Genomic DNA, 57,671 nt, shown 5'->3' with positions numbered 1-57,671 from the left:
TTTGAGGCGATGTTGTTTGATTCGGGTCAAAGTCCGGTAGTGCGGACGAAACCAGGTCGGACGCGTCAATCACCAACGTCGGATCAGGTCCATTGCTGGTAGGTTCGAAAGTGACGAATGTTTCATCGTTGGCACGAGGATCATCGTTGTCCGGCAACACGTTGATGGTCACCGTTTCGAACTCGACATCGTCCGTATCAACACCCTCGGCATTCTGCTGTGTCGACAGACGATAGCGGAACGTGTCGACGCCGAAGAAGTCTTCAGCAGGCGTGTAGGTAAACGATCCGCTCAGGTCATCACCGGCCGCGAGGTCCACGACGAACTGTCCGCCCTGTGGCGTACGATAAACCAGTAGCGTATCGGGGAATGTCGATCCGTCATCATCAACGAGAATTCGCGGAAGATCAACAAAGTATCGAACAGGCAGGATCTGCGAGCCGAGGTTGTCGTTGGTCAACAACGTCTTGCCGTTGATATCCAGCGGCGGGTTCGATGCGCTCAGGGACGCGTCGATTCGCAACGGAGTGTCTTCCATGGCGATGAACCGATCGCCAAGACCTGACGGCAACGGAACCTCCACGCGACGAACGCTGACGAGGTAATCCTCGACTTCACCACCAATCGCGACTCCCGTTGGGCTGGTATTTCCAGAGTTACTCAAACGGACACGCATCCATGTGTCGATGTCAGCCACGTCACTCGGAGTGAAGATACTCAGTGTATTGAGGCCATCAACGACGGGCTGGTTGAACAGCACTTGCTCGGACGTCCCGACATCAAAGATACCGTTACCGTTGAAGTCGACCCAGGCGTCGATCAGACCACCACCGGTAACGAACACCTCAACGTTGGTTCCCACCGGATCAGCCGGGTTCAGGAATCCAAAGACTTGATCCGATTGCGACGAATCAAAGACTTTCCCGTTGTCTTCATAACGTCCGAAGAAGTACGCCGGTGGGTTTGCACCACCCTGATTGAACGTGATCACGGAGACACCGTCTTCATCGTCAATCGCTATCAAATTAACCTTCGCAGCGTCAGCGGAATCGATTTCCCCGAGGATGCTGCCACCAAAATCGCTCAGGCTCGACTCGATCGCATTCAATAATGCTTCGGCAACCTGTTCGGTCGTAAACGTCGTCTGAATCAGAACCGGAACGCTGCCCGGCCGTGGGTTTGCAGACGGATCGACAAACTCATAGGTTCGCGACCGATCCGCGGTGCGAAGTACCAACAGTTGCCCCGGAACGGGCACGGCGGAGAACGCAACCGACAACGACGATGGATCTGAATCATCGACTGTAAATCCGGCTGCGGACAAGACCGATTGAGTCTCGAGAGCAAACTCTCGTGCTCGAGTGCCGCCGAGCGAAGTCGAACGCAACTCGATCTGCTCCAATTCCGATGCATTGATCATCGCAGTCAAATCGGCTTCGACGTCGGTCACGTGAAGCTCAATTGCGGCCAACAACGAAGCGGCGACATCATCGACACCATCGCCGGCTGATATTTCAACCGCAACACCTGGTCCGCTCGGAGTGGATCCTGCGTTAACGAATTCAAACTCGTAATTGGTTGAAGTCGTGAAACTACCAGGGTTGGCCGGATCAGGCGTGCGAACGGTGAGAGTCATCACATCGCCGATGCGTGGAATCGCGGTAACGGTGATCCGTGCGAAAGTCGGGGTCACCACATCCGCAGCGACTGAAGTCGCACCGACCGTCAACACCATGTCGTCGGACACACCAACACCCGAACCCACGGGCTGGCCATCGGCTTCGGTGTCAACGTAACGGCCCAGGCGGCTCGATGAACTACCGGTCACAGCGTGGCGTGCGCCGTTTCCAGGAACGTAGTTCGAATCGGACGTATCCAGTCCCGGTGTTGGGCTTTGCAGAAGCGTTCCGTACTCCTGCGGTGCATCGCCGAAGTCGAATCGAACATCCGGCATGATGATCGTAAAGCGAGTTTCGTTATTCGGACGAGTCGGGTTAACCGGATTCCCCGCCAAATCGGAGATCGCGAGAATCGTTTCCGCAGTCGTCTCGACACCACCGACGCCACCTCGTGTCACAACGTCTTGAGTTCCCGCCAACAGCAACACGCCGCCGCCTGGTGAGAACACATCAACACCAATGCCTGCTTCGTTAATTGCCTGTTGCACCTTCGTCGCAACCGAAACGGCTGGGAACGAATTGCTAGGCGTGAAGTCGACCGGGATCGCCCCGCCACTGACGCCACCGATCACCAAAGCGTCGCCAACGACGGCTGCACCTGGGACAATATCGATAGTCGTGAATTCGCTATCCTGCCCTGATTCGGTCTCACCGAGAGTGATGGCCGTACCGCTGCGTTGGACGTTGAGTTCGTTTTCGAACGCGAGAGCCACGGCGGCTTCGAGTGCCTGAGCGATTTCCGTCGCATCGGCCGTCGGATCCACTACGACGGTAATGTTCGCTGACGTCAGTTGATCGTCGTTCGTAAACAAGAAGGTTTCCGTCTTGCTACCAACATTGACTGTAACGGTGGTTCCATCAATCGTGGATCCCGATTGCGTGTCCGGCACCGTCATACTGAGAGAACCAGTCACACCGGGTGTGCCGGTGAGTGACATTTGCGAGTTGAGCAGATCGATCATGTCGCCTTCGAGACCACCGACGGAGACCAAACCGTCGCCGATCGCAACCGCACCGCTCAAATCGATATTGGAACCGCGAAGTGCAGTCGCGATCGCTTGTGCAATTTGGTCAGGTGTGTCCGTGCGACTGAATTCGACACGACGTCGCGATGGTGTCTGATCCGCAGGATCAAACGAGTCGTTGGAGTCGAACTCGAACGTGATCGTTGTATCGCCACGGGTGTAGGTGAACTGGCCTCCGTCAACGATCGAATCCACCGTGCCCGTTTTAATCAAACCGGACGACACATTAGCCATATTAATGACGTGCCCCGGCAGTGAGGCCGTTGGGGGTACCGTCGTTGATTGGACCGCAGGCAACGTTCCCAATTGAATCGAGTCGTTGCCAACAGCAACCGGCGTGATGCCTAACAGGCTCGCATAGTTGATCGCCGTCGGTGAACTGCCGGCAAACTGCGTCGGATCGAGAACCCGCAGAATCGCGTCGCGAACTTCGGTGACGGTACCCGTAGCCGACAATGGGATCGCGACATTGGCACTCGCCACAGTACCGGTGGTGTTGATTTCAAACGTATAAGTCGTCAAACCGTTACGCGATGTGATCGAGAACGTATCGGTATCACGGAATCCACTCTTGGTATCTGTCACGACAAACGTATCGTTCTGTGGAACGCCGAGCGTGTAACCGCTGTCGAATTCAAGAACCGTTTCGCGGCCGGTGTCATCGGTCACGACAACCTGATCGCCATCGGCAATGGAACCGCCTGATTGCAGTTCAATGACCCGACGAACTTGGTTATTGAGCGTGATTTCATAAACGGCGTCTTGATTCCAAACACCTGCCAAAGGTGTCAAACGAATCGTGCGACTGTTCTCGCTGTAACCAAACGTGAAATCTCGATTAGGCAGCAACTGCTCGCCATTCTCAGTCATCAAGACAGTATCACCGTTGATGGTGTCGGCATCCAATCCGGTACCGGCCTCGTCAATCAACTGAATTTCGAAATACTCGACAAACTGATCCGAATTAACTAATCGCACAAACGATTGCTGAGGATCGGTATCGCCGGTCGTATTCGGATCCGTTGGCGACCCCGCCGCAAATTCATCGGGAGCGTCGAACGGATTATTGAGGACCGCGTTAGGACGTCGGAAGTCCGCACGATCGACCGCACCACGATCGATAAATGGGTTCAAACCAACACCGCCCGATGGTGAACCTGCGATACCATCAACACGAGGTTGCCCGTAGATATCGAAGTTCGGTGCCAGGATCGGTGAGGCGGCAATGCCGACTGGTTTCTTAACCGTATCGACAAATTCGCTTCGGTCACTGAGAGAGTTCAACGAATTGTCGATCAAGAGGCTTCCTGCTGCTGGCAGGTAAATTGATCGAGCTTCGTCTTGGAATACCGGATCGCCGTCTGGGATGACGATCGATGTTGAACTCAGTGGCAACGTACTATCGACACCATTGCGTGAGAAAACGTTACGTGCCGTGACAGTTTCATTAGCCTCAACCGAGTCGACGTCGATGCCAGTTCCGGCGTCCACGATCACGTTGTTCATCAACGTCGGTGCGGCGCGACCGCTGACTTCAATCCCGGTTCCCGCTGTGACAATCGTGTTATTGATAACGCGGCTAAACAGGTTCGGCGTGCCATACTCACCGTTGTCGTACGTACCACCACCAATTTGGATACCGACATTACCCGACCGCTCCACAACGTTGTTGTAAATGACCGCACCTGGAATCAGGCTCGTCGGGTTGGCATTGCGTGTTAGCCGTGCGCTGCCAGGACGCGTTGACGTATCTGCAAGAACACTTTGTGTCGGTCCTCCGAAGAGAGTCTGATTGGCATAGAACGCCTGCCCTGCTTCACCGATCACCGACGAGATACCGACGTCGGCTGAGTCGCGAATGAAGTTACCCTCGATGATCAACTGACCTTGGTCAGAAACCCGATTCTCATCGGTAATTCCGAAGTGATAGTCGACCATCAACACGTCACGTTCAGGCACTCCCGGATCGCCGGTCGGGCGAATCGACATGAAGTATTCACCGGATTCCGCATCGGTGATACTTATCGGCCCCTGACTACCTAAGTAGGCCGCTGTACTGCTAACGATGATGTCATAGTAGCCAGACTTCACTGGTGTGAATTGCAGATTCGCTCCCGCCTGCGTCTCACCAAACCCAAACGTCGGAGCACTAAAATCAGAGATTGCCGGAGAACCATCCGCACGTTGGGCGTACGCAAAATTCAATTCAGAGAACGTGAACTTCGTGCCCTGCTCCACGATCGCAACAAACGGCAACTGCAGCCCCTCACCGACTCGGAACAGCCCCGTGGTATCGACGTCAATGTCAATGCCTTTGCCTGCTTCGAGATAAACACGAATGGTGTCGATATCCTCTGTAGGATCACTACCGAGGATAGAACCGTCATCGGCACTTGTCAGATCCGGGATACCGATATCGACCGCGTCACCAATTTTACCAGTAACAAAGAGAGTGTCACCGTTGACGTAGCCCGGTACCGCCGCCTGAGCAAGTTCATTGCCATAGACCACGTAATCGACGGTGCCCGCATCGTGGTCGATCAATGAGACGCGACGACTCGTGTAGTTTCCAGCAAACGTCTCTTCGGCAACCATGTCCATCGTCAACGTCCGGCCGGAGCCTGGATTCACCAGAATGTTCGCCGAGATCAATCGACGTTGACCGTTCGCGTCGAAACGATATTCGTTGCCAAACAGTTCGACACGATTGGAACTGGAAATACCGCTATCCCGTCCGTCCCCTGTAGCTGCCGTGATCGCGAGCGAGTCTTGCGACTGCTGCGAATTGATTGCGTTGCGAATCTTTGCTGCAATCTGTGCAGCGGTATCTACAGGATCGAACACAACGGGAACGTTACCTGATCCCAACGCGACACCCGGCTGATAGCGACTATCGAATTCGAACGTCAATCGTTTCGATCCGTCATCGAGCACGAACGAATCGCCATCGACAAGGTCGACACCCGCAGGCGCGACAATCGTGACTGCTCCGTCGACGAGACGATCGTTGGTATCAAACGAACGCCCCGCAGAGAATGATTCATCGAGAGCGAGATTGATCGGGTCGTAGTCCTCCGGCACGCCGTATTCGTCAGCGGTCCGAATCTCGAGCGAATAGGCTCCGACCAGGATTTCATCTGGGAACTCGGGCTGAACGCTGTCCGCACGTGAATCAGGCGTGTAAGTAGGATCGAGAACGAAGTTCGAGTTCCCTGGCTCGTTAAAGTAATTCTCGTAGTACACCGCTTCGCCTCGTTCAGCGAAACCGACAATGATGTCGTCGATGTACACACCCGAAACTTGATTATTCGAAGCCGCGATCGTCGAGATATTCCCCGAACTGAATCCCGTCGGCAAACCAACGCCGAACGAATCTCCCGGCATGCTTGCGCCAAACAAGTCTTGGTTCAATCCAAATGTTCCCGGATCGGAAACGAACGCACTGAACAATCGGATGCGGTCTTCACCGTAAATTTTGAAGTTATCCTCAGAGGCCTCCAACGAGGCGTCCGTACCGAAAGAGTTTGAGAACAACTCTGTCCGCCCGAGACTCTCTGCAAGAGCTTGCCGTAAGCGTTCGGTGACTGCAACGGTGTCCATGGTCGCATCGACGATCACAGGCACTGCGCGTGTCGAAAACGTGTTCACGGTCGTCGAAACGGTTGCTTCAAAGCTAACAATGTTTGATGACGATCCGACGCGAATCGAAGACGCTTCGAGCACCAAAATTTCGCGCCCGGATGTTCCGAACTGCCGTGCGAATAGAGATGGGTCAATTTGAGCCAGGAAAGCATCAGCGACTTGTTGCGGACTGAAACCCGCCTCATAGTTGATCGCGAAAGGCGATACATCGGTTGCGTCGGTAGTGAAGTAGTACGTTTGCCCGTTTCCGATCGGCGCATCCTTGCGGAAAATGGTAATCGTCTCACCATCAGTAATGGCGGAGCCAGCAGGGAACGTGACCGGAATGGCGTAGGTATCCACCGTATCCGTAACCAGGAACGTAGTCGCTGGGTCGATACCGAGGAATCCATTGGCACCACGGCTTTCGATTCCAACACCGACAAAGTTAGGATCTTCAAGCAGTTCCGCGACCGAATTGATATTGATATCACGCAACTTGTCTACGATTTGAATGGCAATATCCTGCCCGGTATCACCTTCATCGAAGAAGATCTGAATACCACCATTATCCGCGACATTCGTACCGCGACGGACAAAGGTCATTTGAATCGCCCCACCGCCCCAGCCTGTCAGGGTGACCGATTCGCCCGTCTTGAGGTCAGCAGGGTCCGGGATCAACAATGAGAGAACCGGATCGAGGCGGAAATCCACTGCACTATCTGCCTGAGTTTCATCAAACCGGTTTGCAACCGTCCGAAGACGATTGGTGGTTCCATCAACTGGCACCGCAAACGCAGACAGCTTACTGAGCAACGTTAGACGAACGTCTTCTGCGGTTTCAGTACTATCAAACGCCAAAACATCCTGGTTGCCGATAATGAGCGGATCGGTCGTTCGTCGCTCACGCAGCGTCAAATTCGTCGTATTGATCAACGCGTCGAGGATCGGATCATTCAGATTGCCAACCGACAATCCGATCGTATCACGATCATTAATCTCGGAGCCTTCGGGAACGAAAACATCCAAGGCTTGAAGATCCGTTACCTGAATATTGCTACCCGCTTGAGGTGTGCTTACGGAAACAGTAGTTCCATAAATGATAATGCTATCGCCAAAGCGTCCGATATCGAGCGTCGTCGGCAACGCCTCTTCGGCTAACCGGCGTGTTAGCTCATCCAGGTTCGTATTCGCACCTGCTGTACCGTTACCGTTGTAGGTGACGACGCCTGGACCAGCACCACCACCAGCGTCGTTGAAGGTGACAGGATAAGGAGTGCCATCAACAGTGATCACCAATTGCTCGCCGTTGACCAATTGATTCGCAACAGGCAACTTGATCTGCACCGCCTCGATCGTCGTCGCCGAGAAATCATTGCCTCGCCGCGTTGCCGTAGGGTCGCTGCCCCCGGAAGCCGGAACATTTACTCGAACCACGTTGTCGGTTTGAACCGGATTAAGTCCCGGAGCAATTGCAGATAATTGGTTCGCCAAATCGATCGCTAATTCGGCACCGGTACTGAGATCGGTGAAATTGACCACGATATCGGCCGTGATGTTTGGATCCACACCGTCACCGTCATCGAAGACAACGACAATCGTGCTACCACCATTAACGATTTCAATGATCTCATCATCGTTGATATCAATTCCGTCGGCCAGAATGATCTGGTTACGCAGCGAGTTAATATCCGCCCGGTCGACAACGAGGCGTGTCGTACTCGGCGTTACCGTAGCGGTCGCACTGCGACTGATAAATACGAGGTCACCGTCGGAGTTAATCGACGCAGATCCGGCGGGCAACAACGCCAATATGCTCGCCGCAACTTCCGCCTTGGTTTCACCCGAATCGAAGACGATTTCATCGAGCGCGCCTGTCGCTTCGGTACTGCGGACGTAGGTCAATGTAAACAGCGTGCCATCCAGGTCGATTTCCAACACCTCACCTGTGGAGGCTTGATCACCCGAAGGAACAACTAAACGGGCTAGCCCCTCGCTGACAAGAACCGGATTGGACTGACCTGCTCGAATCCCTCCGTCAACTTGGATATCGGTTGCTGCAAGGAATGAGACTCGCCCGAGTCCGTTGGTGCGCGGTTGCGTTTGTCCCGGCATTGCCGCCGCGACTGCGTTCGAAATCTGATCACGACTCATGCCAGGTTGGTAACTGATCAAAACCTCCGGCCCCGTCGTCACACCGTCGCCCAGGAAGGCGATCTGATCGGCCGCACCGGCTATCGGAGCGGCAAGACCACCAAGAGCGATCAGCAATTCGGCAGCGACTTCGTCGGCGGTGTCTGTTGTTTCATATACGACTACACCAGGCCCCGTTGCCAAAGTTCCTGCAGGGTTCTGTTGCAAGAAGACAACCGACGTGCCACCCAACACACCCTGATCAAAGAACAAACTCTGGAAACTGCTGATCGATGCACCATTCGGTACGGTATAAACAACCGCATCAATAGGTGCGGTTGAAATTCCATCGTTCAATGCTGATGGATCAATATCGGTTGAGATTGCCGTAGCACCCAAGAACGCAACCGCGTTCCCTTCGACAACCACATCGACCTCGCCGAGCAGCGCATCGCGTATTGCTGAAGCGAGATCTGCGGCACTGCTTTCAAAACCATCGGCACTGAAGGTGACCGTGCCAGAGATACCTGGTCCACCGAAACCAGCGAAGCCGCCTGTGAAACCGAAATCAAGAAACTGAATCGTCGAAACTCCGCTCGGCGTCGTGACCTCGAGCAATTGCCCGTCAACGATTTCCGATCCACGCGGAATCAACATCCCAAGAGTCGGTGTGGTCGACGTCGCAACGGGGGAACCGCTACTGATTGATGACGGATCGGTCGTATTCCGGAAACGTGCAACAACCTGCGAACTGCCCAGTGCTTGGATATCAACGGCGTTCGAAATTAGGAAAGAATCACCATCATTGAGTTCACTGCCCGCCGGAAAGACGACGTCTCGGCCAACAATGTTCTCCAGAACAACACTAATGCCGTCATTACCAGTGATAACAGTTTGATCACGATCTTCTAGATCTTGCCCGGCCACGCCAACCAATTCAACACTGCCGAAATGCTGCTGCATTGCGCCAGCGGTTGAGAAATCGAATCGAATCCGAACATTGCTGCTACCAGCAAGCGGTGACAGGTCGGCACGTACTTGACGCCATTGATCCGCCCCATTGTCATCAAAGATCGTTTGAACAGCGATTCCCGTAGTGGCGTAATCTTCGTATTCATCGGCAGGCGCCAACTGCTTGTAATCATCGTTTGTCGCCAACAACACCCAATTGCCATCGTCGCCGGCGCCGAATACCCGGAAGCTATCCCGCTGCGCCCGCCCGGGAGCGTAATCGTCGTTGTCTTCAACCTCGATGTTGTAGGTGAAGTAGAGCGTCGGCTTATCCGCCGCGGAGTATTCTCGCAGATCAAACGGTTCCGAAATCGCGCTACCGTGACTTCCACCGGGCGCCAGCTCTCCCAGCGCATCTCCATCGGCACGTGAAAGAGTATTGGTTGCCTTCGAGTTCCCGCCATCAATTTCGAACCCAAAGTACAGGCTGTTGCCTCCTGTTGTCCCAATTCTCGATTGATCATATGGGACCTCTTGTCCGTGTCCAACATCATCAAAACGATCATTCGTTGAGTGCCACGGGTTGACTTCCAGATTGCTGAACGCAATTCCGATCGGGGTTCGCCCAACAGACGCTCCGGTGATCAGACTAAGCTCAACCGCAAAGCGTCCGTCAAGGAAGACGCGAGCGGGTTCAGTGGACAGAGTTCCGTCGTCTGCTTCAACCAACGTAAAGGCATACAGCCATCCATCAGTAGTCGTTGCAAACAGAGTTTGTCGATATGCCTGTCCCTCGACGGCTTGAGGACCAAACGTCACGCTGCTGAATATCGGTGTTGCTACATTGTGCCCAGGATGTGGCGCCACAGTCCCATAGAATTGGGTCGGAATCACTCGACCGTAACCCGCAGCTTCACTGTTCAATGGCGCGTCGATATTGTCGTTCGGGCTGAACACGTGAATGCCACCCGCGTCCGTCGTCGCAACGAGTTGATTGAAGTTGTCAGGGAAGGCTGCCATTCCCGTAATGAACCCGCCGTCCGCTCCGCGGGACGTATCAAAACGTCCCGTATCTACGATTCCGAATTCAATTTCATCCGAAGCGGGGCCATACGAGGTGTCGTAGGGAACACCGTCGGCAAAGTTGCGATCGGCATTGTTGTTGGTGCTTCCTAGCGACGTGATCTCACCATTAATCGTTGCGGCCGAGTAGACGATATTGTTCCGCAACAGAGTTGGAACCTCGCCGGCACGCCCACCATTATCACGGTTACCAACAACCCAGAAACGCTCATTTCCATTGACCGCCGAAGTATTAATCGACGAGTTTCCACTGGCACGTGGGAATGCGAGCGCGGTGACCAACAATTGAGCATTTGCGTCCGCTTCGACCGCACCGCCTGCCTCATTGTTTCGCGAGAACGCGATCCCGTCATCACCATCATTCGTGGACGCCCCATTGACCGGCGAGATATTGAGGTAGTTACCCGTGTTGCCGTTGTTGGGTTGGTTCGGCGGTAAGTTGTATGTATACAACTCGCCGTCATCTCGAATCGCCATGCTCGCCGTTGAAGGCCCGAATTGGCCGATCAAACGTTCCATCGTTCCTGTGAACGGGTTGAAACTCGCCAGCGACGTCGCATTGTTCCCCGAGATACCACCTTGGTATGAAACGAACAATCGAATGTCATCGAGCGTGTACGGAACCGGCGACGCCGCACTGAACGCGGGTTCGATGACAGGTCGTTCGGCAGTGTCGTCGATGAATCGGCCATCGACTTCAATAATCGATTCAAACGAGTCTCGCGAAAGCGGCCGGACTGAGTTCAACGGCCTCAATCGGACGTTGGGCTCGGTAGCATTTTCAGAAAAGAACTGATCGAGAACCGCGGGGACGACTGCCTCACTGCTGACGGCCACATAGTAGGTCCCTTCAGGCAGTTCGACAGGGCCAATATAGGCATCCGACGTTCCCGCTGATCCACCGCTGAGGTTAGCCATGTCGACGCCCTGCAGCGGACGACCTTGATCATCGGTCACATTGCTATCGCGGCTAACGAGAATCAAGCGCCCTTGTGAATCATAAACTGAAAGGATCGTGTTAACGCGTGCCAACTCGTCCGCATAGTCGATATCAAACGTCGTGGAGACAAATCGGTTTTCACTATCAAACGTATCAGGAGCAATCTGTTGGGCGAACAGATCGACTTGGTAGACGTCCACATCTTCGAGACGCTCGTTAAGCAACGATGAGTACAACTGAGGGTTCGATAGACTGTTGTTTAGGTTACCGATTTCACCGGTTACCACCAACGAACCGCGGTCCGACGTCAACAGGTTGCCGAGCGGCTGAGCGGTGTTTATCGAACCGTCGAGACGCGTATCCACTGCCTCGCGAGTTTGCTCATCACCGCTATTGCGATCACCCGGGGTTGGGTCGATGTAGATAACTTCTTCACCGACATCGCCCGTCAGAGGACTGTGTATCGCAGCACCGGCGACGTCGATTGCCGTCGTCGCGTACCGGATATCGGCTCCGCGAATGGTGGAACCGGCAACTTCGTCCACTGCGCTGAGTCGCAGCCCTAGTTCATATTGCCCCTGCGTTTCGCTATTGGCGCTTCGAACACGCACGTAGTAAGTCGAGTCTTTGCCGACATCACCTGGTAAAACGACACGCATGCCCGCATCAAAGACGTTCGGCGATTCAACGTTGCCACTGGCTAGTCCCGTCGGTAACGATCGCACGTCGTTCAGCGAAATGCCTTGCGACAAGGCTTCGTTAACGAAGATGGACTCGTTTCCGATCGCTTCGGCGAGTGAATTATCGCTGCGGGCGATGACCTCGCCTCCCACCGTCACAAGCTCGATGATCGTATCGAGTCCGGTCGAGGTTTCATCAATGTCGAAGTAAACCGCGGTGCCGCCTTTGGCCGAAAAACGGTAGGTATCGATATCTTGATCCGCTGCCAACGTTCCGCGAACGGTGATCCCCAATCGGAGATTTTCGTCGCCGGCATACTCTCCCTCAGCAAGTGCACCAATGATCTGTGCATTCTCAGGTGCGAGGTTCGTTGCGATGGCTCCGGCTTCGCTTCGCTCACTCTCATACACATAAGCAACGTTGCGGTCATTCGCATATGATTGCAGTTGCAAACCGATCCAATCGCCTGCCGCCGCCGTGACGATCTCATTGCCGTTGGCATCCAGCGGCAAACCGCTGTTATTCGTGTCGCGTTGCGACAGTCCGTCAGGCGTAAAGCCTGCACCGATAGAACTGTCGTTCAAACTGGTCATCACAACCGGAAATCCGGGTGAGCCGAGAACTTGCAGCGTGCCACCAATCCGGTCATCGATATCGAGCGGGCGACCGCCACCGACGAGAGTTCCCTCAGGACCAAATTTCACGACCAAAGATTGATCTGCTTCACTTCGCAGACGCAACGCGCCGTAGTAGTGATGTGTCAACGAGAAGATCGGGCCTTCAACCACGTGAACGATGTCGGTGTCGTCCCAGACGCTATCCGTCGTCACGATTTCACTGCGGACACGCATCCCGTTGATCTCATTGTTACTGAGCTGATTATCAGCCAACAACGGGCCCTGGTTGTCCAGACGGGTCACAAAACGGTCGATCATTCCCGTCGAACGTCCGGCATCCGTCACACCTTGGAACGCGAGGGCGTCCGGGTTGATGCTGATCGCGGCGCCTTCACCATCAGAGATCACGTTCCCAATCAGAACGGGCTGCGCACCACGAACAAAGATGGTCGATGAATCGTTAAAACCGCGACCAACGCGAGGATCAAACGGATCCTGAATCTCGGATTTCCCGTCTGCGTTGTTGACGAAGATCGAGTTCACGACCCGCACGTCAGCCTGCAAAATCTCCAACGCATTAAAGTTGGAAAGACCACCTTCGATCGGTGCTTCACCACCACCATAGCGAACGTCGACATGATCGAGACTTCCCGTCGAACCTTGACGGAGCATGATCCCGCCCCAATCCCCAGCAGCACCTTCACTCGCTCCATCGTTGTTGGTGTCGAATGTTCCGCCAACGCCATACTCGTCATCATTGCGAGACGTGAAAACGATTGGTTTGGAACTGGTGCCCTCGGCATAGAAGTCCGCACCGAAATTCACTTCGATCCGCGCGTTATCCATCTTGATGATCACATCAGGATCGATCGTTAGTCGCGCGTCGTAGCGAGGCAGTAATTTTGTGCCGCCGTCGGCTTGGTCGCCCAAGTTGCGTCCTAAGAACGTGCCGTCACCGAACTGGCTACGTCCGTCATCAAACAATTCAGTCTCACCCAACCGCAGTTCTGCGATCAGTGTGTAGTCGCCCGACGCAGGATCCAATCGATACACATTGGTCCCGATGAACTCCGAAGGAGCAACGGGCAGGTTCTCCAAGAAAATTGCGCCGTCTTGCCCCGATACGACCATCGTCGTGGGCGCACTCGCGCGGGTCTCGCCACCGAACGCATCTTCAAACGTAATTCGATAGTCGTAGACCCGATCCCGTTCGAGCTGCCCCGAACCATCGAAACCAGTCACGGTCACGCTGCCGGCGTCAGGTGCAGCAACGATATTGGGGGCGCCAGCCCTCGTTTGTCCGGAGTCCACGATCGACCTGCTCGATCGGTCGAGACGCTCGACCAATTCATACGTCACCACGCCACCGACGACGGTACCGCGATAAAGGTTGCGTCCAGCAAACTCGCTCGACGCAATCGGCAAGTTCTGCAGAGTGATCGCACCGCTTCCGATGAGTGTGCGACGACTGGTTGGCAAACTGACCAAAGACTCGTTGCCCTCGGTAGTCACGAACGTCAAAACGTATTCGTACTCTCCCGCCGCGAGATCTCCGGTCGACGAAGAGGTAAACGTCACGTTGCGAACATCGGGACGATCTTGGAGCAGCAACGGTCCGCCGGGTGAACCGGCGACAGTTAGAACTTGGCTGATCGAGTGGACGATATCGGTATCATCGAATCGGCCGCTCACCGTGAGTTCTTCCAACTCACCAGCGGCGGGCGTATCCACGCGAACGAATAACCCGTTGATCGAGTTGCCCGTCAGAACATTTCCGGAGATTTCGGGACCGACACGGTCGTAGTCACTCGTGAACGGCGCACCCACTTGGTAACGAGGCGAGTGAAAATTGTCTTCCCGGAAACTGTTCGGGTCCGCACTAATGGCGGCGCTAGCACCGAACGAAATGTTGTTATAGATCAACGTGGGACGACTCTCGTCCAGTTGGATCGGGGAGACCGGTGTTTCACGCACTCCCGTACGACCACCGCCGTATCGGATATCGGCGTGCGAAACGTAGTCTAGGAAAATCCCATCATTTTCCCAGTTGCCACGGCCTTCGGCGTTATCGATATCATTTCGGAACTCGATACCGGCCCAGTGACCAGCGGCGGGATTCGTTTGCAACGAGTTCGTGTCGAAACCAACCGTTTGATCATCGTAGCTGGTGAAGACAACCGATGATTCCGGCGTTCCGAGAACCTGCAACGAAGCCAATGAACGATCTTCGTCGACCGATTCACTACCAACAACAATTTTTGAATCCCGCAGTTTCAACAGCGCACCCGCGTCGATCATCACGGTAACGTTTTGAGGAATCTCAAACGTTTCGCCGTCTGAAAGTACGGCATTGCTGCTGCCGCCGCGTCCGAATTCGTAGGCACGGTTGTCGGCTTGCGCGAGCTGTGCCTCGTCAATGTTCGGTGTCCCAGGATCGTCGACAGCCGTTACCAAACCGTCCGCACCCGCCGAAGGCAACAATCGCACGAGATCGCCAGGTCGGGCAGCCGAAAGAGCACGAGAAACCGTTCGATACGGCGCATCCAAACTTCCGTCGCCGGCGTCGTTTCCGTCCGCGTCTTTGACGACAAAAATCGTACGTGGCGTGGTCGCTGCCGAATCATCCGGTGCTACCTTAAACCAGAAATTGAAATCACCCCCGGCTTCACCGTCCGCGTCGCCATCGAGACGTGTTCCCTGAGCGTCAACCAATGCGTTGGTCCCGGCAACTCCGATAGCGGAGTCAAACGTCATGCGTAGTTCATAGTCGCCCTCACTTCGACCATCGTTTGCCGTTCCAGCCTGTTCGCCGTCGTAGGAATCGTTGCCCTTGCTGCTCACGCCGACAATGTAATCACCCGCCGTCAGATCAACCCGCAAGAAAGAGTCGTCACCATAGGAATCATCGTTACGTGCGATCAGTTCAAAATTGGAACTGCCTCCGGTTCCCGCCGTCACCCGGTAGAGCTGAATCGTCGTATCGAGCAGACTGGTGCTGGTGAGTCGCTGCGCAAACGTCTCCAGTGACAAACGCCCTAGAATCGCATCGTCGGCGACGTTCTCATCGGCAGGTGCCTCTACAGCGAACGAGTAGAAGTCCACGTCGCTGCTCTCGGGACGATGCAACGCCTGGCCGATCGTGATGTCGCTCTGACTCAGGAAATCTGGCTCGCTCGGCAGTGACGGGAATCCCGCAATGTCAGCCCGTTGGCCGCCGTTGGTTCCGTCGCTAAAGTTGCCGTCGTTGCTGTAGATCTCACTGTTGGGTTCATCGGGGCTGCTACCACCGGCGGCAACGCCATCGGGCAATTCGAAGAGATTACCGATCCCGAGTAGGTTCCCAACGCCACGCAGTGCCTCGACAAACCAACTCGGTCGGTCGTCGGGCGACAAACCGTAACCGTCGTACCATCCCTCATCGGCCTCAAGAACGAGCACGCCTCGCGAAGGGTCGCGTTCGTTAACACGATACAAACTGTATGGAGTGCCTTCACCAGCACCGGTGTCGGCCGTTTCTTGGATCGCTCGCAAGTCACCAGTAACGATTTGCAAACCGGAGTCCTGCGTCTCAACAAACTTCACACCGAGATGCTGTTCGTAGAGGTCGAAAATTTCCCGAGCACGTTGTTTCTGTGCCGCCGTGATGGCAGTATCGAGCGAGCGACCTTGAGCATCGTTGCCGTAAATGGTGGCAAAGTTATACGGGAACACATTGATCCCCGTTGTGGTGTCAATGCGTCCGACCATGCTCGCATCGCGGCGATAATCGCGCGACCCCGGAGCCTCATAGGCACCTGGCCATGGCGGAACATAAGTCCCTGTGTTCTGAATCGAACCACCCTGCACCAAGACACTTTGAATTCCGCCCGCAGGATCAAAACGGATTTCTTCTGTCTTAACCGTCGGAGTCGGTCCGGCTACGGTTTCATCGACAACCACGACACCGCTGTTGCTGAACGTGTCGTTGGACGGCACCGTCGTGGGATTGCCGCTCTGATCGAGAACCTGTGTTCCCTCACCTGGAACCTGCAACACGGTGGGCGCATCAGGAAGCGAATCGCCGCTACCGACACGCAATCGGAACGTGCCGACGCCTTCCGCGTTTCCGGTCAAATTAGACAGATCATCAGAGAACTGCAAAATCGCCAACGCCTGCGTCGGATCATAGATCACTGTCGTGGGCGTCAGTCTTAAATCATCACTGTTGTCGACCGTGTCTTGGGTCATGAACAACTGATAGAACTCGGGACGAACCACCGGAAGCGTTGACGTCGTTTGTCCCGCCCCTGGAGTCGCACTGTTCGTGATCGTTCCCGCGCTCGGGTTTGACAACGGATCACGATTGAAGAAAACGTGAACCTCGTTGCGAGCCTGTGTTCGGTTCCCCGCAGGCCCCGAGATTGGCTGTGGCACCACGGCAACAACCCGCGGACCGACTTCGACTTCGAAATCGATGTTCAGTGAAGGCGTGGCGGAACTGACCTGATCAGCGGGCAGGATTGCGTTGCCGTTGGTGTCACGCAGGGCCGTGATGTTGGTGTTGATCGAACCGCCGTTGACGAACACGTCGTTGTTATTGACGTCGTCATAACCGGCGATTTGGATCCGGTAACGGTCGTCCGGCAACGCTTCGACGAAACGCGAAACGACCACTCGGTCTCCCACTTCGTCATCGGCAAATCCTTGGAAGCCGGGTTGAATCAAAAATTCGTTCCCGTCTTCAAAGGTTCCGTCCCCACCGGAACCGATGATGCGAATGCCACCGAGTGTGTTCTGGTCGAGCCTTGATGTGCCGTCGAACCGGAACGTGAGTTCGCGTGGTGCCGAATCGAGTCGGTTCTCCGCGCTCGTCCCGTCCAGCCGGATTTGGGAATCCGCCCCCGCCTCGACGCTGACCAGTCGCGGCCCGCTGATGATTTCAGCAGCGAGCAATTCACGCCGTTCAAGAGTTTGGTGCTGCAACCGACGTGACATATCGGAAGGTTTACGACGCGGGGCGACCTGGTTTCGCCGAACATCTCGACGGGAAACAGTACGTGACGCTCGCGAAAGTGGGTTTCGTCGGTGGGTCATGGTTTGACCGAAGCCTTGGAAGAAATAAATCGGTGGGGTAATAGCAGACAGACTTGGACGACGCAGGAAACTCCCTGCGCCATCCCTGAACGGAGGGGAGTCAGTTTAGTCCGTCTCGAAACTATCGGAAAATAGATCCAATAACGCGGAGTCGATCGCCTGTCCGGTCGTCTCCGAATCGGACGTTTGTGACGATCTTAAGTCGGATGCCAACGTGTCGGCAACTTGCACAGCCTTTGACTCACCCCCTGTTTGGAGGTCCATGCCAGAGGTCAGCAGCACGTCGAGCGATGTGGAAGCATCAGTCGTCGCACCCGCGGAGTTCTCGTCTTCTGACCGAAGCACGGTGTTTGCCGTCCCAAGGTTGGCGGTCGAGACACTCGCAAATGTCTGCGTTGATGCCAGCGAACTCTCAATGCTAGCCGATGTGTTGGACGCAACCGTCGTCGACGAAGCCGCAATCGGTTCGCTCGACCCGTTGTTGCCGTTGGCATCTCTCGCGTTGAGTTCGTTGATCACCTGCAGGACGTCGACGGAGTTGATAAATCCGTCACCGTTGACGTCGTAATAATCAGGCGGCGACGTCGTGAGTTCCGAGACGCTGAACGCAGTCTGATCGTTTCCACGTGCGTTGATCAGGTTCAGAACCCGCAGCGCGTCGACCGCGGTGACAAACCCGTCTGCACTGACGTCGTACTTATCAACCGGGTTTTGATAGCTCGATTGGTTGAAAGTCACAGTAACCGTGATCGTATCGCTGAGTCGGTCGGTGTCATCGATCAAACGGTATGTAAACGTATCCGTTTGACCGGCAACCGGTTGATTGCCAGTGGTCGACGTGGTGAAGGAGAACGCGCCGTCTTCACGACCGAGCAAACTAACCGTTCCCGTTCCACCAACTGGCTGAGTCAACGATCCCGGTGCGATTCGGATCGACGATCCTGGATCAGGATCGAAGTCGTTTCGCAAAAGTCCGAGAGATGGGTCGGTGATTCGCAACGTTCCGCCAACCGGCACCGAGTAAGCATCGGGGCTAGCAACACCGCTCGGTGTCACATTGCCACGAGGGGCGTCGGCGGTTGCCAAGACGACAAAGTCGAATGAGTGCGAGTTAACGAAGATTCCGTCGGACGCTTCGATCTCGACCTGGACGCTGCCCGACTGATCAGGTTTCGGTGTGATCCGCAGGGTGTCACCGACGAATTCAATGGATTGTACCAGTGGACTCGCCGCGATCTGAGCCGCAGTTGGATTACTGATCGAACCGAGTCGCCGTACCCGATAGGTCAACACGTCGCCATCTGGATCGAAGAACAATCCTTCGCCATCGACAGTCGTGCGTCGCAGGTTCGCTGTGCCCACGCCGTCCTCGAGAATTTCGAGCGGTTGGAGGCTACCGGCGACGACGGGAGAGTCATCCTTGCCCGTCACCGTAACGGTGATGTTCTGAGTCACAGCAGGACTGAGGGAATCAGACGCTCGGACGGTCAACGTTGTCGTACCGAAGGCAAACGGAACAAAGTTCAGCGTCAACTGACTGCCGTTCGTTGTTGCGGTGAACAGGTTGGTATCACTCACGGTCGGTTGTGGGAATGACAACACATCGCCGTCGGCGTCCGTGAACCACGACGTCAAATCAAAAGTAACGCTTTCGTTCGCCGCACGACGTTCTTCGAACTCGAGCGTCGATTGACCTTGCTGGCCTCGCACACCGAAGAACTCAGGCTGGTTGTTCACACCACCGACATTAATGAACGCCGTTGCTGTTGATTCGGCACCGAGCGAGTCGACCACGATGTAGGTGAATCGATCAATACCGCTGAAGTTCACACGAGGCGTGTACTCCAGATTGTTCCCAACCAGAGCGATCCGTCCGCCGCCACCTTCGGTACGTCGCGACTGAACAATCACGCCATTCTCGATGGAGGTAAACTGATCCGGTTTCAGGCTACGGGTCTGATTTTGTGGAGCCTCGGTTTCATCCGTCGGTCCAGCGGTGTCGTTGTCCAGAATACCGGCAACGGCTCCCACAGGTCCATTGATCGGAATGATCAACGGCGGATCGGACTCAGAACTACGTTCGGTTGTCTGATACGTTTCATTGTTCACCCGTGGGTTATCGTTGATCGCATTGATCACGATCTCGACTCGCCCTTGGACGTCCGCTGATTCGCTGACGATCGTGCCAGGAAGGTTGCTCTTCAAACGATCCGCCACTGTGTACGTAAACGTATCAGGATCCTGACCGTTGTAGTCTTGAGGTGGCGTGTAGAGAATCGTTCGACCGTTCGAACTGATCGTCAACGATCCGCCCTGAGTCGTTCGGAACGGCGTAGTGGCAGTACCGGCGGACAAGAAGAACAGATCCTGCTCAAGCGGTTCCGTACCCGGTCCGGCAATGTAGAACGGATCGATCAATTCACTCGCGGTGAAGACGACCGGTCCGAGACTGGTCTGGTCGGCCTGACTGACCACATTGTCTTCATTAATCGTCGCCGTCGAGATCACATCACCCGCGGTGATACCATCCTGCAACGTTGGTTCGTCGTTAACCGGCGTAACCGTAATCGTCGCGACGATCGGCGTCGGGCTCACCAACTGGTTCTCAGGTGCATTGCCGACCACGTCCGTTACCAAGACGCTAAACGAAACAACGCCTGAGTAGTCATCGTCGGCGTCGAACGTGAACGTCCCGTTACGCTGAACGTCGAGCGTCCCCGCGAACTGGCCCGACTCATCAAACAATTGGCGAGTACCGATGTCATCGGCATAAATTTGAACTCCACCCGGAGTCGCCGTGGTGACACCGACGAGCAATCCGTTGTTGTTGGTGAACGCATCCGTTCCAACATCATCCGTCGCTTGCAGGAATTCGCCCTCACGGACGGTGTACTGCGGGCTCGCGTTGCTGATCACCGGAGGTTGGCCGCCGACCAATCGCACGAGGTAATCCTCGACTTCACCGCTCAGAGCCAAACCGACCGGTGAACCCGTGCCGTTGGTCGAAACCCGGAATCGGGCGTAAGTGTTTGCCGACTGACCCGCCAACAATTTGGCGGTCGTTTCTGGAATGCCGATTGGGAATGTCCGTGTCGTTGTTCCTTCACCAAAGAACGCAGGATTAACCGTTCCTTCGAACGGCAGATCAGGCGAAATGACCAACTCACCTGGATCGTCCCAGTCACCATCGGCGTTGAAGTCGATCCATGCTTCAAGGACGCCCTCACCCGTGACCGTCACGTCGACCTGAGTGGTCAGGCTGGCGTTGAAAAGTCCCTGAGGGTTGGATTGACTCGTGAACGTCACTCCGTCTTCGTCGTCACCGCTGATTTCAAACGTCACGAGTCCTGAGGCTGAGTCCGTCACAACTCGGGTGCTGGCCGGAGTCAACGGGCTCGATTCAATCGCATCGGTGATTCCCGCAGCAATCGCAGCAGGCGTCAACAAAGCACTGTCTGCGGCGGTCAGCACGCGATCGCCGGTGTAACCCGGGACCCAAACGACATAGTTGTCTTCGTTGAAGATTCCGTCGGTATCAAACTCGAAAGTGACGACGTCCACACCCGTGTCGATGGTAAACGATTCACCATCGAATCGAGTCAGGTCAAACACATTTGACGGGTTGATGTCGATCTTTACCACACCGTTTTCGAGGCGAGGAACGAACACCGTGCCGCCGCCGCTGAACGCGATCGTCAAATCGTCGCCGTCGGCCGTCCGGACCGAGAGGGCATCCACTTCCGCGTCCACGCTCGTTCCCAGGACAGGTCCCGCACCGATAATGTGTCGAGCACCGTTGTCCAACAATCGTGTCGGGTAACGTCCCGAAACCAGTCCGACCGGATCCGGCGCGTCACCGAAGTCCAAGGCGATGTCGGCAAGGTTAATCGTGAACTGAGTCGTCCGGTCATCCCGGTTGGGTTGCAACGGATTACCAACAGCATCTTTGATCGCAGGCAGATAGTAATTGCTGACCGGCCCCTCGATGATCGAGGCGTTTTCGACAAACAACGTACTTCCGCCACGATCTTCGGCAACCAATGTCGTCGTCGGCAGTTCGCCAACTTTGTTGACACTGTTGATCTGTCGAAGCAGGACTTGTTTCACCGCTTCAGAACCGAACAGAGGTGAGATCGCGACCGGAATCGCACCACCCGGAACACCCGTAACATTTAACGTCGGTGCTGCCGAAATGTCGACTTGGGTTCCAGGCAGATCGTTCAAAATCACGCCGCCTGTTGGGATGCCGTTTTCATCCAGTTCCGCAATCGGATAGACCGTTCCGTCTTCACCGGCGGTGAACCGGAGACCGCCACTGTTGTTTCGAATCGCGGCCGCCAAGCTCTCGGCGATGTCGCCTGGAGTGCTCGTCGGCTGGAAGGAAACCTGAACATTGCCCGGTTGCACTCCACCACCGTTATCAACGGAGTCAAACTCAAACGAAACCGAAACATCACCCTGCCGGATCCGCAAGACTTCGCCGTCGCCGACGATGCCTCGAACAATGTCGATTGCAGGCGTGCCACTGACACCGGGCAACCCAGCATTGCTCACTCGATCACGACTGGTTCGGCCCAGCGAAATTTGTGTGCCGTTAACCACCGTGGCAGCCAACCCGACGGTCGATGCGTTGATCGCCGCGGCAAAATTCGTGGCCAACACGTCAGCATCATCTGCCGTGCTGTAGTTAATCACGTTGGCACCGCCAACGAATTGCCCCGCAGGCACCAGACCACCGATAGCAAACTGGAAGACAACGTCGTTGCCCTCTTCATCCGCGATCAAGAAGATGCTGCCATTGGTGATACTGTTCCCGCCGAGAACCGGCATCGACAACAACAGAGGCCCGAAGACATCCACCGTCGTGCTGCCACTGACGCCCGGTTCACCACGAACCTCGAGCGAACTGCCGAGCGTGACGGTCAACGCCAACGGGTTATCAGCATCGACGTTCACTGCGACTTGGCCTGGAGCAACGGTCTCGCTGCCCGGCAACAAACCTGAAATCAATGTGACCGGGTTGCCCGCATCATCGACGGGGTTCAGAGCGGCTTCGACTTTCTCGGCGAGATCTGTCGCCGTGTCGGTCAGCGAGTAGAGAATCGGCAAGTTGCCCGGCGTGACTCCATCGCCACCTGGGTTTTCCGCAGTACTCAAATCGAATTCGAACGTAACCCGCTCTTCGAAGGCTGCTGCCTCCGTCAAACCGATGCCGTTGAAATCAGATAGAATTCGAGCGGTCTTCTCAGCCGGCACGGTCAGATAAACGAACTGATCTTGAGCAACTGGACTGACGTTGATGCCTCGAGTCGCGATAGCCTGAGCGATCCGTCGAGCCAACTCATCGCGAGAAACGAAGTACTCACGCAGTAGACCGTTTTCGTCTTCGATCGTCTCGGTGACGTCGATCGGGAAGTTACCCGGTGTCACTTCGGCGGGGTCTGCGTCGCTGATGTCGAACTCGAAGTTGTAGAGTTCCGGCAACAACTCGCCTTCACGTAGTTCCAAGGTAAAGACGGTACCGTCGATCGGAGCGACAATCGCTCCGACTTCAAACCCGGCGGGGAAGGCGTTGTTGATTTCAATAGCTGTCGATGGTGGCTCGGGAGCTTTGCTAACGCGAATCGTGTCACCATCGAGAAGCGGGCGAGCTAACCCGACGACACGCAATTGGCCAGCAGACGTCGTAACCAATCCGTTGGAAGGCAAATCGAGATAAACGAATTCGCCATCTACGGTAGGTGTCAGCCCAAGACCCGAATCGGTAACGGTCTCGCGAATCAACTCTGCGATTTCTTCGCCGGTGAGGTTCCCCAACGTTGTGTCGAGGAAGATCTGCGTGGCGTCACTGTTTTCGAGTTGTGCGTCGAATGTGAATTCGAACACGCGTTCCACGTTGCCGTTGCTGATTGTGAACGAGTCTCCGTCCACGATGCCATTGATTCCCGTACCGACCGTTGGCACTTCAAATGCCAGGGTACGGGAGTCTTGGCCGAGCCCACCGCCAGACGTGTCGACAACGTAATCGGCCGGTGCACCGAGAACGACACGCGTTCCTTCGACCACGACATCGAAGTCGAATGCTGCGGCACGACTTGCGGGCAAATCGCCCGTTTCGCCGTCTTTGCGACGTTCCTGCGTGATCGCCGTTTGGATGCTTCGTGCGATCAGGTTGAGGTAATCTTGACGCTCTTGTTGAGCAGCCGGTGTTGCCCGAGCAGGCAAACTGCTGAGTTGCAGTGATACACCTTGAGCAGGCGATGGAGCAGCGGCACTCGTGAACGAGTCCGGCTTGCTGGTGATCGAGATCGCTGGGCCACCCGTGTTTCGGGTAATAAGCAGTGTGCTCAGATCATCGTCCGAAACACTAACGAACACATTGATGCCGTTGTTAGCGAGCGTCCGCTCGATGACTCGGCAAAGTTCGAAGATCGTTCCTTCAACCGGGTCGGCCGGGTTGAACGTAACCGGAATCGCTCCGCCGGTCGCCGTGTTGCCTTCCTGAACAAACTGGAAAACGAAGCTGTCTGTGCCGACAGTCAATCCGACTTCTTCACCGACGAGGGAAACCGTCGGCAATGAAATTCGTCGTGACCCTGGCAACAACACTCCGTCATTGTCGAATTCAAACACAACGGGATCGTTCGTGCCGTCCGAGATCAAGAAGATGTCACCGTCACCCAATCCGCCCGCTTCGGTACCGATGGACGGCACCACCAAAGTCGGTGATTCAGGCAAGAACAACTGGTATCCGGAATCGAACTCGAACACCACAGTGCCGCCATCCGAATCCGTGATACGAATTTGGTCGCCATCAGTCACTTCGCTCGGATCGGGAGCGATAAGAACGGTACGGTCGCGGTTATTAAGCGCGATTCGATACGAACGATCATCTCGCCACACACCCGCAAGTGGGATCAGCGTGATCGTGTTGCTCGTTTCGTCGTAACGGAACGTGTAATCAATACCTTCTTCGAGCAACTCATCATTTTCGAATACGGTGAGGTTGGCACCTTCACGACGAAGCCCTGGGATTTCGGCAACCTTCAACGTACTGTCGTCGATGCCGATTCCGGTGAACGGGTTAGAACCATCTCCGGTATCAACCAGTTGAATCCGGAATTCTCCAAGAACACCAGCACCTCGCTGGATGAAAGATGTCGACTTGTCACTGTCCAGCCCCGCCGCGTCGTTGTCACGGGGGTTCAGTGCCACGGCGATCGGACCGACGAAATCGGCGAGTTCCGAACTACCACGATCCTTGAAGATTGTTTGTCCCGATCCACCCGAGTTTGCGAAGTTAGGGTTATCCGCACGTTGAACACCGTTGACGTCGCGATTCGGAGTCAAGACGTTGCTAATCGGCAGACCGACGGCCGTTTTCACCGACGAAAACGAACTGCGTTCATTCAGGCTGCTCGTCGCACTGTCAATGACGCGTGAACCATTCGCGGGCAAGAAGTTATTGCCCTGTGAATCGACCAACAAGACGTCCGTGGGATCGATAAAGAAGTTGAAGTCGTCCGACTGCAACGTCACGTTCGTCGCACCCACCACATCGTCGGTCGACAACGAGGTATCGACAACATCAAACGGTGCCGTTGGATCGATCGGCCATGTGATATCGAACCGGATCTCGCTGTTGCGTGATTCGTCGTGCTGGAACACGTTGCCGTTGACGATGACTTCTTGCGGTTTGATGAAATCGTTTCCGGCAACCCGTACTCGTTTACCAAAACCGAAGAAGTTGGTTTCGTCGACGAGAATACTTTGATGCAGGTTCGACAAAACGTTGTTGAGCAAGGTTGGCGAGGCACCGCCGGTGACCCAAATCCCGCTCTCAGCGATCAACTGATCTGCGTTTTCGGCAAACTCGACACGGTTGTTATTGTCTGAGTTCGGACGGAAGTCGTTCGTGCTCAGTTTCAATCCTGCATTCATCGCCTCCGGACTCAGCTCGATCTCAGCAATGTTCTCAAACAGAACATACAGCTCGGTCGACGCAAAACCGTCCGTTAGCGTGTTATTGGGACTGAGCGTTGACGAGTTATTTTCAACTCGGTCATGTCCAAAACCCAATGGGAAGTCAGTGTCATTGAACAGTGGGTCAGACTGAATCGGGAACAGGGTGCGTGTTTGGCCGGGCCGACGACTCGGGTCGGACAGGTTCACAATGCCCAAGTTGTCACCACTTTGACCACCCAATGCCGTAGCGCGGCCACGGGCGATCGGGCCACTGCGTCCATCCGGTCCGTTACCGTTTTCATGGTTAGGCAACGCCGGGATATCAGCACCCGAAATCGGGTCTTGCAGTCCCGTCACGGCACTTGCAATCGCATCCATAATTTCAGGGACACGATAGTTCGCGATTAATGGAACGTTGTAGTTGCCATTAGGCAGGATAATGCCAGTGACACTGTTAGTGAATTCGAACGTCAACTGATTGCCCACGGTTGTCGGCACGCCACCACTGACGGGGAAGTTCGGCCAATCACCCGCGAAATCGGCAATTTGCGTTACCGTGAACGTGGTTCCCACTAAATCCGTGGCGACCGTACCGCCGCGACGACTCTGACCTTCGTTACCGTCATCGATGCTCATCACGAATTGGCGAGGAGTGTAGACCTCAATACCAATCTCGTACTCACCCGTAGCCGTACCACCGGTTCGACCGGAGAGACTATTTGGATCGTAAGACGCGTTTCCGGAGGAACTCACACCGATGAAGTACGTTCCCGTCTTCAGGGTCGTGAAATCGACGAACGGATCACGTCCGTTAAGTGCATCCGTAACCGAACCGGCCCGACCAGCTGCGGCAAACGCGGTCGAACGTGGATCGAGATAATCAGGTGCCGCCCCGTTATCAGCGACCTTGGTCTCGTTCGGAGCACCAAAGTTCAATACCTGTGCTTGGCCGAACTCGTCAAAGATCTGAACGATCGTATCGGGACCGCCCTCGATCGTATCAATATCAACAATCAATCGATCGCCGACGATCAGTTCGACCTTGTAAAGGTCAACATCGTTTTCGTCCGCAACCCCTGCCAATGCGGCCGGGAAGGTTTGTGTTGGGAAGACAAGACTCAAGAACAACTGATCGGTCGGAGTAATCAGTTGGCCGCCATTGAGGTTAACCAACAACTGTGTGTCAGAGAACGAGACGTCAACACCGACCGTCGATGCGTCACTGATTTCAACACCTTCGAGGTTACTGAAATCGCCTTCAAAGACGTAGCCATTGAAACTGCCTTCGGCCACCACACCGGTTCCGGTGTAGTTCACCGAAATCGCCGAGTTGGTGACGTCGATATTGGCGTTGACCGTTGTCGTCGGAGCACCGTCGGTCGCAAAGTTCGCGATGTTATTGAATTCGTTGCCAACCCCGACAACCGCGGTACGAGCATCGGTCACATTGGCACTGTCAAAGACCGTCCGGAAGGTGATCGATTGATCAGTCAACCCTTGCGGGATGTTGTAACCGATTGCCGCATTCTGGATGTACGGTCCGGCATGGGCACGACCGACATGCGTGACAGTCGCTTCGCTCAATATGTCGTTGTTGTCGAGTTTCGCGTCGTCGGGGAACAACGACTCCGTACCATCGGATCCGTAGACCGTGTTGTTGATGATTCGAGCGAAAGGCTGAGCGGCTTCGGCAACCGGAGCCGGTCCGACCGTGAAGTCCGTGATACCTCCTCCGCTACTTCCGTATGCGGTAGTGAAATAGATATTACTGACACCTTGCAAATACACTGCGGCATTCGGGAAGGACTCAGGATTGTCCGCGAATTGCTCGTCGAAACCACTGCGTTGTGACATCGAAGGGCCGAGGTACGCGGTCACCGATTCCGCCATGTCGTTGGTGACCAAAATACTACCCTGAATCGCTTGCTGGATCGCCAACATCAATTCAAACGACGTATACGGATAAACCGTTCCGGGAGGATTGTTGTACGCGGCAGCACTCAATTGGTGACGATAATAAATCGGCACATGACCATCGATGAAGCCGTTACCGCCCGCGGTACCACTACCGCCCGCCGTCACTGCCGCACCGCCGATGTCTTCGAACTCGAAGACCACACGGGTGCCACCGGCATCGATCGCCATCGAATAACCGTCGTTCACATTGAGGGTTGCCGAATCAATAACAAATGGACGTGTTTCGCCCTCGACTTTGATGCCCGACAATCGAGCTTGATCGATCGTGTTGTTGCGGATAACCACACCCGACATCAACCCACCGTCGACGGAGTTGTTGAGTGTTGGAAGGTTTCGCACAACACCCGCAGCAGGATTACCGACCGGCGGTAACTGCAAGAACGGGTGAGGCGAGTCGGTGCTTTGCGCGATACCGAACAACTCGTTGAAGTGATCGAGTTCCGACGGATCGCCGCGGAAGTACTCGAGATCGATTCCGCGATCGCCGGCTTCCGAATAAATTCCGATCGCGTGCACGTCACTGATCACATTATTTTCAATGATCACTTGACCTTGTGTACGCGTGACGTTCACGTCACCAACACCGTTATGGAGTACCGCAGGCATTAACAAGCGGCGGTCACCCGCATCGGTGATTTCGACATTCAATGGATCTGTTACCGCAGGACCGTCCGTGAACGATGCCAACTCGGTGAATGAACCATCGACGACGCCGAACAGGTTCAATCGATTGCCGGTCATCGTTTCGTCGTCGAGTCCGTCAGCCGAAGCGGCCTCAACATCAAGACGATTGGTTGTGTTGATCGCCGTACGAATCCGCATGGCGAGTTCCGCCGCGGTATCCGACGCACTGAACACCAAACGTTGGTTGGTGAACTTCGAGGATCCGTTGTTGTCGAACTCGAAGATCTGAGTGGTCTTACCATCGCTGAGTTCGAAAATGTCACCGTCTTGAATTTGTGACCCTGCAGGAACGACGAGCGTGACCTCTTGGGTGTGACGATCATTCGTATCAAATGAGTGCGTCAAACTTTGGGCGTTACCCGTTGGTGTCGTGAACGCGGTGGCTCGCCGCATTTCCAACTGATACTCTCCGGTCGGGCCGTCCGATTCGCCGAGGAAAGTCGTTTCACCAGGCGTGGCGTTGAACACGGTCTCACCACGTTCGGCGAAACCAACGATGAAATCGTCGAGGAACAATCCTTCGGATGATCCAACAACAACGCCATCGCTCTCATACTCAAATTCAAACTGAATGTTGGTGTGACCGGCGAAATCGCTCAGTGAGATAACTTTCTGACGCCACTGTGCATCACTGATGAAATCGGGGTTCGGATCCGCGGTTGGATCGAGCGTGAGATCAGGTTGTGTTTGGTCGAACGAGATGCCCGCCGGATTCTCCGTACTGGTGATCTTCAACGTCAGCGAATCGACCGGATCACCCAATCCATCTTCTGGACTGTCCCAGAAGTAGTTGAAGTAGAATCGCGGCAAGTCCTCGGCGGCGTAGCCGACCAAGTCAAACGTCTCGCTAAGCAGTTGACCTCGAACTTCATCATTACGATCGAAGTGGATGCTCTCGTTCGCTCCATTACCAACGATTTGATCCGTCGCCGAAACATGCATAACGTATCGGCCCGACGCGGCAGGTCCGGTGCGTGGGAACGTCAATGTGCCGTTAGGTGCCGTGACGATCTGAGTGCTGGCTTCGAGGATCCCGATGTAGTAGGTCCCTTGGTCGAGAATTCCGTCGAAGAAGGGATCGCTGCTGATATCGAAGAACGTATCACCGGCACTCCCCGTTTGGCCTTCGGTCGTGAATGACGTTGTGATTCGCCCTGGAGGATTGAGCAGCACTCGAGAGGCATCGAGAATCACTAAATCGACATCCACGCTGCCGAGTGAATCATCGCCAAAGATCGACTGGAACGGGTTATCACCTTCGTCGACATCGATGATGACGCGAGTATTGTTCTCAGTAACGACCAACTGATAGAAGTCAGCCGAGTCGCCATTCATCGTGGCTTCGATCGAGACGTGCGGGATCGTCTGCGCGGTGAAATCATCGGTACCGCCGATTTGAGGGTTGCTCGAAATCGACCACTCCAACGAATTCAGATCCAACGCACCAGCGGGACTTGCCGTGCCCTCGTTGATACGTTGAATGCGAGTGTACGGTGATTCCACATCCGTATCATTGACGGTCGGATTGAGTTCACCACGGAATTCGCTGTAGAAGGTTTGGTTACGACCTGTCTGTCCGAAGTTCGTCTTATCGAAGTTGTCGTTGATGCCGTGACCAATATCATTGGCACGCATGTTCGTGGTGGTGAATCCACCACCGATGATCGACACGTCCGTGAACAACTCGTCTTCACGAGGACCACCGAAGACACTGTCTCCGGTCGCGGCGTCATCGATTCGGTCTTCGAAAATTCGTTGGATCGAGTTAATCGGCTCACGTCGAACAGCGACATCGCTGAGCTGGGCCGGCAATCTCGCTCCGGCGGTGATCGCAACGTAGTACGCACCCTCGGGCAACGACACTGGGCCGATCAACGGATCGCTCGTTGAAATCGAACCGCGGTCGAGCCGTTCGGCGAAATCGCCATTCTCACCGAATGGACTGGATTGATCTTCGGCCACGTTACTGTCGGCACCGAAGAGAACCAACTGCGGCTCCGCAGGTCCGAACTCACCGTCGGGATCGTAGAACACGCTGATGTTCGTATCAGGACGCGTTAGGCCGGAGGCATAATCGACATCAAAGATCGTCGACATGTAGTTCGTGTTGAGGCCCTCAGTGCTTACCAACGCATCCAGGTCGACTTGGTAGAAGTCAACGTCGAGACTGTCACTAATCGAACCGGCAACACTGATGACGGGGCGTTTGCCTTCGAACAGGTTGCCAACATTTTGAGGCTGTTGGGCCGGAGCTCGCGTGTCTTCATCGAGAGCAACCGATTCGAGCACGTCGTTCGACGCTCCCAAACCGAACGGCGAATCCGCACCGGAAACCGATTCGTTCTCACCCGCTTCGCCCATCAAAGGCGATTCGCCTGGCAATCCACGAACGTGGATACCGTGGTTCGCCCACCGGATATCGGCATAGCGAACGACGCTACCGGGATACTCCTGAGCTTCTTGCAAGCGAACTTGGAACTGATAGGCACCGTAGCTGCCGCCCGCGTTCGGATCGTTCGGGTTGCTCGACGCACTGCGAACACGGAAGTAGTAGGTACTGCGGCTGTCCGCACCCGTTGAGTCGCCCGGTAACACGACGCGGAAACCGGCGTCACGCGGGTTGATGCTGCCGATATCGAGGTAATCGCCGAACACGTTCGTTTCGGTGTACTTGTCGGCTTTGGCTTGCAGCGAATCGACCATTCCCTCGACCGACGGATCCGTCACAACAACATCGTTGTCCATCGAATTGTCGCTGCGTGCGAGCAACACGCCTTCGGCATCGAGCAACTCGACCACGGTATCGAGACCGAACGAAGTGCGATCGATATCGAACCAAACTTCGGATCCGGCACTTCCGTTGAAACTGTACGTATCGACGTCAGTGGCTTCGGAGAGATATCCACTAACCTCAAATCCGAGACGACGGTTATCGTCTCCAAGGTTCAAGTCCGCGGCGAGATCACCCAAGAACTGAGCTTGATTCACGTTGCCATTTCGACCAGGCGCGACGTCGGTAGTGAGTTCTTCTTCCAGAATGAAATCGACATTGCGATCATTGCTGTATTGGTCCAGAAGAACGCTACGCCAGTCATTCGTTTCGGGACGTGACCCGTACGAGTCGCCGTTGGTATCAGTGAACTGCGTGCCGTCAATCGCCAGACCTGCACCCACGGTGTCGTCTTTAAAGCTGGTCAGGACAACCGGTGCACCTGGGAGACCGACGATATGAACCGTGCCGCCGAGCCGTTGGGCGCTGTCACTGGTTTCGCCTGTCGCAGTGAACCCGGTACCGAGCGTCGCACTGTTTGGCGTGCCGGCACCGCTGAGTTTGACGACCAACGATTCGTTCGCCCGGCTCTGCAATCGCAACCCGCCGGAACTCTGGATGTTCCCCACCGTGACACTCTCGCTGAGCACGTGCACGATGTCCGTATCATCCCAGATCGATTCAACGAGCAGATCGCCACCGCGAATCACCAAACCACTAATTTGTTTGTCTTCATCTTCATCGGCCGGCACGACCTCAAAGCGGTTCAGACGAATCAACGGCCCGTGGTTGTCATCGAGTTCGGAGAACGTATCGACACTGCCCGTTTGACGCCCGGTATCCCGCAACAAATCAGCGACCAGCGAATCGACATCGATCCCGATCGCCGCACCGCGGTTGTCTTTGAAGTCATTACCAACGATTACCGGTTGACTGCCGCGAACAAAAATCACAGACGGATCAACCGCGAGCCGACCACCACGTCCGGGGCGACCGGATCCGTCCTGACCATCGTCATTGAACTCGAACCGCGTGTTGGTGATCCGGCCATCGGCCTGTTGCAATTCGAGAGGTGCAAACCCGCGGCTCTCACCACCGGCGACCAAACTGATACCACCGGCGTACGAAACAACCGAGTGATCCATACTGACGTACGCGTTCGCGCCAGCGTAGATACCCGACCAATCGCCACGTTCAGCGGCTTCGTTGCCGTTTAAAGTAGCGGCGTCGTTGTTGGTATCAAACGTTCCGCCGGCTCCGTATCGATCGTCGAGCGAACTGGTGAAGACAACCGGTTGAGAAAGCGTGCCTTCGGCGATCAACTGGGTTCCGTGGCCCAATTCAATACGGGCTCCCTGCAGTTTGACCACCATGCCTGGATCAACGACCAACGAAGCATCGAGTCGTCCGCGTCGACCGGCGCGGTTCAGATCCAGAAGGCCATCGGATGCCGTTCCGTCGTCAGTGTAAGACGAACTCAAACCATCGAGGCTCGTGACCAGCTGGTAGCCACTGATGTTGTTACCCGCGGCGTCAAATTCCGCACGATACAGACGACGCGAAACGTAGTCGGTTCCGACCGGGATGCGTGGCAATCCAGCCAACTGAACGCTCGCTCCGGAGAGAGTTTCGCCGGTTGGTGCGGTCAAACGCAGGGCGTCGGCCACGTCGGTTGCAGCCGACTCGAAACCATTGGCATCAACGAACGTCATCAAGTACTCGACGGCTACCGTATTGGCCGGCAACGATCCGCCGGTCAAAACTTGGACCGACGCCTGTGACAGCGATGGCCGAATACCGTCTTGGATGGCACCACCGGGATCACCCGCGATCACCAAATTCTCGGCAATGAAGTGCACCACGCTCGTATCATCAAAACGTGCCGACGACGTCAATTGAGTCGGTGGCGAGTTCGGCGAAACGATTGTGCGAATGAACAACCCGTTGAGGCTGTTATTGGTCAAAACGTTGTTATGAATATCAGGACCGACTCGACCGTAGTCAGGCGTGAACGCACCGGCTTGCTGGAACGCAGGTGTTCCAAATGTGGTTTCTTGGAAACTATCCGGCGCCGCACTCATCGCGGCGTCCGCACTCCGAGTGATCTCATTGAAAGTGATGTTCGGTCGCAGATTGATCATCTGGATCGGGTTAACCACCTGTTGCACCGAGTCGACCAAAATGTCGCTGCTACCGCCATAGCGAATTTCGGCGTGATTGACCGTTTGCAGGAAGATACCCTCTTCTTCCAAATCGGGCCGACCCTGCATTTGATCAATGTCGCGGCGGAAAACAAGTCCGCCCCAGTCGCCGGGTTTCGGCGCAACGGAGGTACCCGCACCCGCAGCATCCGCCGCACGATCACGTGTACTCGTGAAAATCACGCTACCGTCGTCATATCCTGTGCCTGCATCGTTGACTTCACCAACGAGAGGATTGGCCGCGTTGAAATCGACCAAACGCGGCGTCCCGAGCACTTGCAACGCACCGCCACTGCGGTCGATCTGAGTGCTGCTACTGCCGACGCTGATGCGTGACGATCGCATTTTGAAGATCGCCCCCGCATCAATCATGGTCGTCACCCCAGCGGGTATTTCCATGTCGCGACCGTCTTCGAGCGTGCGTCCACCGACTTCACTCAGACCGAATTCGTAGGCGAAGTTGTCCGTCTCGGTAACGATATTCTGATCCGCACCGCCGTTACCGACGATCCGCACGATGTCGCCACTAAGCGCCGATCCGAACGCGTTGACGACAGCCGGGTTGTTGATGTTGTTAAACGGCAACTCAAGGCTACCGTCGGCGTTGGTCGCGGCGAGCTTGTCGACGAAGATCATCCGTCCAAATGTTTCCACACCGCGGAAACCGTTGCTGAATTCAACCGAACGCTCGCCATCGAGCGTGATGCTCTCTGTGTTGACAAATGCCTGAACACCGGTCGCGTCTTGTCGACCATTGATGGCCGTTGCCAGCAGTTCAGCGAGGTTTTCAGGAGGTGAATCGTTACCCGGCGTGGCGCTGTATCGGATGACAACGTTACCTGGACGCCCGGTTCCACCATTGAACGGAAGAAACTCGTATGTGCGATCGGTGCCGTTGGCTCCCGTGATCGTGATTGTTTGTCCCGGCGTGATGGATTCTCCACCGAGATTGAACTGCAACGTTCGTAGTTCAGGACGCGTTTGGAACCAGAAATTATTCACACCACGAGGCACGCCATCTCCGTCACCATCGATCGGCGTCCCCGGAATACCGGGCCGCGTCGAATCTTGGTCTCGGATCACATCGACTTCGTCGACTTGCGGCTCGAACTTAATCCGCAGTTCATATTCGCCCTGCGTCAAACCACCAAAACCACTGTCCTTGACCATCGGGTCGTAGGTGTCATTCCCGCTCGCGGCAACACCGATGTAATAAACCCCTTCGCCGAGCGAAGCGGTCAAGAACGAGTCTTCGCTGAAGTAATCGTCGTTACGACTGAGTTGCTCGAGCCCACCACCGGAAAGAATGATCGGCGTCGTTCGCAGGTCCAGCCCACTGATGTCAGTGGTCAATGAGCCTTTCTCAAGGCTGACCTGGAACAGGCTGCTGGCGAATGCATCGCCTTCAATCGCCGCAATCACTTGGCCGACTTCAACGCGGTCGACGAACGCACCTTGACGAGGCAGGTCGATCAAAATGGCGTTGTTAACGAATCCGCCGGCACCGTCATCGACCCGCAACACTCGTACTTCATCGTCACCGGAATCGCGATCGCTCTCGACGAATTCGATCCGCGCGCCGTTGCCGATCGCCCCGACTTGCACCGCGTCAACGCGAAGCTGCAGAGTCGGACCGATTTTCAAATCGGTCGTCGCGCCGGCACGAACTTCTTGGAACAACGTCACCGTCGTATCGAGCGCACTGGAGTCAGACAATCGTTCGGCGAACGTTTCAACGCTCAGTTGTCCGATGCGATCCGCGTCATCCAAATCGACAACAAACCGATACAGGTCGACGTCCACGCTGTCAGGGCGGTGGACATACTGTCCGTGCAACACGTCAACGTTCGACGGGAAAACCGGTTCCCAATTTGGCAACGAGAAATCATCAAGGTTGTCCGGCAGGTAGACCAAACTACCTTCGGTCATTGGCACATCAGCGGGAAGGCTGATCGGGTCGATCAGATCGTTAAGGAAGCCTCGAAATTCGGGGTATTCCTCGTCAAAACGTTGGAATTCTGGAGAATCAGGGTCCGTCGTCGGCGCCAAAATTTCAGGGCCGAGAACACCATCACTCGGCCGACGCAGCAAGGCCTCTTCATTAAATGCACTCAACGCCATCAACACCTGAGGCGATTGATCGGGCGCTGCCAACAGGCCCAACAACAATCCCACACCGGCGGCGGCTTTCCGTGTGAAGTCTTCGCCGTAATCGAAACCAAAGTTGGCTTGATTACTGAACACGATCGACGCATTCGCACTTCCGGCGGTCGCGTTGTTATTGATCGCAGCGTCAACTCGCACGGACGCCTGCAGTTGTGGGATCGCGGTAAAACGCTGATCCTCTGGAAGTGAACCGTCGGTGAGTACGTCGCTGGTTTCGCCCAACGCAAACGTGATCCCTTGATCGGCCGTCTCGGTGAACTGAACACCGATCTTGTTGCTCCACAACTGCAACACTTCGCGAATACGAAGTTTCTGCGTTGGCGTGATTTGGTTCAACGACGAGGTCGTGCCGTTTTGGAAATAGACACCCTTGAAGTTGTAAGGGATCTCGGTGATCCCGGATTGCAGGTCAGCCCCAAATGCGTCGTTGATGTGTTCGATCAACAACCGGTGACCTGGATCGTCATCACCACCAGCCAACTCGATGTTGACCTGTTGCGGTGAGATCGATTCGCGAATCACCAAACTCGTCAACGTGTCCGATTGACCAAACGTTCCGATATCCAGTGACGTGCCCAACGTGTCGCCCAAGCCGACCAACGTGACCGGGTCGCTGCCGACCAAGCGTTGCGGCAACGGCAATGTCGCGGCGGTGCTGTTGACCGAAATCGAGATCAGGTCTCGGATGACAGGGTCGCCCGCGATGACGTCGGCCAGGTCACTGACCAACGGAATTCCGCCACCGTAGTTGAAAACGATCACACCGTCGGTGTCTTGCGATACCGACAAACCGGCGGTTCCGGTATTAACGAATCGAACCTGTTGGCCCGATGCGTCTTCGCCAACTTGTCGCGAGACGAAATCGAAGGATGCGTCATCAACGCCGAGCGAGACGGTTGCGGTCGGTGCCGTCGCGAACTCCGAGGGAGGCACGATCAGATCGACCTTCGAGTCCACTGCCGTACCGATCCGCAAACGGAACGTGCCACCACCGACAGGTACGCCGGGCAGATTGTTGATGTCGGTGTCGAAGATCAGACGCGCCGTGTGCGTGTCTTCGCTGTAGATCACTTCCTTGGGAAGATAGAACTCATCGTCCGTTGTGCGCACCGTATCTTGGGTGAGCAGTAATTGATAGAAGCGTGGGTTCTCGGCCGAACGAGCAGTCGGATTTCCCGCGGCGTCATCCTCAACGAACAATGGATCTTCGTTGAAGTAGACGACGATCTCGTCGCGGTTTTGAGTCAACGATCCATCGGCGTTACGGATCACCGGTTGCGGAACGACTGCTTCGATCAACGCCCCGAGGTCGAGCCGGAAATCAACCCTCTCGACGCGTTCACCAACGGTCGATGGCTGAATCAGCTCACCTTGAATGTTTCGCAACCCGACGATCGGTTGAGGAGTCGCGTTGGGGTCGTCGTACCCATAGATGTTGATTCGGTAGTTATCGTCCGGCAACGAATCGGCAAACCGCACAACAACTTCGTTTTCGTTCGGATCACCGAGCGTCACCAATCCGGGGGCGATTCGGACATCATCGGACGTTCCAAACAAGCCATCTCGGCCGCTCCGCGTCAACTGAATCGCATCAAGCGTGTTGGCGTCGATCTGTTGATCTTGATCAAACCGGAACGTCAGCACCCGAGGAGCGACTTGGCGAACCGATCCGTTGTCGATCAACTCACCCTCGTTAGGCTGAATGCCGATCAATTCGGGTCCGGCGAGCAACTGCCGTGCCTCGAGCGTTTCGAGCAAATGACGACGACGCTGTTGGCGCGTAACACGCGATCGCCGGTCCTCTCGATTTGAGCGGCGGGCGCGCGCGGGTTGAACGGACGACGCTGGGGGTGTCGTGGAAGCAGGGGAAGACGACGAGTTTCGCTGACGCGAGGTCATAGACCGAACCTTCTAGGCAGAGCGGACGGCAAGCCGGTTGTCACAGCGAAAATGCCGTAAAAACCGCAATACCATTGCACTTGATGTGAATCTCGGAGCTTCGTACCGCCCTGGTTCGGGGTCGCCAGCGTTCTATCCTGAGATAAACCCGCGGGGTCAAACCGGCCCAAAAGCAGACGAAGATCAGTCGTGAATGACGAGGCTGAACGCTTATCACCTCACCATTCAAAGCCAGGTAAGGTTTCCTGACCGTCATAGGAGCTGAGGCGTACAGTTCGCCGAGTATAGTTAGGGCCAGCGGTGTCGCAAATTTTTGCTGCACAGCTACTTACCGCAACGAACACGTCGGCGAGCGAATGTGCCAGTCGTAACGATGCTGTCGCGCTTTCCACCCTCCCTCACACACCCTTCCAAAGGGTGGACTGAGACAAAAAAGAGGGCACTCCAGACGCTCCAACACGCATAACCGGCACGATTCCGCGCCCACTTGGACGCTCCAAACCCCGGAAAGTTCCCGAATGATGCACGCGTCCCCTTATCGATGGTGGTGTTTTTCCGGTAGTTCTTCCTCAAATGCCGAGACCATACCCCTTCTTTCAGGGGGAACAACAGCGTGGCAAAGATAGGCCTCGCCATGCGGCGAAGCCCCCCATCTAGTGCGCTCCCGCGGGAGAGAGCAGCCGATTCGGGGTCCCCGGCCATCACGCCTGCATATTGGTTGTCAGACGAGCATCAGGGACGGCGCAAATGCCGATGTTTAGAGAACTTCAGCACCACATAGCCCCCCTTTCAAAGGTGGCTCACCGTTGAGAATCCCGCTGCGTCAAACGAGAAATCAAGCGATCGCCAACATCGAAGACTTGGCCTCACACGAAGCTTGACAGCACTCAAGCAACCGCAGGATATGCCGTCATAACGATGTCATGAGGCTGGAAACTGAGTTATGAGGCTGGAATCTGACGTCCGATTACGCCGATACCTGGAACGTCCCCGGCGGAAGCCTGCTTATGCCACCAAACACGTGGCGAGAGTCCCAGGTGCCAATTGCGAAATTGCCAAAATCAATGGCCGGCGTCCTTACTGACCGACCTCAAATCCCGACTGTTGCAATTGTTGGCCGATCGCGTCGGAAAACGCGTCTCCGAGCGTGGCCGATGCGGCGGACGGTGCCTGCTGCATCCGCTCTTTGGCAATGAATGCGTCCCGCTGCTTGCTGGCTTCAGCCAGCTTGGTTTTGATTTCCGCCCGCCGTTTTGACATCTCCGCGATCCGGCGAGCCCGCTCTTGGACCGTCAAACCCTGCAATTCGGTCGGCAATTCATCCTCTTTGAGCTGTTCGATGACACTCGCATCCTCCTCATACGTGTCAACGAGATCCCGGCCCACGTTGCGATACAACGAACTCGACTTGATCGCCGCGCGGCTGCTCAAACCGCTTCCCGCGTTGGAATCTTGGACCGTTTGGTTGGTCGCGTAACTCTTTCGTTGCGATTGGGATCCGTACCAAAGGTACGTTTTGTTCAACGCCGCATTCAGCTCGATAATAATTTTGTCCTGGGGTGTCTTAATATGCACCACCTTTTCGTCTTGGTTAATATTTAGGAATTTCCCTTCGGCTAGCTGGGCACCTTCCTGCCACTTTCCTCGCACACCTGCGTCATAATTCCCGCAGTGGATTGTGTTAACCACGACACCGTCTTCGATCGCACCCTTACAAGCGGTTCGAAAATCGACGGGTCCTTGGTCGAAGGGTTCATTCCCGGCGATAAAAATTGCCATATAAGCATTAGGTTCACTACTCCAATCAAGACGTTTGATCGCCTCGGTGATCACGGAACCACAATATTCATCACCACCACTGGTACTCAAAGCAAACAGAGCTTCGGAAACTTTATCGAGATCGTCGGTCAACGGAACGACCTGGCGAAGATAATCTTCTGATGCAGGAAGACGTGTATTCCCATACTCAAAAATGGAAACCCTCAGCAGAGGTGTCTTTCCGCTTTTCTTCGCTTTCGCAAACTCCTGGACGATATTCCACAATTGGCTTCTGGCTTGATTGATCAATCCGTCCATCGAATTTGACGTATCAAGAAGGATGGCAACATCGACGGCAGGACGTTGTCCCGTAAACGGTTCCTTGCCATCGGTTGATGACACAACGTCGACCTTCTTCGGCTTAGTTTCGATCGTGATTTTAATGTCCTGAGCGAACATCGAATTCGCCCCTGAAATGGCCCATAGGAGACATACGGGCAGAAACATCACACCAATTTTTTGCAAGAATTTCATGGTCGTTCTTTGCGAGAGAAGAGAGGTCATTTTATGGCCGGGCCTCATCATGACGCCAAATTCATTCTAGCGGTCTGTCGCCACCAGAGTGAAAAAACTTTTTCTCACCAACGACTTTTCAATCGCGATTCTGGCGAACGTTTTTGTCAATCCACTCTTGCGCCGAATTCGCCTTGTGACGTGAGACGACGTTTTTTGAATTCTGTTCTTGGACAGCTCGAATTCGACGACTCACTAACGAACTTTCAATCGCCTCGTCCTCTTTCATCCCCATTTTCGACATAACGTTCTCCACAAACGAGTCGACAAATGATCGCATTATCGCGTCCTCGAATGAAACGCAGTGCGTTACCCGACACCGGCACGGCAATTGGTCGGCAAACTCTTTAACCGCCCCTTCGTCTTCTTCAAGCAGTGGATGGCGTTCAGCAAAGATCACTTCGATGGTGCTCGTCTCCTCGAATGGAGAGCCCGTTGTTGTTCTCTGCGACAGGTCGTTGGCTTTCACCGCTTTTGCCGGAACCGGACCGTTGTAATTTGCCAGCAAACGATCGATCTGCGCGAACGTATTGTCGAAGTGCGATACGATCAGTATCGCGGCCGCGTCACCCTGCCCCGCTTCCTCCACTTTCGCCCGAATTCCTGCATATTTCCCCGCTTCGGTCATCCAGACCAAGTCCGGATTCTCCTGCAAACGGGGCGGCGTTTTGGTGCCAAATAGAAGGCGAAGAAGTCCCAACATCGCATCGAATCCTGTTCAATTTGCGAACCAGCCAGAAGCCAAAACCGAGCACCACGCACGGTTCAACTGGACGCTGTTTTACGGTGCATGGATTCACTGTGCGAGAACGGTCTGCATTCGATCCGTTCCTTGTCGCAGTGATGTCGTGATTCAGTAACCTACCACGATTTCACCGCAACGATATTAAGTTGGCCCGCAGAGTGGCTTCGTAATCACGAATCAAAGCGTCGTAATCAACACGGATTTTTTTCGGGACGTCGACACCTGAGATCGAATCTCGAATCACCGCGATCGCGTTGCCGATCGTACTGATATCGGTCTCACTTTCGGTCAACAAAAGCCGACCAGGATCACCATCACGCCCCGGTGTCGACAATAGTGCAAACGCATTGTCACCCAATCGGAGTTGGCGTATCAACTGAGACACCTCATCCGGATTGATCACCGAAACGACCGGGGTTGGAAACTGCCGCAGGGCGTCGATGACCTTTCGATCTGATGGTGCCGTAACGAGATGGACTTGCCCCATCGCGGGCGATGAAAGCAACGGCAACGTTTGCATCCACGCGGACAACCAACGCTGCAGCATCGTGTCGTCGTCCGGTGGAATCGCAATCACGATGTATTGTGCGGCTCGGAGCCTCGAGGGATCTTTTACTCCCTTCGCATTGAGCAAATCGTCCGTATCGAAACGACGACCGAGTAACGATGACGGAGGCGGTGGCGGAATGGGAACGAACTGGCGAACGAACTTTTCGGCAAAACGTGGTTCGGCTTCAAAAATCGTTTGGGAGCGCTGCCCACTGCGCGGCGGTTGGAAGGTTGCCGCGTTGATTTCGAGAGTCAACGACCACCCATTTTGGCCCGCTCCTATTGTGAGGGGAACCGGTAACTCGACGCGGCGGATCAGGCTAGTCGCCGGATGGATCCAAAAGACAAATCGTTCACGATCGGAAGTCACCGCGATGCGATGCATCAACTCACGTTCGATCTCTTTCGACTCCAGCCATTGGAACTGCGAGTCGGGTTCGAACAGTTTCTCCATCGGACGATCCGCGAGCAGCCATTCGAGTTGCGGGGGCGGCCCGGCGAGTCCGGCGGACAAACGCGAACGCAGCACTTCATCGCGAAGCACTCGTTCCAGACTCAACCTGCCCGCGGCATCTGATTCCCATTGCTGTTTTAAAACTTGAGCGTCGAAGTGAGAACTTTCCGGCTCCTCGAACCATGCGGTCATGTCGACGTTTTCACGCGTGTTGGCCGACCCCGCACTGGATAAACTCGCATCGACTGTCACACGGATACGGGCCGTGTAAGCATCGACTGCGAGTTCATGCTGGTCCAAGTGAACACGCAGTGGAGCCGTTTCGGTCTCGGCCGAACGAGAATCACGATTCGATGAGCCGTTTCGAGATGCTGGGGCGTGAATGACGACTTCCCCGTCATCTTCGTAATACGAACTGACTTGATACCGACGAAAGACTTCCCGCAAACGAGTCTTCGCATCCACATCCGGCCGCGCGGTGCCGGGCTGTCCAGTCTTGGATGAGGCAACCGCTTGAGCATTTCCAGAAACCGGCGTTTGTGATGAACCACACCCGGCAACGACTAACAATGCGATCACCGTCATCGCGACCGGAGTAACCTTGCACCCACGCGATTGTTCGGAACGCATCAACGAGAAGGTCGCCGCGTCATGGATCAGCAGATTAGGATTCACGGGTTCGTCTCATCGCGGATCGGAAGAAGCGGCTTCAGTTTCACCGGCTTACACAACAAACGTTTGTCGGAAGCCGCACGACCACATTTTCGACAGACGAGCGTCGCGTCCACAATCTGTTCGGCCAAAAGCGGCAATGCGTTTTCCAACGTGCTGCGGTCCCACTTACAGATCGCTTTTTTGGGTAGTTTTTTACTCATCGGTTCATTGCTAAGTCAGAGAATCGCTGCGATCGGCGGGTAGCCGTTAAACCGGCGTCCAACTGCAAACCCTATCAACCAGGAAAGCAGTGCCGGTTATCAGGGTTGCCCGCTTGATCGGGGTTACACTTCACCAAACGGGTGATGTTTCAATCTTCAGCCGTTCTGACGTCGAGTCGCCCGCCAAGACCAGACGATAACAGAATCGGTATTTCATGGACGAAATTCACCTAGAGCGATGGATCGCGATATGCTTCGGCACCGCCCTTCAGGGCACATTCAACACAGTAAATCGACCGGCCGCCTTCTTGTCGCGGCCCTCGCACTGAATTTGACGGCAACGTCTCAGACAGTGTTCGGTGACGGCTGGAAGTCGACAACGACGACCGCCACCGCTCAAGCGAGTGAACCGGTCCCGTCGAGCGGTCATTCCGTTTGGCACCCACGCCCGTTGGCACTGCCAGCAACATCGAACACGGCGATCCCATGGACTCCCCCGGAACGCGTCGTTGCATCACCCGCTCCGACATCCACAACGATCGTTATCCAGCCACCGGCTCCGGCGCTCCCCCCGACTCCGCCGGCGCCCGAACCTGAACCGGAACCACCGACGCCCGCCGAGATTCGTCAACAACGCCTCCTTCAAAAACGTGCCAGCGCGAAACGTTCCGCCTACGAGGCCGCTCAACAACCCGATCGCCCCTTACCGCCACCCGACGAAATCAATCTCGGTTCGCGTAAATCGCAACTCGCCGCAGCCGCCGTCGAACAACTCCGCATCGCCCATTGGGCGGCACAACGTGGAGCCACCGAATCGGCCAAACAAGCCGCAACGCAGACCCTGCGAACGATCGCGGCACTGCGTGATGCCCAAAACGGCGACAACGCTTACACGACTGAGCTAAACACCGCATTCGTGGCGATTCGTGAGTCGATGGATTTTTCAGGTCGTTACGGACCGGTCGACACCGCTGCGATTGGGAGACTGATCGAGGTTCATCAAACGCCTGTTCTCAAAGGAGTCGGCACGACGCATCTGACATCGGCTCGCGCCGTTGATGCCTACCTGCAATTCGCTCAGGCTCGGTTGGTCAATGCAACGTCCGGTGGCCCCTTGGCCGCCGAGGCGACGATGATTTTGGCCGATCTGGAAACACTCGCCGCCAACACCGGACGCTCGATCGATTCCCCACCGGAATTCTCCGCGTTGCATTCATCCGAACTCGCGCTGACGTATCGACGCGCCGCCGTTGAGATCGCACCGCAGAACGCCGACGCTTCGGCAGACCTCGGTCGCACGCTCCTCAAACGATCGATCCCCAACGCGGCAAAAGAACTGTTGCTGCAAAGTGTCCGAGTCGCGCCCACGCGTCAACGCGTCGAATCCTTACTCGAAGCGGCCGCTAAATCGGGTGACTTTGTGTTAGTCGATCAATGCGAAAAACAGCTCGCCTCGCAGCAACTGCCCAGCGAGCTGCCCGTGAGGATGATGTCTCCACAGGAGTTCGCCCGAACCGGTCAAAACGTGCCGCCCGCCATGGCTTCTTCGGTCGCGGCGACCGCCGCTGCGACGAATCAGGGACCACCGGCGCAGCAGTACCGCGTCGCGACACGTCCCACCAACGCAACCGGTCGCGGCATACGTCCATCGGTGAATCCGCCCACTCAGGTCGGCCAAATCGTTGACCCGACGCTGCCTGAGAACTGGTCTCCCACACCATCGGCATCCACCGCGCCGACACAGCCCGCACGCCGCCTGTTTTGGTAATTCTATGATGCGCACACACACTCATCTTAATTCGTGCAACCGAACACGGTTTGTCTCTGCCTCTTGCGGTTCTTTCACCGGTCTGCTGTCGCTTGCCTGCTGCGCGCTGTTTTCGGTTGGCGTGACACATTGCCAACGGGCCTCCGCGCAAGAGTTCATCGGCCCCGGTTCGCCATCGGCTGAGCTCCCTGCCCCGCGTTTGAATCGGCCCAGCACGCCGACATCGAACCCTTTCGTTCAACAAACCAAACCCAACACCAGCACACCGATCACCAACGTTGCCGACAACGGTGCATCGGATCCGATGGAAGAGTATCGCCGTTCCCTCGAGGAACACATTCTTCGCAAAGAGAAAGCAAAAGCGGAAGCTCGTGCTCGTTTCGAGTCACGGTCCCTTGACCTGATTCCAAAACTAACGCCGACCAAACCACGCACACAAGATTCCAGTGCCAGCGATTACACCGGAGACGACGATCTGTTGCCGCCTCCCGTACCGCGTTCAAAAAACACCGAAGACATCGCATCACCGAGCGATTTGCTCGACCCACCGGATCGCGATTTGGACGATCTGCTCTTGCCGCTCAACCCACGAGACCGAGACGTTGCGGCCCCCGATCGCAAGATTCCACCGCCGTTATCGCGAAATACCGACAAACCGACCGAACGTCCCAGCCGATTGGGCGCCGACCGATTGACTCCACCCGCGACCAAGTCATCACCACCCGCGAGATCCGGTGACCGTGATGACACAAACCGAAATCAGTCGCGTAGTCGCCACAGCGATCGCGCCAACTACCTCGATGATGACCAAGATGACTCACGTGGCTCCGACCGAAACGATTCGGCAAATAACACAAGGTATGACGACCAATCGCAATCCGTACTCTCCGCTCCGATCGACAATCGCTATTCCAATGCCACCTCTTGGACCGGTTTAGTTGAAGATGAGATGGCGCGTTGGCCGATGCCAGCGAGTCACCGTCCCTACATGCCTGTTTCCCAGGTCACGTGCTCTTCATGCGGCGGCTGTGTCGACCGTCATGGTGTAGGCGTATGCGATAAAGTCGGCGTTTGCGTCGGAGTGGGAACTCGCGAACGAGCGTCCTGCCAATGCTGGCGATGCCCACAAGGTTCACCGTTCAATCTCTATGGCCCCGGCGGCTATGCCGGTCCTTCGCGATCGGCACCGTTGCCCGAATACCGGTTGCGGGCGGGCGACCAAGTGCAACTGACGTTCTTGATCAAAACGATCCGCACCATCGGATCGTACCGATTAGTTGTCGGCGACGAACTGTTGATCGAATCCGATGCGGACGAAAACTTGACCCGCGGTACGCTCGAACGGGGTTTGGAAATTCAACCCGACGGCACGCTGACGTTGCGATTCATTGGCCAAGTTCATGCGGCCGGTCAAACGATCGAACAACTGCGTGACCTGCTCAACGATCGCTACGAAGAGTATTATCCAGACCCGTCAATCGACGTCACTCCGGTCAAAACCGGTAACGTTGCGAGACAAATCCGCGAGGCGATCAGCGGTTCGGAAGGTTTCAATCCGCAACAAACCGTTCAAACGGTAACCCCAGAAGGAACCTTGCGTCTGCCGCGTTTGGGTGCGATCCCGACGCAAGGTTTGACGATGGCCGAACTCAAACGTGAGATCAACCTTCGATACGACTCACTCGGTGCCGGGCTCGAGGTCGAAGTTATGCTCGAAGAGCAGGCTCCGCACTACGTCTACGTCCTCGGCGAGGTCGCGGCACCTGGTCGTTTCGAAATGGATGCACCGACCACGGTTCTCGGTGCGATGAGCCTCGCGGGCAGCTATGTCCCCGGAGCCAACCTGCGGCAGGTCGTCGTGTTCCGACGCGGTCCAAATTGGGAATTGCTCTCCACCGTGCTCGACCTACGTGCCGCTCTGCTCGCAAAAGCGTCACGTCCGGCGGACGAGATTTGGGTCCAAGACGGCGACGTGATCATCGTCCCCCCAGCACCGATCCGGTTGTTCGATCGCTTCGTGACACAGGTCTTTACCGAAGGAATTTACGGAATCGTGCCATTCGGCGGGGTCTCCTTCTCGCTGGGCGACAACAACTGACCCGAGGCGTTCGCGGGGGGGCCTGATCGTTACCGGCGGCCACGTTCTCCGGTTTTCCAAACTTGCCACCGAGACTATCCTTCCTGGTACGTCTGACGTGTCACCTCTTTCGGTTTGGATCCTCGAAGTTACCCCATGGCCGCTAAAACACTGCCTTTCGATCGCCCTTTGATCGACCGCATCATTTCCGACCACCCGACCCCGTTCGTTCTTTATCACGAAGACGGCATTCGCCAACGCGTTCGGGATCTGACCGCGGCGTTCGCATGGAACGAGGGCTTTCAGCAATATTTTGCGGTCAAAGCGACTCCGAACCCGCATATCGTGGCCCTCATGGCCGAAGAAGGCAGCGGCGCCGACTGCAGCAGCGTGGCCGAACTGATCACCTGCGAACGGCTCGGCATCACCGGCCACGACGTGATGTTCACGTCCAACAACACGACCACCGAAGAGTTCGCGATCGCCGCCCGAATCGGAGCGATCATCAACCTCGACACACCCCATCACATCGACCAGTTGCTGCAACTCGAACAGATGCCAGAAATGGTTTCGTTCCGGTTCAATCCCGGTCCCGAGCGACAAGGCAACGTCATCATTGGCGATCCGAAAGAGGCCAAGTTCGGCTGCACCCGCGAACAGATCTTCGAAGGCTACGCGAGATGCGCCGAACTCGGCGTTACGCGATTCGGACTTCACGCGATGGTCGTGTCCAATGAACTCAACGTCGACGCATTGCTGCAAACCGCCGAAATGCTCTTCGATTTGGCAATTCAAATTCACGAGCAAACCGGCGTCGCGGTTGAATGCATTAACCTCGGCGGCGGCATCGGAGTCGCCTACCGACCGGAACAAGAGGAAATCGACATCGCCGAATTCGGGCGTGGCGTGCAAGCGTTGTACGAAGCGAAACTGACTCCTTCGGCACTTCCACCGGTCCGTTTGATGATGGAAAACGGACGTGCAATGACGGGTCCCTTTGGTTTCTTGATCACCGAAGTCATCAACCAGAAAACGTCCTACAAAAACTATGTCGGTGTCGACGCTTGCATGAGCAACCTGATGCGTCCGGGCATGTATGGTGCCTATCACCACATCAGTGTCCTCGGCAAAGAAGATGCCCCCGCTGAACAAACTGTCGACGTGGTCGGTTCGCTCTGTGAAAACAACGACAAGTTCTCGATCGACCGTGAACTCCCCAAAACCGAAGTCGGTGACATTCTGGTCATTCATGACGCCGGTGCTCACGGCCACTCGATGGGTTTCCAGTACAACGGACGATTGCGTTCCGCGGAGATTCTCTTCAGTGACGCCGGTGAAGTGCGGGAAATTCGTCGTGCAGAAACCTTCGAGGACTACTTTGCGACCGTCGACTTCGACTCCGTCAAATGCAGCCGCGACCAAACCGCCCAGGCTCTCTGAGACGGCCCGCTTTTTGCACCTCAGTAATGCCACAGTCGTTCACGGATCGACTGTGGTTAGACGCTTGCTGTTCCCATTCTCCGCACCTCAAACCCAATCCCCACGATGCCCAAACTCACAGTCGAAAACGTCGGTACGTTTGATGTCCCCGCTGGCAAACGCTTGGTCCAAGCCCTGACGCAGGACGCGGGAACCGACCAACTGCACGCCTGTGGCGGTGTCTCGCGCTGCACGACTTGCCGCGTTGAGTTCATCGAAGGCGAACCGGAGAAGATGACCGAAGCGGAAAAGGAAACACTGCGTGTCCGCGAAGTCACCGAACCGGGCGTTCGACTGAGTTGCCAGATCGCATGCGACCATGACATGTCGGTACGCCTGATCAGCCGACTCGAAGGCAGTGGTCGAAAAGACCAAGGTGGCGCTGTCGCCGACGAGATCCAACCGGCTCCTCAATGGACAACGAAATAAACTCGCTTCATTGGCCGTCGATTGCGTCGCTCATCTGAACGCACGAGCTACCACGGTGACACTGCTTCAAACGACAAAAACGCCCACAGGCTGACCGTTGAGTGAATGCCGGCTGCTAGCAAATCGGCGTCAATGCCACTGGACATAGTCGTCCGATTCAGCAACTCACTTCACCAGTCGGATTCGGCGCCGCGATCGGTTTCGCGCGAACGGTCTATCGGCATCGCTCCAAACGCTGAGGTTGAAACTCAACACCTCGATCAGGCGTGATCGGCGGACAGCTGAAATGTCTTTTCAGCGATCACCTTGCCATCGAGCTCGAGCCACATGTGCCATTCGCCCAACTTGTCATCGATCGGCTCCCAAACGGTATCGCCCAAGTAAAAATCCCAATCGTTGGTTTTGACATACACGGTTCCGTCGAAGGGAGCACGCCGTTTGCCGCGGTCGTCACGAATGCCGGGATGGTCGATACAGAAATAGAGTTCCTGATTCTTTGCATTCTTGATGTTCACAACGAACCCGAACTCGATGTCGACGACCGCCGGGACTTCCGTTGTCACTTCATACAAACGCGGCAACTGCTTGGTACCGGACTCCCACTGTGAATAAATCCCGTGAGTACGCAGTCGAACTTCAGTCTTTCTCTTCGCCATCAAATTCCCACGAGGACAGATCCCGAAACGGGTCGTTATTCTTTCTTGCCCGTCTTCAACGTCGATGCCACCGCAGCGGTTAACTCAGCGAACGTTTCAGGCGTGTAGTTCTTCTCTGCCGCGACCGCTCGCATGGCCTCGTTCATTTCAAACGCGACCCCCTGTGGAATTTGAACCAACGCGAACGCATCCTTAGCGGGGATGCCCAATAGATTGAATTTATCCGCGTCCACATTCATCACACGATCTTCGTGCATATTCGGTGGTAACAGTTGTATGGTGGTGTCAGCAACGCGGAGCGATGACTGATCCGAGGACGGATCGAGCAACCAGACGAGCGTCCCGATGTTGCCGTTTTGAGGGAACACCCAAATGTAATATCTCACGACCATTTCGCGATGCTTGCCGCTACGCAGGATGATCGCGGGGGCGTCGAGCACCATGCTGTTTTTGGTCCGCGCGACTTGCTCCACCTTCGAAAGCGACTCGACGTTTCCATCGAGAACACTGCGTCCGATGATCGACAAACCGCCGCCCAAGTCAGATTGAGTATCTGACGTAACGATCGTGTTTTTTCCATTGATCAACATCGAGAAACCGACCGCGACCTGATCAAGCTCGTAGTCGCCGTCCGCATTCGTATCGGTGTTGGCAAGCATCACGAGATTGAAAATCTCACTGTAATACTTAACCGTTTCGGATACCGCGTCGACATCACCACTGGACAATTTACCACGTACAAACGAAATAAGATTTGACCAACCCTCCGGCGGTTCTTTATCAAACCGCGTACCCGGCGGAATCATCGGCAACGGTTTTCGTCGAAATCGAACCCGCTGTGAGGGCGGCGTGATTTCGTGTTTGACGACCGCACTCTGAGCCTCCGCTCGCTCACAGTTCGTCGTCAACACGCTCAAACAGACCATCGCAATCACGAGGAAAACATGTCCGTGCACACGAAGCAAACGCATCAGGCTGATTCCAGAATGGGAAAAAATCCAGCGACCACGTTGCCGCTGCTTCGCAAGTATTCGCGGACAGACCGCATACGTCCAGACCTCGACGTCGAAACGGTCATCCAATCTGCCACTGGCCGTCACAAAACCATGCCAACAGCGATTTAAGCAGGCGACTCAGAAAAGAGGGCCACGCGTCAGAAATCTACGGTTTCGACACTTTTGCCCCGGCTGATTTCTCGATCAGGGCAACAGCAACTCGCTCGACCATGGTTGATGCTCGCGGTACCAAGCCACCGACGCGTCGATACCTTCTTCGAGGTCGACCTTGGGTGTCCATCCGAGTCGTTCACGGGCTTTCGTGATGTCAGCGGACGTGGTCTTAATGTCGGCTTTGTGAAACGTCTTATGCTCGACCTTGGCTTTCTTACCGAGTCGCTGTTCCAACATCTCAATGATCGTGTTCAACGACACGGGCGTTCCACCACCGCCGAGGTTCACGATTTCATATCCGACCGGTTTGAGTGCCGCAATCGTCCCGGAGGCGATGTCCGACACGTATGTGAAGTCGCGTGACTGTTCTCCGTCGCCGAACAGTTCGATCGGTGTGCCCTCGTCGATCCACTTGATGAAACGAAAGATGCACATATCCGGACGCCCGGCGGGCCCGTATACGGTGAAGTAACGACAAATGGTCACGTCGATGTCGTAGAGATGGTGATAGGCAAATGCCATCGCCTCGGCTGCCTTCTTGCTCGCCGCGTATGGCGAGATCGGTGTGTTTACCGGCAGCGTCTCAACGAATGGCATCGGTTGACCTGCGTAGAGCGATGAAGTGGAAGCCAACACATACTTCTTAACGCCATGTCGTTGCATTTGATCGAGCAGATTCAAACTGCCCATCGCATTGGTTGTCATATAGACGTGTGGATTTTCCATGCTGTACCGAACCCCTGCCCGTGCAGCGAGATTCAGCACTCCATCAAATGAATGCTTCTCGAAGAGCTCCGCCAGAGTCTCTTGGTTCTCAATGTCGCCTCTTACAAATTCGAACCGGTCCGCATCGTGCGACTGCAGTCGTTCCAATCGATGCTCTTTTAGCCGCACGTCGTAATAATCATTGACATTATCGATGCCGACGACTTTCGCTCCCGATTCGATCAATTGAGCGGCGACTTCGTTGGCGATAAAACCGGCACAACCGGTCACGAGATAAGTGGTCATTCAACAATCATCATCAAAAAGCATACTTATTGCGACTTGAGGGATGCCGTGACGGCAATCAGACTACGAGCCCGAAATCCTCATCTCCAGCCTTGAGCCCAACAGTTTAATCCGTGACTCGACCAAAAATAGCGGTCTTCTTTGGTACCCGTCCCGAAGCGATCAAGATGGCCCCGATCGTCACGGCTCTTGCGTCGGACGACCGATTCGAACTGCTGTCGGTATCAACCGGTCAGCACCGCGAAATGCTCGATCAGGTCGTCGATATCTTCAACCTTCCCGTCCATCATGACCTGGAAGTTATGACTCCGGGTCAAACACTCGCGTCTCTCTCTTCAAAATTGATGACGAAGATCGACGCACTTTTGGAGGATGAGAAGCCCGATTTTGCTCTCGTTCAAGGCGACACCACGACCGTCCTCATGGCATCGCTCGCCTGTTTTTACCGCCGAATTCCTACGGGACACGTTGAGGCGGGCCTTCGAACGGGCGACATGACGAGCCCTTTTCCCGAAGAAGCCAACCGGGTGCTAGCCACGCCTCTGTCGACGCTCCATTTCGCCCCGACAACCGTCAGCGAAAAACACCTTCTCGACGAGAGAGTCGCAACCGAGAAGATCTTTGTTACCGGTAACACTGTCATCGACGCCCTGCATCTCGAAGTCGAACGACAAAAAGACCCGAAGATTGCGGAAGAGATCGAATCCCATCTCGCCAGCGTTCTGCCCTCTGATTGGCATGAAAAACGGTTCGTTCTCATCACGGGACATCGCCGAGAAAACTTTGGTGGCGGCTTTGAATCAATCTGCGCCGCAATCGCGGAGCTGGCCGAACGATTCCCCGACGTCCGTTTCGTTTACCCGGTGCACCTGAACCCGAACGTTCAGGGCCCTGTCGAGAAAACGCTCGGAAACCTTCAAAACGTGCTTCTCCTACCGCCGCAATCCTACCGTCCTTTCGTCGCGTTGATGCAGGCCTGTGAATTGGTGCTGACCGATTCCGGCGGCGTGCAAGAAGAGGCCCCCGGACTCGGCAAACCCGTCTTGGTCATGCGAGATACGACCGAACGTCCCGAAGGCGTCGACGCGGGCACCGTCCGTCTGGTCGGCCCGGTCCGTGAAAAGATTGTCGAAGGCGTGAGCGAACTGCTGACCGATCGAGCGAATTACGATGCGATGGCTCAGGCGAGTAACCCATACGGTGACGGCAACGCCAGCAAACGCATCCTGGACGCGATCGCCGACTATTTCGAATCGAAAGATAGCTAACGAACGAGTGCGTAAGCGGATCACTCGCCCAACGTTCCGAGCTGTTCACGTCGTGGACGTGTATGCTCGCGAGCCAATCCACTGACGTAACGGTTGCCATCGACGAAAAATCGCAGCGGCAAATCAACCGCTTGGCTTATCCCGATGCGAGGCGTCGCGATCACGTCATCGATGACGTCATGGCCAGAGTGTAACGCCCATTCGTTCGAGCGAGTGACGTCGACCCCGTCGCTGATTCGATCCACTTGCATCGCCGAACAAATCATGCCTGGGCCTGATGTGATTCGGCGTGAGTCGTTCGTCCCACGATTTTGCTTCATCACCTCGACACCCCACACGGGCTCGATCGCGCGAATCAAGACGGCAGATCCGATACCAACGCCTTGCGTCACCAAATTCACGCAGAACTTTGCGTGAATCGGATAGACATACAACGTACCGGCGTCGGCAAACATCGACGCGTTACTGCGCCCAAGCCCACGAGCGCCGTGGCAGGCCGGATCGTCGATGGCGAGATACGCTTCCGTCTCCACAATCCAGCCACCGAGCCATTCGCCATGGTGGAAATGAACGAGAGCACAGCCGAGCAATTCACGCGCGACCATCGCAGGATCTCGCTGAAAAAACGAACGCTCGATCCGCCGTGTTCCCGACAGCCTAAAAGAGTTGGGTTTCTTCACGTCGACGCGCACGTGCTTCCGAATCGGCCAACCACGCCGTCGCAAAATCATCGAGCCACTTCTCCGTCGCCTCCACATCGTTCAAAGCGGGCACCGCGATGCATGGCTCGGAGAATGCAGTCGGCTCAGTCGAAACGTCGTGTTCCTCGGATTCGGTTGCAGCAGTGTCTTCTGCGACGGTCTCAATCTCGCTGGATGCCGAGGCCGCCTGAACGTTCATCAGTCCGAAGTCGGCAAAATCAAAGACGCCGTCGCCGTTGAAGTCAAACGACATCACCTCATCGATTGCTTCGGCCACCTGGTCTACCTGCTCGGCCGAGCCGACATTCTCCGCAGGAACATCCGCAGGCAAATACTCTGACGTCTCAGACTCCGTCACTTCAGAGCCAGCTACTGACGATTCATCGACAGGTGCCGCTACGATAGAACTGTCCTCGACAGGGATATCGACCTGTGGAGTTTCGGCCGCGGGCGATTGGGTTGGTACCGTTTCCGACGACGAATTTTCGTCCTGGGAATCTCCCTGTGGCTCCGCTTTCTCCGGCTCCGTGACGACTGGCTGTTCGGGTACCGTGTCCGGGTTGGCGGCTTCGGGCTCTTGCGGAAGAACATCACCGGCGGTCGATGGTTCTTCGTCGACGGCAAGTGGTGTCTCTACCGGAACGTCTGCTGGTTCCACTGAGTTAGCTTCTGTTTCCACCGGCGTTTCCGGCTCACTTGCCGACGCCACGATCGTGATCGTCTCGTGATCGAAATTCAGATGACGCTCGCCCAAAGCGGCCGTCGGTGCCGTGATCGTTTTCGCACTACCTTGCTGTAGATTTAACGTTGCGACACCTGGCTGTTCACCCGCACGCATGCGGATCAAAACAAACGTTTCTGGGACCGCGTTTCCGATAGGACGTCCCGAACCAAGCGCGGACAGCGATGTACCACTCAGACCTTCGATCAATCCTCCATCTTGGTCGAGCGTGCCCTTTTGCAACACGGGCAAGTTCGCAGTGATAATCGCATCAAGTTGAAAGTCTTCCTCGACCACGTCGAGCAGCGAAGCATCCCACGCAATATCAACGCCCACGGACTGAAGTCCGAAACGCATGGGATCAAATTCTTGAGCCGTCACGCGGAGGAAGAAAGTTTCACCCGCGGCAACCGTATTGTCCGAGATGACTTCGCCGGGCACACCGTTGTTGTCAGCCAACAGTTCGGATTCGAATGCGGCAACAGCAAGGAGTCGACGACTCTCAAGATTCTCGAGTCGCAGACAATGGGAGGGTCGGCGGTGCGACCGATTACGTTTGACTTTCCGTGTCATGTCGATCCCTTTGCCATCCATGGCAGAGTGTCGATGAGTGTTTTGTACGCTGGCGAGTGTCGAGTCGGCCGTTGACGACGTCAAGAGAGATTTCACGCCAAATTCGCGTGAAACACCGTGAAACAGGGTTACACGAGCATTCCGAACACTTCATCAACGGCCCGCAACCGCTCGTCGTCTTCGTCCCGATTCACATCGGCTGCACTTGGATCGCACCACGATACTTCCACGTCGACCTCTTCTGAATCTGCGACCGCGATGTCCTCTAAATTGGTGGCGACCAAGCGTTCAACAGGCAGACCTTCCATAGAAGTGTGGTTTTCTCGGTCGCCAACGTCCGGTTCCGCAAGACAAAACGCGTCCAATAACTCACTCAGCGACGTTTGAGAACTCGTCAAACGTTCCAATGGTTCACCACCGAGAAGCCCTGATTGGACGCCCGCGACTGACGTGGATTCAGTGACTGACATGGATTCAGCAACCGACGTGGATTCCGGTGGCGGCAGCGGGACTTCCAACGCGATCGCTGTGCGCACAGACTGATCGATCTCAACGTTGATCGGGCCGAAATCCCCGAGGGAGATTTCTCGTACCGGATCCCCTCCTACGGGAAACACGCAGGTACCGGTGGTTTGATCCGCGCCGTTCGGACAACGCACATTGATGTCTTTGCTAGGATCGAATCGCGTCGTCTGCTCACGTGCTACCGGCTCACGAATTAGCAGGTCGTTGAGCAAACCCGCATCGATGACATCAACAACACCGTCATAGTTAATGTCACTATCAAATGTGGAACCGCCAATTAGCCGAACCGGATAACGCAAACCTCCATCCGTGACGACTTCGATTGCGGCATCATCACCAAACGTGTGCGCAGCTCGATCAACCGCTGGCCCCAACCAATCAGGCTGCTGCGAGAGGACCTGACCGGTTGCATCTCGTTGCACCGGAGCGTAAAAAGCAATGAATTCGACAGATCTATCCGCAGCGACGCTGAGCGGGAAGACGGGATCGATCAAACTGCCGTCCGACGCTACCTGTTTGACACTGACGTAGTCGGACTCACGGATATCGAGATTGAGTTCATTAATTTCCGTAATGCTGAAACTGTTACCGCTATTATTCTCAACGGTAAATGATTGCGTGACCGTCAGGGCATCCTGCAATAACGGGTATTCCGTGAACCAATCCTGATAAACATCTGCGGGCCGAACGTACCGACCGATTTCCATCGCACCAAAGTTCGGCGATTGCGCAGTTCCCGTATCCGCCTGCACCACTTCACCACCGTTGACGACGACCGTATGCGATGGCGAAAGTCCATCCGCTGCAGGCGACGGAAACGTCGAAACAATGACGATACCGCCACCTGGATTCAGCAGGTTGTCGCGATCAAAGTCGTTTTCACGAACGACATAGCTACCGGGCGTGAGTGAACCGAACCGGTAGCGGCCTTCGTCATCGGTGATCGAGACGGGTTCGAGTTGCGGATCGATTACACCATCGTCGTTTAAGTCTAAGAAATACTGGACGCCCTTTCGGACCTCTTCGTTCGCGTCCCACTGCCCGTTTTGGTTGATATCGGCCCAGGAGTAACCGACGATTGTCCCAATGTCCTCGGTGGGCGAGTTTATGAAGTCACGCGAGATTCCAATGTTCGTTGCTGAGGTCTCGGTCTCCGAAGGCTGCCCTGCCGTTCCGATGGGCCGCTGCGAAATAGGAGCGGATTGGTCAATCTCAATTTCTAATTCCCCGGTAGCTGGAAACGTGGTGGTGACCGAACTGGGAAGATCGACTCGAACCTGATACGTTCCGTCGAGAACGGATCCGGCCGCGAAGAAATAGATTCCGCTTTCGGTCTGAGGGTTGATTTCCCCACTTCCGTCCAGATCGAAGGAGCCCGTTTGCGATGAACCAAACAACGTCGCCCCTTGAAACAAGCTAACCGTGGCTCCGTTAACGGCAGACTCTGACGCGTCCCAAATCCCATCCTGATTCGCATCATCCCAGACAAACCCCAGAGCGGCGATTTGGGATGGCGCCGGCAAAACAGGAGTGCCGGCACGAAAGACGCTCAGGGGCGCGATGAACTGAACCGTTTGAGTCGCGATCGGCTGCGGCGTCATCGTTTCGGTATCAGTGTTGTCGCTCAGATCGGGATCGTCTTCGTCGCCTTCAATCACGGCCGTGTTCGCGACGGACGTTCCTGCCGTCCCAGCGTTGACGGAAACAGTGAGCGCCAACGTTTCAGAAACACCGCGAGCCAAACTCCCGACGGTCCACACGCCCGTTTCCTCATTAAACGTTCCCGCCGTTACCGTGAATGAAACCAAACTCACCCCGTCCGGAAGAACATCAACCACCGTTACGCCGGACGCGTCGCTCAATGATGAATTCGAGTTGCCCGCAACAATCGTGTAGACGACCTGGTCACCCTCAACAGGTGTCGGGTTCGACACCGATTTATCAACAGATAAATTTGCGGATGGTTTCGGTTTTGGAACGACGGTTTGAGTCGATTCGTTATTATTAAGATTGGGATCAGTTTCACCTGCCGATACCCTGGCTAGATTGACAAGGGTGAGAGCCGCGGAATCAATATCAACGCCCGCAATCACGGACACCGCGAGCTGCTCACCGACACCGACATCAGGGAGACTCCAAGAGATCGTGCGACTCGCTTCATCGTAAACGCCACCGTCAGAAGCTGAAACAAAGCTGAAACCGGTCGGCAAAACGTCGACAAGAGTCACACCCGTTGCCACCGCATTAGATGCCGGCGAGTTAGCCACAACCATCTCAAACGTAACGGAATCGCCCACCGTCGGCATCGCATCGTCAACGCTCTTGACTACCGAAAGATCAACGCTGTTAACCGTCACGGGCACCTCCACTTCATTATTCGAAGCGTCGGGGTCCTCAAGATCACTCTCGATCGTGGCGACATTGACTAGTGTTTCGGCGTTCGTTCCCGCTGATACGATCACGCTCAAGCTTAATGTTGCCGTCTCGCCGGGCACCAAATCGATCCCGTCCCAAATTCCGGTCAGCGAATCATAGTCGCCTTCGCTGGCCACCGCCGACTCGAACGCTACACCAACAGGTAAAACGTCCGTCACCACCACACCGGTCGCCGTTCCCACCGAATCCGACGAGTTAGCCGCGGTGAGCGTGTAAGTGATCACTTGCCCTTCGTTGGGTGTTGCATCATCCACCGTCTTCGCGATCGATACATCGGCAGTCAACGGAGCCGGATCAGCGAGATGAACGATCACCACGTCATCGACATACCATCCTTCAGGATCCTCGTTGACGGGATCCCCAGAATCGAATTCGAAATCAATCGAAACGGTTTGCCCCGCGTAGGCCGTCAGGTCGTACGTTGCGGTCAACCAATCAC

17 protein-coding genes (2 of these 17 only partly in view) are annotated in these 57,671 nt (G+C 55.5%); 5 read left to right on the top strand and 12 right to left on the bottom strand.

Annotation, left to right across the window (positions count from 1 at the left end; translation table 11 throughout):
• From FHS27_RS13315 to FHS27_RS13290, 6 genes are all read right to left on the bottom strand, one after another.
• On the bottom strand, positions 1-17,704 hold the 5' portion of the coding sequence (locus FHS27_RS13315; protein WP_184305407.1) for a tandem-95 repeat protein. 7,301 nt of this gene lie to the left of the window's left edge; 17,704 of the gene's 25,005 nt are visible here — the first part of the coding sequence; it begins with the start codon at positions 17,702-17,704; its stop codon lies off the left edge, out of view.
• Between the two features lie 204 nt (positions 17,705-17,908).
• The gene (locus FHS27_RS13310) at positions 17,909-37,324 is read right to left on the bottom strand and encodes a dockerin type I domain-containing protein (protein WP_184305406.1); all 19,416 of its coding nucleotides are present in this window, start codon (positions 37,322-37,324) and stop codon (positions 17,909-17,911) included.
• A gap of 1,218 nt (positions 37,325-38,542) precedes the next feature.
• Entirely contained in the window at positions 38,543-39,757 is a 1,215-nt protein-coding gene (locus tag FHS27_RS13305) for a VWA domain-containing protein (protein ID WP_184305405.1), read from the bottom strand.
• Between the two features lie 118 nt (positions 39,758-39,875).
• Positions 39,876-40,499: a preprotein translocase subunit SecA gene (locus tag FHS27_RS13300; protein ID WP_184305404.1), complete on the bottom strand. Its 624-nt coding sequence runs from the start codon at positions 40,497-40,499 to the stop codon at positions 39,876-39,878.
• 169 nt (positions 40,500-40,668) lie between these two features.
• Positions 40,669-42,219, bottom strand: coding sequence for a hypothetical protein (locus FHS27_RS13295; RefSeq protein WP_184305403.1), 1,551 nt, complete (start codon positions 42,217-42,219; stop codon positions 40,669-40,671).
• Positions 42,216-42,419: a hypothetical protein gene (locus FHS27_RS13290; RefSeq protein WP_184305402.1), complete on the bottom strand. Its 204-nt coding sequence runs from the start codon at positions 42,417-42,419 to the stop codon at positions 42,216-42,218. Before FHS27_RS13290 ends, FHS27_RS13295 begins: the two co-directional genes overlap by 4 nt.
• A gap of 250 nt (positions 42,420-42,669) precedes the next feature.
• Here FHS27_RS13290 and FHS27_RS13285 point away from each other — a divergent pair, with 250 nt between their 5' ends.
• From FHS27_RS13285 to FHS27_RS13270, 4 genes are all read left to right on the top strand, one after another.
• Positions 42,670-44,187, top strand: coding sequence for a hypothetical protein (locus tag FHS27_RS13285; RefSeq protein WP_184305401.1), 1,518 nt, complete (start codon positions 42,670-42,672; stop codon positions 44,185-44,187).
• A gap of 121 nt (positions 44,188-44,308) precedes the next feature.
• Positions 44,309-46,285, top strand: coding sequence for a polysaccharide biosynthesis/export family protein (locus FHS27_RS13280; RefSeq protein WP_315854552.1), 1,977 nt, complete (start codon positions 44,309-44,311; stop codon positions 46,283-46,285).
• A 135-nt stretch (positions 46,286-46,420) separates the two neighbouring features.
• Complete coding sequence (locus FHS27_RS13275; protein WP_184305400.1) at positions 46,421-47,704, top strand: diaminopimelate decarboxylase; 1,284 nt, start codon at positions 46,421-46,423, stop codon at positions 47,702-47,704.
• Positions 47,705-47,809: 105 nt separating this feature from the next.
• Positions 47,810-48,172, top strand: coding sequence for a 2Fe-2S iron-sulfur cluster-binding protein (locus FHS27_RS13270; RefSeq protein WP_184305399.1), 363 nt, complete (start codon positions 47,810-47,812; stop codon positions 48,170-48,172).
• A 260-nt stretch (positions 48,173-48,432) separates the two neighbouring features.
• Here FHS27_RS13270 and FHS27_RS13265 read toward each other — a convergent pair whose 3' ends face one another.
• The 3 genes from FHS27_RS13265 to FHS27_RS13255 form a co-directional block, all read right to left on the bottom strand.
• Entirely contained in the window at positions 48,433-48,828 is a 396-nt protein-coding gene (locus FHS27_RS13265; RefSeq protein WP_184305398.1) for a DUF3859 domain-containing protein, read from the bottom strand.
• A 35-nt stretch (positions 48,829-48,863) separates the two neighbouring features.
• Positions 48,864-49,799 carry a pyruvate kinase gene (locus FHS27_RS13260; RefSeq protein WP_246419726.1) on the bottom strand — a complete coding sequence of 312 codons (936 nt, stop codon included), beginning with the start codon at positions 49,797-49,799 and terminating at the stop codon, positions 48,864-48,866.
• Between the two features lie 228 nt (positions 49,800-50,027).
• A complete protein-coding gene (locus FHS27_RS13255) occupies positions 50,028-51,008 on the bottom strand; it encodes an SDR family NAD(P)-dependent oxidoreductase (protein ID WP_184305396.1) in 981 nt (326 codons plus the stop codon).
• Between the two features lie 113 nt (positions 51,009-51,121).
• Here FHS27_RS13255 and wecB point away from each other — a divergent pair, with 113 nt between their 5' ends.
• Positions 51,122-52,276 carry a non-hydrolyzing UDP-N-acetylglucosamine 2-epimerase gene (gene wecB, locus FHS27_RS13250; protein WP_184305395.1) on the top strand — a complete coding sequence of 385 codons (1,155 nt, stop codon included), beginning with the start codon at positions 51,122-51,124 and terminating at the stop codon, positions 52,274-52,276.
• A 20-nt stretch (positions 52,277-52,296) separates the two neighbouring features.
• Here the strand turns inward: wecB and FHS27_RS13245 are convergent, their stop codons facing one another.
• The 3 genes in view from FHS27_RS13245 to FHS27_RS13235 are tightly spaced (at most 32 nt apart) and all read right to left on the bottom strand, a layout consistent with a single transcriptional unit that may run on beyond the window.
• A complete protein-coding gene (locus FHS27_RS13245) occupies positions 52,297-53,007 on the bottom strand; it encodes a DNA-3-methyladenine glycosylase (RefSeq protein ID WP_221225070.1) in 711 nt (236 codons plus the stop codon).
• Positions 52,934-54,367, bottom strand: coding sequence for a hypothetical protein (locus FHS27_RS13240; protein ID WP_184305393.1), 1,434 nt, complete (start codon positions 54,365-54,367; stop codon positions 52,934-52,936). The genes FHS27_RS13245 and FHS27_RS13240 overlap by 74 nt, the downstream gene beginning before the upstream one ends.
• Before the next feature lie 32 nt (positions 54,368-54,399).
• Positions 54,400-57,671 carry the 3' portion of an SdrD B-like domain-containing protein gene (locus tag FHS27_RS13235; protein ID WP_184305392.1) on the bottom strand. Its footprint extends 1,264 nt past the window's final position, so only the last 3,272 of its 4,536 coding nucleotides appear in the window; its start codon lies off the right edge, out of view — the gene reads right to left on this strand; its stop codon occupies positions 54,400-54,402.

This window comes from Aporhodopirellula rubra, assembly GCF_014192335.1.
GTDB lineage: Bacteria > Planctomycetota > Planctomycetia > Pirellulales > Pirellulaceae > Rhodopirellula > Rhodopirellula rubra.
The sequence above is the reverse complement of the archived record's forward strand: the minus strand, read 5'-3'. Positions and strand labels throughout refer to the sequence as shown.

Bases quoted from the DNA above. Each gene is read 5' to 3' on its own strand.
- FHS27_RS13305 (WP_184305405.1), bottom strand. From the start codon at position 39,757: ATGAAATTCTTGCAAAAAATTGGTGTGATGTTTCTGCCCGTATGTCTC.
- FHS27_RS13300 (WP_184305404.1), bottom strand. From the start codon at position 40,499: ATGTTGGGACTTCTTCGCCTTCTATTTGGCACCAAAACGCCGCCCCGT.
- FHS27_RS13290 (WP_184305402.1), bottom strand. From the start codon at position 42,419: ATGAGTAAAAAACTACCCAAAAAAGCGATCTGTAAGTGGGACCGCAGC.
- FHS27_RS13285 (WP_184305401.1), top strand. From the start codon at position 42,670: ATGCTTCGGCACCGCCCTTCAGGGCACATTCAACACAGTAAATCGACC.
- FHS27_RS13275 (WP_184305400.1), top strand. From the start codon at position 46,421: ATGGCCGCTAAAACACTGCCTTTCGATCGCCCTTTGATCGACCGCATC.
- FHS27_RS13270 (WP_184305399.1), top strand. From the start codon at position 47,810: ATGCCCAAACTCACAGTCGAAAACGTCGGTACGTTTGATGTCCCCGCT.
- FHS27_RS13265 (WP_184305398.1), bottom strand. From the start codon at position 48,828: ATGGCGAAGAGAAAGACTGAAGTTCGACTGCGTACTCACGGGATTTAT.
- FHS27_RS13260 (WP_246419726.1), bottom strand. From the start codon at position 49,799: ATGCGTTTGCTTCGTGTGCACGGACATGTTTTCCTCGTGATTGCGATG.
- FHS27_RS13255 (WP_184305396.1), bottom strand. From the start codon at position 51,008: ATGACCACTTATCTCGTGACCGGTTGTGCCGGTTTTATCGCCAACGAA.
- FHS27_RS13245 (WP_221225070.1), bottom strand. From the start codon at position 53,007: ATGATTTTGCGACGGCGTGGTTGGCCGATTCGGAAGCACGTGCGCGTC.